This window comes from Varibaculum sp. C0165D1 (assembly GCF_056590355.1).
Window position 1 is genome coordinate 230,687 of the sequence record NZ_JBWPVY010000002.1, and the last position, 57,671, is coordinate 288,357.

52 protein-coding genes and 1 tRNA gene (2 of these 53 running past the window's edge) are annotated in these 57,671 nt (G+C 53.8%); 31 read left to right on the forward strand and 22 right to left on the reverse strand.

Annotated elements, in window-relative coordinates; genetic code table 11:
- On the forward strand, positions 1-628 hold the final stretch of the coding sequence (locus tag AC1EKS_RS03615) for a TrkH family potassium uptake protein (protein WP_481010212.1). The gene continues 749 nt to the left of window position 1, outside the view; the window shows 628 of its 1,377 coding nt (coding positions 750-1,377); its start codon lies off the left edge, out of view; the stop codon is at positions 626-628.
- A 108-nt stretch (positions 629-736) separates the two neighbouring features.
- Here the strand turns inward: AC1EKS_RS03615 and AC1EKS_RS03620 are convergent, their stop codons facing one another.
- Positions 737-1,405 carry a potassium channel family protein gene (locus AC1EKS_RS03620; protein ID WP_481010214.1) on the reverse strand — a complete coding sequence of 223 codons (669 nt, stop codon included), beginning with the start codon at positions 1,403-1,405 and terminating at the stop codon, positions 737-739.
- A 100-nt stretch (positions 1,406-1,505) separates the two neighbouring features.
- On the opposite strand from AC1EKS_RS03620, the gene radA reads away from it, so the two are divergent.
- Entirely contained in the window at positions 1,506-2,912 is a 1,407-nt protein-coding gene (radA, locus tag AC1EKS_RS03625) for a DNA repair protein RadA (protein WP_481010216.1), read from the forward strand.
- Here the strand turns inward: radA and AC1EKS_RS03630 are convergent.
- The 9 genes from AC1EKS_RS03630 to dacB all read right to left on the reverse strand — a co-directional run bounded on the left by AC1EKS_RS03630 (position 2,899) and on the right by dacB (position 12,887).
- Positions 2,899-3,504, reverse strand: a complete 606-nt coding sequence (locus AC1EKS_RS03630) for a hypothetical protein (RefSeq protein ID WP_481010218.1) — start codon at positions 3,502-3,504, stop codon at positions 2,899-2,901. The two genes, radA and AC1EKS_RS03630, sit on opposite strands and share 14 nt — an antisense overlap.
- Positions 3,505-3,526: 22 nt before the next feature.
- A complete protein-coding gene (locus tag AC1EKS_RS03635; RefSeq protein WP_481010219.1) occupies positions 3,527-4,021 on the reverse strand; it encodes a DUF3180 family protein in 495 nt (164 codons plus the stop codon).
- Positions 4,022-4,025: 4 nt separating this feature from the next.
- On the reverse strand, positions 4,026-6,092 hold the full coding sequence (gene folK / locus AC1EKS_RS03640) for a 2-amino-4-hydroxy-6-hydroxymethyldihydropteridine diphosphokinase (RefSeq protein WP_481010221.1): 2,067 nt from the start codon (positions 6,090-6,092) through the stop codon (positions 4,026-4,028).
- The gene (gene folP / locus AC1EKS_RS03645; RefSeq protein ID WP_481010222.1) at positions 6,083-6,967 is read right to left on the reverse strand and encodes a dihydropteroate synthase; all 885 of its coding nucleotides are present in this window, start codon (positions 6,965-6,967) and stop codon (positions 6,083-6,085) included. Before folP ends, folK begins: the two co-directional genes overlap by 10 nt.
- A gap of 97 nt (positions 6,968-7,064) precedes the next feature.
- On the reverse strand, positions 7,065-7,631 hold the full coding sequence (folE, locus tag AC1EKS_RS03650) for a GTP cyclohydrolase I FolE (protein ID WP_481009851.1): 567 nt from the start codon (positions 7,629-7,631) through the stop codon (positions 7,065-7,067).
- 3 nt (positions 7,632-7,634) lie between these two features.
- Positions 7,635-9,632, reverse strand: a complete 1,998-nt coding sequence (ftsH, locus tag AC1EKS_RS03655; RefSeq protein ID WP_481010224.1) for an ATP-dependent zinc metalloprotease FtsH — start codon at positions 9,630-9,632, stop codon at positions 7,635-7,637.
- 169 nt (positions 9,633-9,801) lie between these two features.
- Positions 9,802-10,353: a hypoxanthine phosphoribosyltransferase gene (gene hpt, locus AC1EKS_RS03660; protein ID WP_481010226.1), complete on the reverse strand. Its 552-nt coding sequence runs from the start codon at positions 10,351-10,353 to the stop codon at positions 9,802-9,804.
- Between the two features lie 9 nt (positions 10,354-10,362).
- Complete coding sequence (gene tilS / locus AC1EKS_RS03665) at positions 10,363-11,448, reverse strand: tRNA lysidine(34) synthetase TilS (protein ID WP_481010227.1); 1,086 nt, start codon at positions 11,446-11,448, stop codon at positions 10,363-10,365.
- Entirely contained in the window at positions 11,445-12,887 is a 1,443-nt protein-coding gene (gene dacB / locus AC1EKS_RS03670) for a D-alanyl-D-alanine carboxypeptidase/D-alanyl-D-alanine endopeptidase (protein ID WP_481009749.1), read from the reverse strand. The genes tilS and dacB overlap by 4 nt, the downstream gene beginning before the upstream one ends.
- Positions 12,888-13,012: 125 nt before the next feature.
- On the opposite strand from dacB, the gene AC1EKS_RS03675 reads away from it, so the two are divergent.
- From AC1EKS_RS03675 to AC1EKS_RS03705, 7 genes are all read left to right on the forward strand, one after another.
- Entirely contained in the window at positions 13,013-13,561 is a 549-nt protein-coding gene (locus AC1EKS_RS03675) for an inorganic diphosphatase (protein ID WP_481009748.1), read from the forward strand.
- A gap of 258 nt (positions 13,562-13,819) precedes the next feature.
- Positions 13,820-15,187 (forward strand): C40 family peptidase, encoded by a 1,368-nt coding sequence (locus AC1EKS_RS03680; RefSeq protein ID WP_481009747.1) that lies wholly within the window; start codon positions 13,820-13,822, stop codon positions 15,185-15,187.
- 263 nt (positions 15,188-15,450) lie between these two features.
- A complete protein-coding gene (locus AC1EKS_RS03685; protein WP_481009746.1) occupies positions 15,451-16,779 on the forward strand; it encodes an ABC transporter substrate-binding protein in 1,329 nt (442 codons plus the stop codon).
- 154 nt (positions 16,780-16,933) lie between these two features.
- Positions 16,934-17,776: a carbohydrate ABC transporter permease gene (locus AC1EKS_RS03690; RefSeq protein WP_481009745.1), complete on the forward strand. Its 843-nt coding sequence runs from the start codon at positions 16,934-16,936 to the stop codon at positions 17,774-17,776.
- The gene (locus tag AC1EKS_RS03695; RefSeq protein WP_481009744.1) at positions 17,773-18,681 is read left to right on the forward strand and encodes a carbohydrate ABC transporter permease; all 909 of its coding nucleotides are present in this window, start codon (positions 17,773-17,775) and stop codon (positions 18,679-18,681) included. The genes AC1EKS_RS03690 and AC1EKS_RS03695 overlap by 4 nt, the downstream gene beginning before the upstream one ends.
- Before the next feature lie 104 nt (positions 18,682-18,785).
- On the forward strand, positions 18,786-19,835 hold the full coding sequence (locus AC1EKS_RS03700) for a LacI family DNA-binding transcriptional regulator (protein WP_481010229.1): 1,050 nt from the start codon (positions 18,786-18,788) through the stop codon (positions 19,833-19,835).
- Between the two features lie 35 nt (positions 19,836-19,870).
- Complete coding sequence (locus AC1EKS_RS03705; protein ID WP_481009742.1) at positions 19,871-20,515, forward strand: MusI family membrane protein; 645 nt, start codon at positions 19,871-19,873, stop codon at positions 20,513-20,515.
- A gap of 792 nt (positions 20,516-21,307) precedes the next feature.
- Here the strand turns inward: AC1EKS_RS03705 and AC1EKS_RS03710 are convergent.
- A complete protein-coding gene (locus AC1EKS_RS03710; protein ID WP_481009741.1) occupies positions 21,308-22,306 on the reverse strand; it encodes a hypothetical protein in 999 nt (332 codons plus the stop codon).
- A 635-nt stretch (positions 22,307-22,941) separates the two neighbouring features.
- Here AC1EKS_RS03710 and AC1EKS_RS03715 point away from each other — a divergent pair.
- The 8 genes from AC1EKS_RS03715 to AC1EKS_RS03750 all read left to right on the forward strand — a co-directional run bounded on the left by AC1EKS_RS03715 (position 22,942) and on the right by AC1EKS_RS03750 (position 27,781).
- Positions 22,942-23,565 carry a DUF47 domain-containing protein gene (locus AC1EKS_RS03715; protein ID WP_481009740.1) on the forward strand — a complete coding sequence of 208 codons (624 nt, stop codon included), beginning with the start codon at positions 22,942-22,944 and terminating at the stop codon, positions 23,563-23,565.
- Between the two features lie 3 nt (positions 23,566-23,568).
- Complete coding sequence (locus AC1EKS_RS03720) at positions 23,569-24,615, forward strand: inorganic phosphate transporter (RefSeq protein ID WP_481009739.1); 1,047 nt, start codon at positions 23,569-23,571, stop codon at positions 24,613-24,615.
- 17 nt (positions 24,616-24,632) lie between these two features.
- Positions 24,633-25,103 (forward strand): septum formation family protein, encoded by a 471-nt coding sequence (locus AC1EKS_RS03725; protein ID WP_481009738.1) that lies wholly within the window; start codon positions 24,633-24,635, stop codon positions 25,101-25,103.
- A 171-nt stretch (positions 25,104-25,274) separates the two neighbouring features.
- On the forward strand, positions 25,275-25,355 hold the full coding sequence (locus tag AC1EKS_RS03730) for a FeoB small GTPase domain-containing protein (RefSeq protein WP_481010272.1): 81 nt from the start codon (positions 25,275-25,277) through the stop codon (positions 25,353-25,355).
- Positions 25,356-25,435: 80 nt separating this feature from the next.
- Positions 25,436-26,908 carry a ferrous iron transporter B gene (feoB, locus tag AC1EKS_RS03735; protein ID WP_481010231.1) on the forward strand — a complete coding sequence of 491 codons (1,473 nt, stop codon included), beginning with the start codon at positions 25,436-25,438 and terminating at the stop codon, positions 26,906-26,908.
- Positions 26,862-27,293 carry a hypothetical protein gene (locus AC1EKS_RS03740; protein WP_481010232.1) on the forward strand — a complete coding sequence of 144 codons (432 nt, stop codon included), beginning with the start codon at positions 26,862-26,864 and terminating at the stop codon, positions 27,291-27,293. The genes feoB and AC1EKS_RS03740 overlap by 47 nt, the downstream gene beginning before the upstream one ends.
- Positions 27,294-27,308: 15 nt before the next feature.
- On the forward strand, positions 27,309-27,530 hold the full coding sequence (locus AC1EKS_RS03745; RefSeq protein WP_481009736.1) for a hypothetical protein: 222 nt from the start codon (positions 27,309-27,311) through the stop codon (positions 27,528-27,530).
- Positions 27,531-27,568: 38 nt separating this feature from the next.
- Positions 27,569-27,781: a FeoA family protein gene (locus tag AC1EKS_RS03750; protein WP_481009735.1), complete on the forward strand. Its 213-nt coding sequence runs from the start codon at positions 27,569-27,571 to the stop codon at positions 27,779-27,781.
- A 263-nt stretch (positions 27,782-28,044) separates the two neighbouring features.
- On the opposite strand, the gene rplA is transcribed toward AC1EKS_RS03750, so the two are convergent.
- The 5 genes from rplA to AC1EKS_RS03775 form a co-directional block, all read right to left on the reverse strand.
- Positions 28,045-28,761, reverse strand: a complete 717-nt coding sequence (gene rplA / locus AC1EKS_RS03755; protein WP_481009734.1) for a 50S ribosomal protein L1 — start codon at positions 28,759-28,761, stop codon at positions 28,045-28,047.
- 81 nt (positions 28,762-28,842) lie between these two features.
- Positions 28,843-29,277, reverse strand: a complete 435-nt coding sequence (gene rplK, locus AC1EKS_RS03760) for a 50S ribosomal protein L11 (protein ID WP_481009733.1) — start codon at positions 29,275-29,277, stop codon at positions 28,843-28,845.
- 163 nt (positions 29,278-29,440) lie between these two features.
- Positions 29,441-30,316, reverse strand: coding sequence for a transcription termination/antitermination protein NusG (nusG, locus tag AC1EKS_RS03765; RefSeq protein WP_481009732.1), 876 nt, complete (start codon positions 30,314-30,316; stop codon positions 29,441-29,443).
- A gap of 58 nt (positions 30,317-30,374) precedes the next feature.
- Positions 30,375-30,623 (reverse strand): preprotein translocase subunit SecE, encoded by a 249-nt coding sequence (gene secE, locus AC1EKS_RS03770; RefSeq protein WP_481009731.1) that lies wholly within the window; start codon positions 30,621-30,623, stop codon positions 30,375-30,377.
- Between the two features lie 85 nt (positions 30,624-30,708).
- Positions 30,709-30,781 (reverse strand) — tRNA-Trp (locus AC1EKS_RS03775).
- 210 nt (positions 30,782-30,991) lie between these two features.
- Between AC1EKS_RS03775 and AC1EKS_RS03780 the strand changes: the two genes are divergently transcribed.
- From AC1EKS_RS03780 to AC1EKS_RS03790, 3 genes are all read left to right on the forward strand, one after another.
- Positions 30,992-32,209 carry a pyridoxal phosphate-dependent aminotransferase gene (locus AC1EKS_RS03780; RefSeq protein WP_481009730.1) on the forward strand — a complete coding sequence of 406 codons (1,218 nt, stop codon included), beginning with the start codon at positions 30,992-30,994 and terminating at the stop codon, positions 32,207-32,209.
- A gap of 293 nt (positions 32,210-32,502) precedes the next feature.
- Positions 32,503-34,419, forward strand: a complete 1,917-nt coding sequence (locus AC1EKS_RS03785; RefSeq protein ID WP_481010234.1) for a sensor histidine kinase — start codon at positions 32,503-32,505, stop codon at positions 34,417-34,419.
- 3 nt (positions 34,420-34,422) lie between these two features.
- Positions 34,423-35,094, forward strand: coding sequence for a response regulator transcription factor (locus AC1EKS_RS03790; RefSeq protein WP_481009709.1), 672 nt, complete (start codon positions 34,423-34,425; stop codon positions 35,092-35,094).
- Between the two features lie 127 nt (positions 35,095-35,221).
- Here the strand turns inward: AC1EKS_RS03790 and glpK are convergent, their stop codons facing one another.
- Together glpK and AC1EKS_RS03800 are read right to left on the reverse strand one after the other, a co-directional pair.
- Positions 35,222-36,748 (reverse strand): glycerol kinase GlpK, encoded by a 1,527-nt coding sequence (gene glpK, locus AC1EKS_RS03795; RefSeq protein WP_481009708.1) that lies wholly within the window; start codon positions 36,746-36,748, stop codon positions 35,222-35,224.
- Between the two features lie 50 nt (positions 36,749-36,798).
- A complete protein-coding gene (locus tag AC1EKS_RS03800) occupies positions 36,799-37,620 on the reverse strand; it encodes an MIP/aquaporin family protein (RefSeq protein WP_481009707.1) in 822 nt (273 codons plus the stop codon).
- A 190-nt stretch (positions 37,621-37,810) separates the two neighbouring features.
- Between AC1EKS_RS03800 and AC1EKS_RS03805 the strand changes: the two genes are divergently transcribed.
- Positions 37,811-38,812 carry a sugar-binding transcriptional regulator gene (locus AC1EKS_RS03805; RefSeq protein WP_481009706.1) on the forward strand — a complete coding sequence of 334 codons (1,002 nt, stop codon included), beginning with the start codon at positions 37,811-37,813 and terminating at the stop codon, positions 38,810-38,812.
- A 9-nt stretch (positions 38,813-38,821) separates the two neighbouring features.
- Complete coding sequence (locus AC1EKS_RS03810; protein WP_481009705.1) at positions 38,822-40,093, forward strand: UDP-N-acetylmuramate dehydrogenase; 1,272 nt, start codon at positions 38,822-38,824, stop codon at positions 40,091-40,093.
- Here the strand turns inward: AC1EKS_RS03810 and AC1EKS_RS03815 are convergent.
- The 3 genes from AC1EKS_RS03815 to AC1EKS_RS03825 all read right to left on the reverse strand — a co-directional run bounded on the left by AC1EKS_RS03815 (position 40,090) and on the right by AC1EKS_RS03825 (position 42,832).
- Entirely contained in the window at positions 40,090-40,824 is a 735-nt protein-coding gene (locus AC1EKS_RS03815) for a glycerophosphoryl diester phosphodiesterase (RefSeq protein ID WP_481009704.1), read from the reverse strand. The genes AC1EKS_RS03810 and AC1EKS_RS03815 overlap by 4 nt on opposite strands.
- A 101-nt stretch (positions 40,825-40,925) precedes the next feature.
- Entirely contained in the window at positions 40,926-41,615 is a 690-nt protein-coding gene (locus AC1EKS_RS03820; protein WP_481009703.1) for a response regulator transcription factor, read from the reverse strand.
- Positions 41,612-42,832 carry a sensor histidine kinase gene (locus AC1EKS_RS03825; protein WP_481010236.1) on the reverse strand — a complete coding sequence of 407 codons (1,221 nt, stop codon included), beginning with the start codon at positions 42,830-42,832 and terminating at the stop codon, positions 41,612-41,614. Before AC1EKS_RS03825 ends, AC1EKS_RS03820 begins: the two co-directional genes overlap by 4 nt.
- Before the next feature lie 203 nt (positions 42,833-43,035).
- On the opposite strand from AC1EKS_RS03825, the gene AC1EKS_RS03830 reads away from it, so the two are divergent.
- The 5 genes from AC1EKS_RS03830 to htpX all read left to right on the forward strand — a co-directional run bounded on the left by AC1EKS_RS03830 (position 43,036) and on the right by htpX (position 50,662).
- Positions 43,036-43,743, forward strand: a complete 708-nt coding sequence (locus tag AC1EKS_RS03830; protein ID WP_481009701.1) for an ABC transporter ATP-binding protein — start codon at positions 43,036-43,038, stop codon at positions 43,741-43,743.
- The gene (locus AC1EKS_RS03835) at positions 43,744-45,372 is read left to right on the forward strand and encodes a hypothetical protein (protein WP_481009700.1); all 1,629 of its coding nucleotides are present in this window, start codon (positions 43,744-43,746) and stop codon (positions 45,370-45,372) included. It begins immediately after the preceding gene.
- A 4-nt stretch (positions 45,373-45,376) separates the two neighbouring features.
- A complete protein-coding gene (locus AC1EKS_RS03840; protein ID WP_481009699.1) occupies positions 45,377-46,696 on the forward strand; it encodes an ABC transporter ATP-binding protein in 1,320 nt (439 codons plus the stop codon).
- Positions 46,697-49,546 (forward strand): FtsX-like permease family protein, encoded by a 2,850-nt coding sequence (locus tag AC1EKS_RS03845; protein WP_481009698.1) that lies wholly within the window; start codon positions 46,697-46,699, stop codon positions 49,544-49,546. It begins immediately after the preceding gene.
- A gap of 234 nt (positions 49,547-49,780) precedes the next feature.
- Entirely contained in the window at positions 49,781-50,662 is an 882-nt protein-coding gene (gene htpX, locus AC1EKS_RS03850) for a zinc metalloprotease HtpX (RefSeq protein ID WP_481009697.1), read from the forward strand.
- Positions 50,663-50,792: 130 nt separating this feature from the next.
- Here htpX and AC1EKS_RS03855 read toward each other — a convergent pair whose 3' ends face one another.
- A complete protein-coding gene (locus AC1EKS_RS03855) occupies positions 50,793-52,229 on the reverse strand; it encodes an FAD-dependent oxidoreductase (RefSeq protein ID WP_481009696.1) in 1,437 nt (478 codons plus the stop codon).
- Positions 52,230-52,514: 285 nt separating this feature from the next.
- Between AC1EKS_RS03855 and AC1EKS_RS03860 the strand changes: the two genes are divergently transcribed.
- From AC1EKS_RS03860 to ispF, 4 genes are all read left to right on the forward strand, one after another.
- Positions 52,515-53,138, forward strand: coding sequence for a hypothetical protein (locus tag AC1EKS_RS03860; RefSeq protein ID WP_481009695.1), 624 nt, complete (start codon positions 52,515-52,517; stop codon positions 53,136-53,138).
- Between the two features lie 59 nt (positions 53,139-53,197).
- On the forward strand, positions 53,198-56,014 hold the full coding sequence (locus tag AC1EKS_RS03865; protein WP_481010237.1) for an RNA degradosome polyphosphate kinase: 2,817 nt from the start codon (positions 53,198-53,200) through the stop codon (positions 56,012-56,014).
- 123 nt (positions 56,015-56,137) lie between these two features.
- Positions 56,138-57,172 carry an NUDIX hydrolase gene (locus tag AC1EKS_RS03870; RefSeq protein ID WP_481009711.1) on the forward strand — a complete coding sequence of 345 codons (1,035 nt, stop codon included), beginning with the start codon at positions 56,138-56,140 and terminating at the stop codon, positions 57,170-57,172.
- Between the two features lie 116 nt (positions 57,173-57,288).
- Positions 57,289-57,671: the 5' portion of a 2-C-methyl-D-erythritol 2,4-cyclodiphosphate synthase gene (ispF, locus tag AC1EKS_RS03875; protein WP_481010239.1), read on the forward strand. It continues 193 nt past the right edge of the window; only the first 383 of its 576 coding nucleotides appear in the window; the start codon lies at positions 57,289-57,291; the stop codon falls past the right edge of the window.

Below are 57,671 nucleotides of genomic sequence, written 5' to 3' on the forward strand. Positions count from 1 at the left end.
TTGGCTATTTACCGCGATAGTAATCGCCTGCTCGGAATGGAACAACCGGGGAACATTCGGCTCCATGACTACCTCGGAATCCCTGCAAACGTCGATTCTCTTCGGGGTGAACTCTCGCTCTTCCGGGATTAGCACTATTGATGTAGGCCAAATGACCAGGGGTTCTTGGTTCTTGCTGGATGTGCTGATGTTTATCGGTGGCGGATCCGCCTCTACCGCCGGGGGGATCAAAGTGTCTACCCTGGCAGTGATGATTTTGGCGATTATGGCGGAGGCGCGCGGGGATCGAGATGTCGAAGCCTTCCACCGCCGGATACCACCCTCGGTAGTGCGCCTATCGGTGGCTGTCACTGGCCTGGGTGCCATTATGGTCGTGACCGCTATCTTCTTCTTGCTGTCTGTAACTGACTATTCGATGGACGTTCTCGGATTCGAAGTGATCTCTGCTTTCGCCACCGTCGGTTTATCGACCGGAATCACCCCAGATTTGCCAATTATCGGGAAATATTCACTGGTACTGCTGATGTTTGCAGGCAGGACCGGCACCATGACAGTGGCGGCGGCGCTCGCGCTGCGCGAGCGCCGTAGAGTAATCAGAATGCCCGAAGAACGCCCCATTATCGGATAGTTTGCGCGTTAGAAACTGACGTTACCGGGGATAGAGGTTCCCGGCGGGATGAGCCGCGTCGCGTCCTCAAAAATTTTTAAATCCCTTAAGCCGAACCAAAAATGCAGGTTAGGGCATTTGCGCAAACTGCTCCAAAAGTTCAGCGTCGCCAGAGACAATAATAATGTCGTTCGCGTCAACTCGGGTTTGGGGAGCGGCATATTCAAAGGGTTCGCCGGGGGAAAGCACCCCGATTACCGTGACCCCGTACCGGGAGCGAGTATCCAGTTCGGCCAAAGTGAAGCCGTGGCAAGCCTTGGGCGGCCGCATTTTCACTACCGAGAAGCCCTTACGGTCCATCTCGATATAATCCAGCATCTTGCCGCCCACCAGGTGGGCGGTGCGCACCCCGGCATCATATTCGGGGTAAACCACGTGGTGAGCACCAATTCGTTTTAGGATCGACCCATGCTCGAGAGAAGTAGCTTTGGCCCAAATCGACCCGATTCCCAAATCCACCAGGTTCGCGGTGATCAGCACCGATGCCTCTAGGGCAGTTCCTACTCCCACAACGGCTGCTTGAAAATCGGTAGCGCCTAACTGTTCTAAGGCCTCGGCGCTAGTGGCATCGGCTTGTACCACCGGCAGACGCGACTGCCATCGGGTGACTATCCGGGGCGACTTTTCTACCGCCAAAACCTCGCGTTCTAGACTCTCTAAAGAGGCAGCCACGGCGGAACCGAAACGCCCTAAACCGATAACCAGCACTCCAGATGCGCCAGCATCCCGTTTCGCCATCTGTGTCCTCCCCTTGTCCCCGGATGTAGATAATTACGCGTTCTGCTTCCAGCCTACCCCGCTCAAATGTTTCGCAGGCCTGCCGCGCTAGAGTTAGGGCATGGCCAAGGTAAAGACAAGCTATCAATGTTCCGAGTGCGGCTGGCAATCCAGCAAGTGGCTGGGGCAATGCCGCAACTGCAAGGCTTGGGGAACTTTAGAGGAAACCGTCCCCGTAGAGGCGGCGGATACCTCTTCCTCCCGCAACAAGATCTCAGGCAAAATTCCTCAAAAAAAGGCCCTGCCCATCAGGGAAGTTGATATTGCTGACGCTAGATTTATCCCCACCGGAATTGGGGAACTCGACCGGGTACTCGGCGGTGGCCTGGTGGCCGGATCAGTGGTTTTATTGGCAGGCGAACCGGGGGTGGGAAAATCCACCCTACTGCTGGACGTTGCCGGGAAAGTTGCTTCTAACTGGAAAAACAAGTCGGTACTGTATGTAACGGGTGAGGAATCGGCCGCCCAAGTGCGCCTGCGGGGTCAGCGGATCGGCGCCCTGGCAGATAATCTACTGCTAGCTGCGGAAACCGAATTGGAAAACGTCCTCGGGCATATTGACCAATGCTCCCCTTCACTGGTGATTGCAGACTCGGTACAAACTATTGCTTCCGCGCAGGTCAGTGGACAAGCCGGGAATGTCACCCAGGTGCGCGCAGTCTGCTCGGCTTTAATCGAGGTTGCCAAAAGCCGCGGAATCCCAATTTTGCTGGTAGGACACGTAACTAAATCCGGCGGGATTGCCGGCCCGCGCGTCTTAGAACACCTAGTAGACGTGGTCACTCAGTTTGAAGGGGATCGCCACACCCGTTTGCGGCTGCTGCGGGCGGTTAAAAACCGCTATGGAGCCACCGATGAAGTTGGTTGTTTTGAACTGGTAGAGCGAGGAATTATCGGGCTAGCGGATCCTTCGGGACTGTTTCTTTCTCAAACCTCCTCGCGGGTGCCCGGTACGTGCGTAACCGTGACCCTAGAGGGGCGACGCCCAATGCCTACCGAGATTCAAGCCTTAGTGTCTCCGCTGGTATCAGGGGGGTCGGCACGGCGCACCACCTCGGGACTGGATTATTCGCGGGTGGCTATGACCCTAGCGGTGCTGCAAGCCCGCCTGCGCCTCGCCCTTTCCCAATGTGACGTTTATGTTTCGACCGTGGGGGGAGCCAAAACCAGCGAACCGGCAGTTGACCTGGCAGTGGCGTTAGCGATCACCAGTGCTGCCCAGTCGCGTCCTCCCCTAGAAAAAATGGTGGCTATTGGGGAAGTGTCCCTGACCGGAGAAATCCGCGCCACCGTAGGGTGCGGGCAGCGCTTATCCGAGGCCGCGCGACTAGGTTTTCGCCACGCCCTGATTCCTCGCCTGGGCGCCGATGAAGTTACTGCCCCCAGAGGAATGACCCTACATCCAGTCACTAACCTGGCAGAAGCAGTTATGATTGCCCTCCCCGAAGGGGAACCTACTTCAAAGTAAAGACTGCTTTCGCGTCGGTGATTTCTTTACCGTTCAGGACGGGAATCGCCTGATAGGTACCGGCCTGCGCCATATCACCCTTGTCGCAGCCGTTTCTAATTTTCCCATCCCAGGCGAGGGTAGTGTCGTATTCCATGCCGGTTCCGAGTAGTAAAGGCTGTTCATTGACCTTCCCCTGGCATTTCCAGGATTGCCAAACCGTTTCCTGGCCGGTAACAACTTTTACGCCCACCTTGTCAATAGCCCCATTCATAGTGCAAGGCTGTTTTCCCTTGGTGTTATGTAAAACTACTTTGAACTTAACCCCGGCTCCCACCTGGTTTTCAGACTTTTCCGGCTCCAACTTGTAGCTAATATTCGCCAGATTGCAGGTGGTCGGTTGGGTAACGACCTCTTTCTTTGCCTGTTCAGCTTGCGCGCGTTGCTGACTATCGTCTGCCGCCTGCAACCACGACCAGGCAAACTTAACAATCAGCACCACTAGGGCGATCAGCACCGCCAAAATTAGCAATGCTACTAGCCGGCGCACCCAAAAAGTGGTTTGCGAAGGGCGTACCCGCTCGGAAGAGCGCTGGCGTTGATCTGGACTCATGCCCTTAGGTTACCCCACGGTCTTAGGCGGAAGCCGGATTAACACCACCGGGAGCCGGATTTGATCCCGCGGGTCCATCCTCACCGTCATTAATAGTGCACCAGGATTCAACTAGCAGCGCAATCACCAATAGCAACAGATTCACCAGCGCTAAAGCAATAGTCTTCCCTGCAAACGAGCCGGCCATTTCCGCATGACGCAGCTGGTAAACCAGAATCAACTGAGAAAGTAAATACCCCAAGAACAAAGCGGACCACACCGCGGAGGCTTGGGCTACCAGCGCCACTAGCGGGGCTTTCGCTAGCTGCATCCAGGAGGGCTTACCCTCGCGTAAACGTTTGACTGCCTGCCCAAAAATTGCGAGTACCACCGCCCCACAAAAGATCAGCACCGTAAGAACCGGGCTGAATTGCAAAGGCGTGCCCCCCATTTTCACTGCCAGGTTACTGAGAAAATATCCCCCCAACAGCGCAATCGCCCCCAGAGCTAACAGGGTAAGTTTTCGCAGCGGACGCATATTATTACTCGGAATCCTGGAGTGGATTGAAAGCCTCGGTGGGTTGCTCAGTGCGGTCTGTTTCCGGTTTAACCACGGGAACCGGTCCGGTGGTAGTCGGACGCAGAATTGACTTGCGCTCAACCCGAGATTCTTCTTCCGTAGCAGAACCGCTGGGATCATTTACTGGGCTAGCCGAGATATCCAGGGGAAGCGGCTGCGGAGATTCTTCTGGAACCGGAATCGGACCGGTAACTAACCTGCCGGCGTGACGACCACTGCCATATTCAATACTTTCAGTTGCCTCTTCCACTGCCGCTTCCGCAGAAGGCTTTTCCGGTTTGCCAATTTCCGGTTCACTAATTTCCGGTTTTTCAGCGCCACTAGCTTCCGCCGGTTCGCTAACCGTTCCCCCCTCCGGGCGGCCCGACAACTGTTGAGCAGAGTCATTTTGATCTCCGGTCGCCTTTTCAAAACTTGCAGTCTGCGCTGGTGAGGGAGGCGGGGCAGGTAGGGAGGCATTAGGCAACGCTTGCCAGGAATATTCGGAGCTTTCCACCTGCTCTGTGGGGTTGGCTTCCCACTCAAAGTCCGTCAAAAATTGCTCGGGATCAGCTTTCTCCCCTACAAAAAAGGCTTTGATCCGCTGCCAAAGGCTCTTTTTCTTGGGTTTTTCCGCTAGATCTGAGGTATCGGAGTCCTGAGGAGCGATACTGGCATCCCCTGCCCCGGATACTGACGGTATCGAATGCGGCTTCCCAGAGATTTCTGCTGGTTCTTCGTCTAACACCACTGCTGCTTGGGGGTGGTCATTACTAAGTCGAGGAACCGGCAGCGGGGGAACCTGCGGAGAGGAAGCCCCTTCGGCAGCTGGGGGAAGCGGCGAGCTAAGCTTATCTACTTGTGTGATTTCGCCGGTGGGATGCAGCTCGTGAGGATCATCGAGGACTCGCGGAGGAAGCGGAGGGCGAGAAATCGCTGACCAGCGTGGCAAAGGAACAGCTCCGGTGCCTGCTTCTGTGTCCGAATGAGAGCTACCTACCCAATCTGGGTAGATCTCCTTTACTCCATCCCGATCCGGAGCATAGTCCGCCAAAACTACCACTTCGCCCGCACCGGAAAGTTCGGCGCTAGGCGCCACTAGTGACCAGGGCAAAAGTACAAAAGCACGCTGACTTGCCCGCGGATGCGGCAAAGTTAGCTGTTCATCCTCGCTGTTAACGCCTTGATAATCAATAATGTCGAGATCAAGGGCGCGCGCCCCCCAATGCTCGCTTCGCACCCGTCCATGTTCGTCCTCAAGATTTTGTAATACCCGCAGCAGCTCCAAAGGAGAAAGCATAGTTGACAGGATTACTACCGCATTTAAGTAATCCGGCTGGTCTTCCTGTCCTTCGCTAAGTACCGGAGCTGTGCGTACCAGGGGTGATACGTCTACTACTCCTACCCCACTGGTTTGCGATAGTTGCGCGATTACTTCCCGGAAAGTATCGGAGACCTCACCGAGGTTTCCGCCCATCGCTAATACCACTTGCCTGGGGGAATCCGGTGCCTGTTCCAAAGGACTTTCTGTTTTTTCCTGCGAAGTTTCATCAGGTTCAAACGCTTCTGGTTCCGGGGCATCCGCGGATATCTCTGCCAGCGATAGGGGCGCGGTTTCTTCCAAAGGTCCTTCTTCCTCTGGAAGTAGATTCTCGAGGCCGCGCCAAATAGTTACCGACACGTCCTCTTTTTCTAGTCCCAGGGGTGCCTGAGGTTTATGTAAGCAAATCCGTACCGCCTGTACATTTGGCAGCTCCAAAGTTTCTTCGGCGATCTGGGTAGCCACTTTTTCTAACAGGTCGCAGGGCGGTCCAGTAATAATTCGGCTGATCAGGGCGGATATCCGCGAGTAATCCACGGTGTCTTCAATCTGATCGCTTTCCCCGGCGGTCTGCAAGTCTAGGTAAATATCGGCGTCAACTAGAAATAGTTGACCGTCTTGGCGTTCATGGTCGAGCATCCCATGCAGTCCGCGTTCCTCAATCCCCACCAAACTAATATGGTCGAGATATTGCAAACGCTTACTGATTTCTTCTTCACTTAGCGACATGCTGCTTCCCTCCACAGTTGCCCAACTGCGACCGCACTAGCCGAGGCCGCAACATTATGTACCCGAACTGCCCAAACTCCTGCCTGCGCGCAGAGGGCACTCACCGCGGTGGTGGCGTCCTCGCGCCGTGCGGCTCCCTGATGAATTCCCGCGGGAAGATTATCTTCCCAACAGGCAGGAACCGCCATCTCCAAAAAACGTTTCCGGGAGGCCCCGATTAGCAGCGGGTACCCCAACTTGGTCAGCTGTTCTAGGTTACCGAGCAGTTCCCAAGACTGCTGCGCGCTTTTAGCGAATCCTAACCCGGGATCTAAAATCAGACGCCTCAGATTAACTCCCACCTTTTCGCAGGCCTGGACGCGTTCTTTTAACCCTTCACAAACCCCGCCGGTCACGTCCCCGCCATAGTCACACAAGCTATCCATAGTTTTAGGGTTGCCCCGCATATGTTGGCAGATATAGTAGGCATCCTTTTCTGCCACCACCGTCAGCATCTGCGAATCTAGGGTTCCCCCGGAAATATCGTTGATGATCTGGACTCCAGCCGCTATGCCAGCTTCAGCGGTTTTTGCATTGACAGTGTCTAAAGAAATAGGGAGAGGATTGCGAGATTTATTCAAATAGCCCCGGATTACCGGCACCACGCGTTCTTGCTCTTGGGCGGGGCTCAGCGACTGGGCTCCGGGCCGGGTGGATTCGCCCCCAATATCGAGGATATCGGCACCTGCCGCTTCTAATTCGAGGGCGTGAGCGATCGCTTTTTCAGGGTTAAACCACTGGCCACCATCGGAGAAAGAATCTGGAGTGACGTTAATTATCCCCATAACTTTGGTGCGTCCTGGCGCTAAAAGGTCAGGAATCTCCGGAATCTTCATGATTCTAGCCTACCTGGCATTAAACACCCTTTTGTTCTTGAGGCAGAGAAAAATAGCATTTCTCTACGCGTTAACTTAAGAAAAGTGCTCGCGGGAGCTAGTTTCCGCGGATCAGGGAAAGTACTTCCGCCCGGGATCGGGGATCGGAACGCATGACCCCACGCAGCGCCGAGGTGGTGGTGTGCGCCCCCGGCTTCTTAATTCCCCGCATGGACATACAAAGATGCTCGCCCTCAATAACTACTGCCGCTCCCCGCGGGTCCAGCTTTTCCATTAACGCATCCGCCACCTGAGCAGTTAAGCGTTCTTGAACCTGTAGGCGGTGAGAGTATCCCTCTACTACTCGCGCCAGTTTTGAAAGGCCCGTAATCCGGCCATCCCGAGGAATATAGGCCACATGCGCCACTCCGAAAAACGGTAACAGGTGATGTTCACACAGGGAGTAGAAAGGAATCCCCCGTACCATCACCATCTCGTCATCGTCCACTTGGAACTGTTTTTCTAAGGGCTCCGCCGGATCGGTGTGCATCCCGGAAATCACTTCTTTCCAGGCTCTGCCCATCCGTGCCGGGGTTTCCCGCAGCCCCTCCCGCTCCGGGTCCTCGCCGATAGCGATGAGCAAATCGTGAATGGCCTTTTCTACCCCAGCCTGGTTGTAACCCACTAGTTACTCACCCTCTACTGCTAGATTTTCTGGAATCGGAGCAGTGGCTGGAGCTGGGGAGCCCGATATCGGGTTACCGAAAACCGCCCCCGGCACTGCCCCCTCTTTGCCATAGGACCAAACGGAACGTTCTTCCTGTTTTTGCACCGGCGCGAAAATCTCGTTTAATTCCTCCTCCAGCAAGGTTTCCTTTTCAATCAGCCGGGCGGCCAAATCATCGAGAATCTCTCGGTTGCGGGTGAGGATTTCCCAAGCTTCCCGATTGGCGGCATCGAGGAAGTTACGGGTTTCTTCGTCGATGGTACCTGCTACTGCCTCCGAATAGTTCCTGCTGGTCAGGCCATCGCGCCCCAGGAAGGGTTCGCTATCATCCTTACCCAGCTTTACCGGCCCTACCTTATCCGACATCCCGAAATCGGTTACCAGACGGCGGGCAGTAGCGGTGGCCTTCTCAATATCGTTCGAGGCACCCGTGGAAGGATCTAGGAAGACTAATTCTTCCGCTACTCGCCCTCCCATGGAATAAACCAGTTCATCGAGCAGCTGGTTGCGGGTGCGCGAATAGCGATCCTCAGTGGGCATCACCATGGTGTACCCTAAGGCGCGCCCGCGCGGCAAAATCGTCACCTTGGTTACTGGATCGGTATAACGCAAAGCAGCAGCGCAGAGGGCGTGTCCCCCCTCGTGATAGGCAGTCACCAACTTGTCGTGGTCATTCATTACCCGAGTGCGTCTTTGGGGACCGGCAATTACCCGGTCGATGGCCTCATCAACCGCGCGCATATCGATCAGATCCGCATTGGAACGCGCTGTCAGTAAAGCGGCCTCGTTAAGCACATTTTCTAGGTCGGCACCGGTAAATCCGGGAGTGCGTTTAGCGATCTGTTCCAGATTCACATCGGTGGTCATCGGTTTGCCTTTGGCGTGCACCTGCAAAATCGCTTTCCGGCCTTTAATATCGGGGGCGTCCACGTTAATCTGCCGGTCAAATCGTCCTGGACGAAGCAGCGCCGGATCGAGCACATCGGGACGGTTGGTGGCCGCAATCAAAATCACGTTAGTGTTTTCGTCAAACCCGTCCATCTCTACTAGCAGCTGGTTTAGGGTTTGTTCGCGTTCATCGTTGCCCCCGCCCATGCCGGTGCCGCGGTGACGCCCTACTGCATCAATCTCATCCACAAACACGATAGCGGGTGCGGATTCCTTGGCTTGACCAAAGAGGTCGCGCACGCGAGAAGCTCCCACGCCCACGAACATTTCTACGAACTCAGAGCCGGAAAGAGTAAAGAAAGGAACTTTTGCTTCCCCAGCTACCGCCTTTGCCAGCAAAGTTTTACCGGTTCCAGGCGGACCGCACAGTAGCACGCCCTTGGGAATCCGAGCACCCAGGTTATGGAACTTCGCGGGATTGGCTAGGAACTCTTGGATCTCGCGTAGTTCCTCTACTGCCTCATCGGCTCCCGCCACATCGGCGAAAGTAATCTTGGGGGCACTGGCATCAAACTTTTTGAATTTGGATTTGCCAAATCCCAGCATTCCGCCGCCCTGCATCCGCGACATTGCCCACCAGATAAGAGCGAAGAATAGTAGCAGCGGAATCATCATCTGCAAAAGCGCTGACCACCAGGAACCGGTGGGGAAAATCGAGTTATATCCCTTCTTCAGGTTCCCATCCTGGATCAGCTTATTTACCTGCGCCGCCTGGGGCTGCACAAAAGTAAAAGTAACTTCTTTAGTGGCGCTCTGCGGAATCACCTGAGCATCTTTCCCCAAGTTCTTGGGGGTGTACTTCTTCGATAGCTCTAGTTTTACCTGTTGGGTACCGTCATTAACTATCGCCCGCTGTACGGTTTTCCCTTTTAGCAGCGCGATTCCCTCGGAGGTATCCACTATGGTGGGGGCCATTACTAGGGAAATCACCCAGAAAACGGCGATGATTAGGATCGCCGGGATTCCCCATTTGAGCCAAAACTTCTGATTTTCTTTTTTCTTTTTCGCCATTTATCGGTTTCTTACCCTGTTAGCCGGTGCCGCGTGGCGGCGTTATTTATAAAGACAAGCCTAAACGCTTTGCCCGCTAATTGCTTATTTTGGTCACCCTCAGCCGAATTCTATCTCCGGCGTAGGGCTAAACTGCGACGTGGCGTTGATCTTTTTACCTGGGGGACCACTATTGGTAAACATGCGGAGCCAGGGTACCTACGAACGGTAAATTCCGGTACTTTTCCGCATAATCCAAGCCGTATCCCACCACGAACTCGTCGGGAATATCGAATCCTACGTATTTAACGTCTACTTCAACTTTCGCGGCTTCTGGTTTGCGTAGCAGCGCCGCGATTTCTACCGAGGCCGCACCCCGCGAAGAAAGGTTGCGGGTGAGCCAATCTAGTGTGAGACCCGAATCAATCACGTCCTCGACAATCAGCACGTCCCGTCCCCCCAGGTCAGAGTCGAGATCTTTTAGGATCCGGACCACCCCGGAGGATTTGGTGGATGCCCCGTAGGAGGAAACCGCCATCCAATCGATTTCCAAGGGAGTGTGGATTAGGCGCGCTAGATCCGCCATCACCATGGTGGCACCTTTGAGTACCCCTACCAGCAAGATTTCTCGCCCGTGATAGTCGAGGTCGATCTGCTTTGCCATTTCTGCAAGTTTGTCTGCGATTTGCTGCTCGCTGATTAGTACCCGCTCCAGGGCATCGCCCATATCATTTGCGTCCATTTTCCCAGTCTAACCCCTAGGCTCGGGCCGGAAGCGAAGTTCGTAGGTTCCCCCTTTGCGAGTGCAAGTTATTTTGCCCGGTAACTGGATAGGGCCGGTTCCCCGGCGGGCAATAGCCAAATGATCTACTGCGTCTAATTGCACTTTACGCAGGTCGGAAGCCCGCGCGCCCGCAGCAAGGGCCGCCAGACGCCACACCCGTTTGCGAATGGCTGCTGGCTGCGAAAGTAGCGGCCTAGTTTCCAGCGTTATCCCTGCTAATCCTGGCTTTTGGACCTGCTCAAACCAAGTGACAGCTAAAGTATCGAGAGCATCCAGGTCTGCCTGCAACAGGGCGGCGGTGCGGGCGAGGGCGGGACGCGGGTCTATCCCTAAGGCTTTTTCGAGTGCGGGTAAGGCCTGGTAACGCAAGGCGGATCTGCGTAGCGCGGTGCCATCTGCAGCTTTAACCGGACCATCGGGATAATTGGAGGGGTCATCAATAAAAGACAGACCTCCTTCACGACAAGCTGCTACGGTGTCGCGGCGGGGCAACTGTAGCAGCGGGCGGAGATAGCCTGCGCGCCTACTGCTTTTATCTCCGCCGCCCTCATCCCCGCTGCGCATTCCCGCAATCGAACGCGGTCCGCTACCGCGAATCAGCCCCAACAGCACAGTTTCTGCCTGGTCATCGCGGGTATGTCCCAAGAGGATAAAAACGTTCTCCCCCAAAGATCCATATCTGTCGGCAGCTTTTTCTAGCGCCAGGTAACGTTTTTTACGGGCGTCACCTTCTTTACCTTGACCGGATGTTCGCCCAGATGTAAGGGTTAATATCTCCACCTGGCTATACCCTAAGCTACTCAGAAGTGCTTGCACTTTTCGTGCTTGCGCCCCCGACTCTGGCCGCCAACCGTGATCAACTGTGGCGGCCACCAATTTAAAGTCTCGCGCAGGCGCCAGGCGGATTAGGGCGGTAGCCAGGGCGAGGGAATCGGCACCGCCCGAACACGCCACCAGTAAGGTTGCCTGCGGATGGGTTTTTTCCAGCTTTTTAAGTTGAGCCAGGACAGCTCTTTCTATCCGTCCTCGCGCACCTCGCACCTGCCGGGTCACAGATTTGCTAGTCCGTTTACGAAGTTATCAATGGCGCCCCGCGCAATCCCCCCGGTACCATCCCTAAAGGAGTCAACGATTACGCAAAAAGTGAGGGTTCTACCGGATTTGGTGGTCACCAGTCCGGTCAATGCCCGCGAGTTCTGCAAAGAACCAGTTTTTGCCCGCACGTTCCCGGCCCCGGCTTGCTGCAAATAGCGTTCATGCAGAGTACCGTCCAGGGCTCCGATAGGAAGGGAAGCAACCAGGGGACGCAGCTGTAAATCATTACCGCGAGCTGCCTGCTGGACTAGGGCAGCCAAAAGTTGCGGTTTGATCTTGTTTTCGGTTGAGAGTCCCGAGCAATCTTGATTAGCGAAAGCGGCGCCCTCTAGCTTTAGATCCCCCAATACTTTTTGGGCGATTTTTATTTCCCCGGGGAAGTTCGCGCCGGTTCCGGCTTTTGCTGCCGAGGTGCGACAAAGCACTTCTGCCAGCATATTATTCGACTCTTTGAGCGCCTCATGTATCACTTCGTGCAGAGCGGCGCTCTTGACTTCCCCCATTAACCGCGCCTGTTTAGGGGTCACTCCCCGCTGGATCTGGCCCACATTAATACCCTGGTCTTTTAGTCTCGCCGCAAACTGCTGGGCTGCCGCTAGCGCGGGATCAGGCAAATATCCGTAGGACAGCTGGGGGTTGGCCAATCCGTTATTGATCGCGATGGGAGTGGGCTTGGTTTCGTAACTGTCATTGCCTTGGGCTTGCCAGTTTGGCAGCGGGCTTTGATCCCCAAAGGCGCTTTCGTCCAAAAACAGCTGCACCGAGGTAGTTTTCTTAGCTTTTAACCTATTAGCAGTTTGGGCAGCTAAATCTGCCAGGCCCGCATGTCCGGAAACTGCGGCGGGATTTCCGGGACCAGCTGCCAGTAGTTGATCCCCATTTCCTCGTAAGAAAAGTTTGTCCCCTGCTAAGGATGCTGAAGTAGTGAAACGATACTGGGGTCCCAGGGTCTTCAACGCAGTTGCAGCCGCTACTACTTTGGTAGAGGAAGCCGGGGTCATTAACAGGTCTCCGTTAACTTGGGAGATAGCTTTCCCGCTAGCGGTATCGATCACCACTGCTCCTACTCTGGCTCCGGTATTTACGGGCGTATTTTGTGGAGGATTACTTGCCCCCTGGGGCTGGGAATTACCCCGCTGAGCTTGGGAAACCAGCTGATCAACCAGTGGTTGCACCTTCCCCGCGTTAATTTCACCGGCTTGGCTGTTAATTCCCTGAGCCTCCTGGAAATTAGGAGCGGCAAGGTCAATTTCGACAGTTTGTGGCAAGTCTAAAGATTCATTTTCAAGCGTAAGAATCCCTGGCACTAGGTTGTAGGCGTCCAAAACGCCATATCCGACGCCGCCTACCATCATCGTTACCAGGAGAATTAGCGGTAAAAGTACGGATTTTCGCATTCTTCCCCTCGCTGACGGATTTTCCACGTATTCTTAAATATAAAGCAGATGCCACGACTTCGGCGGTAATACCTTTGCCCCGATTGTCGCACACTTAGCCTAATAGGGCGGGAAGGGGAAAAAACATGGAATTTGACGTGACGATTGAGATTCCTAAAGGTAACCGCAACAAGTACGAGGTTGACCATGAAACAGGGCGCATCCGGCTGGATCGAATGCTGTTTACCTCAACCCGCTACCCCGATGACTACGGGTTTATTGATGGCACTTTGGGAGAGGACGGCGATCCCCTAGATGCTCTCGTTATCTTGGAAGAAACCACCTTCCCGGGCTGCGTGATCCGCTGCCGCCCGCTAGGAATGTTCCGGATGCGCGATGAACATGGTGGTGACGACAAGGTTTTATGCGTTCCCGCCGGTGATCAGCGCGCCTCATGGCGTACCGAGATTGAAGATATTTCCGAGTTCCATCGCCTAGAAATTCAGCACTTCTTCGAAGTTTATAAAGATTTGGAGCCTGGAAAATCAGTGGAGGGCGCCCACTGGGTAGGACGCAAGGAGGCGGAAGAGGAAATTCGCCGTTCCCGTGAGCGGATGCAAGAGTGGGAAGCAGAAAACGGTAAGAAATATTTCGGTCTGGTCGCCGACTTTTTCGATGGGCAGATCACCGAATAATTTTCCCTTTTAGAACACGCGGAAAACGCCAATAACACTAATCGGTGATATATCTCACTAATTGGCGTTTTCCGCGCGTTTCGTTTTGTAGAACTAGTAAATCTGCTTGAAACCACGGGTTTTTAAGCCGACACCCCCTTCGCTCTCCCCATGTTACATGTGTTATTAAAGTGAATTTTGTTGTTAGAGGGACCGAAGCGCGGTATTGTGGCAGTTAGTCCGACTTATAACTCCCAAAGTCGCTCTAGGAGGAAAGCTATGAAGCCCCACAAATTTGCGGGACAAAAAACTGGTAGGAGTGCATTGGTCATCGCGGCCAGTTTCGCCCTAGCGGCTTCCGCTTCGATTTTTGCACCCGCAGCCTTCGCTTCGCCTGCGGATGACAAGGTAAAACTGGCTAAGGAAGCAGAAAATAATGCCGCCAACTCGGTAGCCGCCATTGAGGCACAACTAGCCCAGGTCAACGCACAGACGCAAGATGCTCGGGATCTGGCCGAGGAAGCGGAAGCCAGTTATAACGACGCCATCTCCAACCTAGTAATTGCCAAGCAGGCAGCAGAAAAAACTGCCCAGGATTCTCAAGAGGCGCAAGGCAAGGTTGAGCAGGCCCGGAAAGCCCTAGCTGGTCTGGCACGCACTGTCTACACTACGCAGGGATCACTTTCTTCCCTGACTCCCTACCTGGACGCCGACGGTCTGCAGACTGTGGAAATGAGGAAGGTATCCGTCGAACTATTCGGTTCGAAGGCGGATGCCCAGATGCGGACTTTTGACTCCATCTCCAAGGTTGCCAGCGTTTTGCAAGACCGTGCTGATCAGGCAAAACAAGATCGAGAGCAGGCAGCTAACGAACTTAAAACTCAAAAGGATGCAGCTGACCAACTTAAAGCTGCCTCTGAGAAGCAACTTTCCGATCTGGGGACTCAGCGCGAGGCGCTAATCAAACAGCTGGCTACCGCCCGCGGCGTAACCGAACAGGCAGAGAAAGAACGCCAAGCGCAAATTGAAGCCGAGCAGAAAGCGCGCGAGGAAGCCGCGGCCCAGGCAGCTCTAAAGGCTGCGGAAGAAAAGGCCCGAAAAGAGGCAGAGCAGCAGAAAGCGCGCGAGGAAGCCGCTAAGCGGCGGGCCGAGGCGCAAAGGCAAGCGAATACCAGTTCACCTGAGCCTAGGCACTCTTCTGCGAGCACCAAGAGCAGTAATCGCACTGAGCAGAGCGAGCCGAAGGCTAAAAAAGCCAAGACCAAGGCTTCCAATAAACAAACTAGTCAGAGGGCAACAGCTCGCACCGGGGCTTCCCGCTCGCAAATTATTTCTTATGCGAAGCAGTTCATCGGAGTGCCCTACGTATGGGGAGGGTCTTCTCCCAAGGGGTTTGACTGCTCGGGCCTGACTTCCTATGTGTATCGCCACTCCGCCGGGATTAATCTGCCGCGGCGGGCAATACAACAGCGAGGAGCTGGAAGAATTATTTCCCGCTCTCAGGCGCAACCCGGAGATATGGTGAACTACTCTAGTCACGTCGCCATCTACCTCGGCAATGGCTATATGATCCACGCTCCGAAGCCCGGAGATCGGGTCAAGATTGCCAAAGTATATGGGAACCCCGTGTACGTGCGCGTCCTCTAGACAAGCCCGGCACGACCCGGCAAATAACTGAAAATTGCAATGCCTGGCGGCGGCGCGGAAGGATTACCCCCGCGCCGCCGCCGCTTTTGCTGACGGAACACCAGAGCGGGCCCCGAAATTAACAATGCGATAACAATTCTGCAATAGGTACTTCCGATATCCAAGGCTTTTTGATACGGTATAAATGTTCATCGGAAACGTTTCCGATGAAGTGCGGGAACCCTACCCGCACTTGCTCATCGACGGTCCAAAGGGGGACGTTAATGTCGAGGAAAACTCGCATTCTGGCAACCTTTGTTGCCAGTGCCTTTGCATTGACCGGCTTGGCAGCCTGCTCTTCAGGCTCCCGCGCTGACGACGGCAAGGGCAAAGTTTATATGCTTAATTGGAAACCAGAGCAGGAGGACGCCTTTAACAAAATCGCTAAGATCTATGCCAAAGATACTGGTGCGAAAATTAAGGTGGTTACTGCCGCCTCTGGTACCTACGAACAGACCTTGATGTCAGAACTTATTAAATCTGACGCTCCGACCCTGTTTAACATAAATGGCCCGACAGCACTCAAAATCTGGGGAGATTACGCCGCTGATCTCACCGACACCAAGTTTGCCAAGGATTTAAAGGATCCTAATTTGGCACTCAAGGATGGCAATGGCAGGGTTCGCGGCGTGCCGGCGGCAGTAGAAGGCTACGGCATTATCTATAACCAGGAAATCATGGACAAGTACTTCGCCATGCCGGGCGCCAAAGCCACCAAGATAGAAGATATCAACAACTTTGCTAGCCTAAAAAAAGTTGCCGATGATATGCAGGCACGTAAAAAGGAGCTGGGAATTAAAGGTACATTCGCCTCCAGTTCCCTCCAGACCGGTGAAGATTGGCGTTGGCAGACCCACCTGTCAAACATCTCTATGTACTACGAGTACAAGGACTCTAATGTAACTGATAAAGAAAAAGCCCAGTTCAAGTACAACAAAGAGTTTAAGAACCTGTTTGATCTCTACCTGACTGACTCCACCGTTAGCAAGAAAGTTAATACGTCCAAGTCCGTGGCTGACTCTATGGCTGAGTTTGCGCAGGGGCAAGCGGCGATGGTGCAAAACGGTAACTGGGCTTGGAGCCAGATAAAGGATGTTGATGGCAACGTCGTTAAGGAAGATAAGATCAAGATGCTGCCGGTCTACACCGGACACAAGGGTGAAGAAAAGCAGGGGCTGTCAGTTGGAACCGAAGCCTTCATGGCCATCAATTCAGAAGTTCCCAAAGCTGATCAGAAAGCCACCATTGACTTTATCAACTGGCTATTCACCACGGAAAAGGGTAAGAAGTTTGTAGTAGAAGACCTGGGCTTTATCGCTCCTTTTAAGTCTTTCTCTGCCACCGAGATCCCGGACGACCCACTGGCCAAGGAAATTGCGGCTTCCATGACCAACGACAAGCTGACTACGGTGCCGTGGATCTTTACCACTTACCCGTCCTCACAGTTTAAGGACGACTTCGGTCAAGATCTGGCGCAATACGCCACCGGAAATATGAGTTGGAAAACCGTAGTAAAAAAATTCCAAGACGGCTGGATAGCCGAAAAGCAGTAACAAAGAAATCACCTCGGTTAGATAAAAGAGGGCGATCGCCCCGCTTCCAAAGGCACAAATAGACGAAAGGCAACCTGTTGTCAGTTAACCTAGCTTTAGTTGCGCGAGTGATTGCTCAATCTTTTATCCGCCGACCATAGGAAATGGATAGACAATGAAGTCGAATTTAAAACATTATTTTCCACTTTTTGTGCTGCCAACCTTGGCAGCCTTTCTGATCGCCTTCCTGATACCGTTCATCGTTGGTTTCTTCCTATCCTTCTGTAAATTCACGACCCTTAAGAAAGTATCTTTTGTCGGATTTCAGAATTATAGAGACATTTTTGCCACACGATTAGGTTTCACTTCCGCGTTCATCTTCACGGTATTAGTAGTAATAGTTTCGATTATTACCGTAAACCTTTTTGCATTCGCGATCGCCTGGGCTCTGACCCGCAAACTAAACGGCACTAACTTTTTCCGTACAGTTTTCTTCATGCCCAACCTTATTGGCGGCATCGTCTTGGGTTATACCTGGCAGATCATCATCAACTCGGTTTTGCTGAAATATGGCACTACCTTGGCTACCGACTGGAAATATGGTTATTTAGGGTTGATTATTCTGATTAACTGGCAGTTAGTCGGCTATATGATGATTATCTATATTGCCGGCCTGCAAAACGTTCCTCCAGAACTCACCGAGGCCGCAAAAATTGATGGAGCCAGCCCCTGGGAGGTATTGCGCAATGTCACCATACCGATGGTGATGCCTTCCATCACTATTTGCCTCTTCCTAACCTTGTCGAACACTTTCAAGATGTACGACCAAAACCTGGCGTTAACCAACGGCGCTCCCTCTCGCCAAACCGAAATGGTGGCCCTCAACATAGTTAATACCATGTTTCGCCAGCATAAAGAGGGTATTGGTCAAGCCAAGGCAGTTATTTTCGTAGTAGTGGTGGTGGCGATCGCCATGTTCCAGCTACGAGCAACTCGTTCAAAGGAGATTGAAGCATGAGCAACGCTACTACTGTCGCCACGCAGCCTGATGCCAAACAGAAGGTTGCTGAAGCTACTAAGAACCCGGGCGTCAATCCAGTTGGCAAGGTGATTCTCTATACCATCTTGGTCTTTTTGACCTGCATATTCATCGGGCCGATTCTGTTCGTATTCCTAAACTCTTTCAAGTCTAGGTTCGCGATTTCTAACGACCCTTTCTCTATGCCCCTAGGCGACGACTTTTATGGTATTAATAATTACCTCAACGGATTAGAAACCTCGCACCTCCTCAGCGCAATTCTATGGTCTTTTGTAATAACTATTGGATCGGTTTTCGTAATCGTGATGCTTTGTGCGATGACCGCCTACTACATCACCCGGGTAAAGACTTGGTGGACCAGCGTCTTGTATTACATTTTTGTATTCTCGATGGTGATTCCCTTCCAGATGGTTATGTTCCCTACGGTGCAGTTTTCCAGCATCCTAAGGCTGGATAACCCTCAAGGTTTGGTGATTCTCTACCTAGGCTTCGGGGCGGGGCTAAGCGTTTTTATGTTTTCCGGTTTCATAAAATCGATTCCGATTGACATTGAAGAGGCAGCCACTATCGACGGTTGTAACCCGGTGCAGACCTATTTCCGGGTAGTGCTGCCGATACTGAAACCCACCGCGATTACCGTTGCCATCCTCAACACCATGTGGATCTGGAACGACTTCCTGCTCCCCAACTTAGTTTTGGGACCAGGCAGCGAATACCGCACCATTCCAATCGTGGTGCAGTCGCTGCTGGGATCAAATGGCAACAAAGACATGGGCGCATTGATGGCCATGCTGGTACTGGCAATCATCCCGATTATTATCTTCTACATCTTCATGCAGAAGTACATTATCGAGGGTGTGGCCGCCGGCGCCGTTAAAGGCTAAAACTCCGCCTTCACGAATTGGGGTGGAAACAAAAACGTTTCCACCCCAATTCTGCCTATCGTTATCACCATTAAAACACTCTTTTGAATCAAGGATTTATTTCCATGTCTCATTCGTCGCCCGCCGTGACTATCCGGGATGTAGCTGCCGCCGCTCAGGTCGGCATCACCACGGTTTCGCGCGCGCTGAATGATAGTAGTGGCATTTCTCCAATAACCCGGGCACGGATTCTAAAAATTGCCGAGGAAATGCAATATCAGCCCAACCGTCACGCCCAAAGCTTGCGGGCTCAACACCTAAACAACATTGCAGTGGTGATGAAGGGGCCCTCGAACCCTTTCTTCCTGTCCCTTATCGATCCACTCGAGGAGGCCATTCGCGCACACAGTTACCAAATGTCACTGTTGCGGGTATCCCACGAAGCCGACGAAGTTAGCATCGGACGCAGCGCCTATCAAGACTCGGGAGCCACCGGGGTACTTTTCCTGGGAGGAGAAGCACGCGAATCCACTGCAATTTTTGACGACTTTCCCCTCCCCTTTGTGCTGAGCACAGTCCCTCCCGCACCCGCCTGGGATAGTTCTATTGCTGCCGTAAGCGTCGATGACACCCACGGAATTTCTCAAATCGTTTCGCACCTCACCGAGCTGGGACACCGCCAGATCGCGTTCCTCGGCCCCGACCAGGCAGAACGATCTGTGGGAGCAATCCGAAAAAAAGCGTTTATCTCCGCCCTAAAAGCACACGGAATTAGCTCTGACGAGCGTTTGATTGTGCGGGGTGGCGAAGGCGATGATCCCTACTCATTCAGTTACGGATACGAGCTGGCACGCAGACTGCTGGCACGCCAGATACCTTTTACCGCCGTGGTCGCTATCAGCGACGTGATTGCTTTAGGCGCCCAAAAGGCGCTGATAGATGCGGGACTAGAAATTCCACGCCAGGTTTCAGTAACCGGCTTTGATGGGATCCAGTTTGCCCGCTACACCAACCCCGCACTAACCACCATTGAACAGCCCATCCACGAAATAGCTGAAAACTCCTGTCGTCTGTTATTCGCCAAAATAAAAAAACAACCTCTAGAAAATCCACAGGTATTATTGCAAGGTAAACTGCTGGTTGCCGATTCCACCGGCCAGGCCCCTCGCATTTAGCCAACGCCAACCGTTAACGATAGTTTAGAAGTACCATGAATCGATTCTTCTCTCAGTACGGATCATTTGCAGCCGTGCTGACTCTAATCGCGGACGTGGCGATGCTCAGCGCCTTTATTACCATCGCTTCGATCCCGGTGATAACTATCGGTCCAGCTTTAAGCGCCGGTTTCTACGTGTTGCTGAAAATCGTACGCGAAGAAGGCGCTAAGCCCGGATTCACCTTTTGGCGTCAATTTCGCGCGGACTTCCGCTCTAGCCTACCGGGCGGAATACTATTGGTTTTCCTGCTACTAGTAGGCGCCTACCAGCTGGCGTTAATAAAATATTTACCGGCCTCCCCCACCTGGCATCTGGTGATGCGCGCCGGAGTACTAGTTGGTATGGCGGTAATAGCTGCTATGGCAATCTGGTTCTTTGCCTATGCCTCCCAGTTCTCAGCCTCGTTTACTCAAACCTTGCGCAACGCCGCACTGCTGGCCATTGGATGTTTGCCGCGCACCCTCAGCGCGCTACTGTTTGCAACCCTGCCGCTAGCTGCCCTCTACCTGCGTCCCAGTCTTGTCTGGAGTGGCATAATCTTGATGCCTCTTTTCGGTACCGGGTTTATTCTTTTCCTGCAGGCGCTAGTTTTAGACTCCCCCCTAACAGCCCTAAAAAATCCCGACCCCACCGACTAACTGCACCTAAGTGAGGATCCCCGAGGTTCCGATTGTTTCTGCTGCACACGGTATATGCGGTTATATGCGGGGAAAAGTTTTTCCTCCCTGTACCCGTATTACGCGCGAAAGAGAATTTTTTCCTCCTGCCCAAAAACTCGAAAAAAGACCAAGGCATTTTTCGAGTTTTGCGCCCGCCTAGCCGACTCGGATAAAACTTCTCTCTCGCGCTCGGGGGTACGTCCAGAAATCGCACTCCGCAGCCTCATTTCTTCGCTAGGCGTGGATAGGGCTTTATCGTGGCACGCTAGAAGGCAATGTTTTTTATTCTTAAAGTAATGAATCAGTGCGTGTCCCTCTCATATCTTTTCGTATCTTTTACCGGCCGCGACCCTTGTGCGTGGGGACCAAGGTTAGCGCGGGGGCTGGGTTTTATCCGAGCAGGTGCGGTGGGCATAAGAATTCGGAAAACGTCGCTACGTTTTCCGAATTCTTGGGCGGGAGGAAAAGCCCAGCCCCCGTGCGATACGTTACTGCGCCATCTCTACAGGGAAAGAGCTAGTTAGAATGCGCTGAAAAAGGCATTCAAGGGGAGGAGGGGAATTACTTGGGGGCCCAGGCTTCCTGCCTGAGCCCCCAAGTCCCTAATACAACTCGTTAGGGATCCGAGTAAGGGGAAAATACCTGGCATCCTCCCCTAGGCGCAGGATACCTCCCATAACATCCTCCGCCAGAGCGTCAACTTGCAAACGCTCACCGTCATTATAGCATTAACCAGCAGAAATACCTATGAGTTTTATTAAAATTCCACGCCTAATTGGTAGCTTTTGCTTTTTGCTGCGCCTGTCTTTGTGCCAACGCCTTGCGGGTAAGGACCCCACCCCCACCATTTCGCGGATCTCCAAACCAGGCTTTATAGAACTGATAGAAATTTAGGTTCCCTGGCTGGGCACACTCGTCGCTAAGTCCTGCTAACGCATCGGCAGACGCTAAATAGGGGGTGTAGTTGTAGAGGGCGGCGGTGGGCCAGTTTTGGGGAATAATTTCTTTACTCCCGCAGCGCGAATCTGGACCAAAACCTAAAGTGACCGGTTTGCCCGCTTGCACATCGTATTGACTGGGGTCTGCCTGATAGCGTCGCCACTGACGCGCCGCGTAGTACACCTGGGTGCCGAACCCGTAAAACTGGGAGTCACAATGGGTATGATCGGGACAGCCATACCCCATCGCTATTTCATAACGCCGCGGGGTGAGGCGGGAAGAAGAAACAGTAATCAAGCCCTGTTCCTTTTGCAGGGTCACCAAAATTGCCTTCGGATTAATCTTGCAACTGCGCGAAACCTGGGCGATAACCTCGCCGGCACTGAGATTGTCGCCGCCCTGAACTGGCTGCGGGCAAAAGCGATCAGCATTATGGGGGCGCAAGCTCGCGCGAAAATCTTTCAAGCAAGGTACCGCCACCTCCTGGTTCTCGCGGGCGGCGCTCGCACTAGAAACCCCGGTGCTTTCCGGCATTGCCTTAGCTTTGCCACTGCGGCATCCGTAACCCCAATCCGTGATAAATGCCTGAATTTGGGAGGCAGACAGCGAATCCCAACGAGTGAACTCCGCCTCGCTGATTAGATCGGCGGCATCGAAACCCTCTGCGCTGACTGGGGGCATAGTGGGTTCGGGAGTAAATACCGCAGATTTTTGTTGCTTAACAAACCCATAAATCAGGTTCGCCACCAGGGCGATTACTGCCAGCAATATCACCAATATCAACAGGGCCGCTAGTCGGCGTAAACGATATTTTCGGGCAGTGTTAATCACCTCCCCATTATCCCTATATTGGCGTTCCCAGAGCAAAGAGAGCTAAACGGTTCGCCCGCAAAGTTTCCGCTCGACGTCCTCTACCGTGCCAGATGCACGGGTTGGCGGCTTTCGCTAGACTATAAGGGCGTCGGATCGTTTAGCCCCGGGCTCCAAAAATTGCCGCTACGAGCGGCCTCAGCGCCGACTGGCGCTTCTCGGTCCGGCGTTTTTTACTTTTGTGAACTGCCCTTGCCCACCCCTCGGCAATTCGTTTCCCGGCAGCTAGTTTCCACCAGGTTTATTTCAATCGCAGCGCCCACTTCGTACCCAACTACGCGCACCTGGCATTCTCTTCCCTGACCCCGCGTTAACTAAAATCTAGACATCCACCTCTTTTTTTGGGCCGTTGGTCCGTCTTTATACCTACATTGCTAGATTTACCGACAACTTCGCCGGTTATTGGGTTCTAAAGAGCCCTATATTTCTTAGGAAAATTCAGTACCAAAGTCCCATCCGCCCCATCGATACATCCTCATATTTTCGCAGCTAGACTCCGATTTATTTTCCTAAAAAGTTAAGAGAATAAGAATTTTAGTTTACGAACAAAAGTTGGATACTCTAAGGGGGGATAGTTCTTCGCCAAGGAGGCACCGATGCTGTTCAAGAAGAAGCGGAAAACAGAAGATTTCTTCGACCTGTTCACCAAAGCGGCACAAAACCTGGATGCCGCCTCCGAACTGTTGTTGAAAATCACCCAAGTTGACTCTCTCGAGGAGCGCAAAGAGCTACGTGCGCAGCTACATGATCTAGAGCATGACTCGGACGTAATCACCCACCGCACCATGAGTATGCTTAATGCAACTTTTGTCACCCCCATGGATCGGGAGGATATCTCCCTACTAACCGGAGCGTTAGATGATTGCATGGACGGGATCGACGAGGCCGGGGATTTGATCGTCCTCTACGAAATTCAGGATATTCCGCGGCGGCTGGAAAAACATGCAAACATCTTGCGGGAGTGCGCCCAGGAAACCGCGAAGGCGATACCAAAACTGCGGGGAGGGCGCGACCTCAAAGACTTCACGGTGCATATCAACAGCCTGGAGAACAAGGGCGATAAACAGTACCGAAAAATGTTGGCCGAGGTATTCACGTCCGAATCTGACCCGATCTACGTAATCAAGATTAAGGACGTAATCGAGTCTTTAGAGACTGCCTGCGATTCTTTCGAAACCTTAGCTAACGCGGTTGAGGCTATCTACATCAAGGAGTCGTAAGCCGTGGACACCACCTTGGCCTTGGTGATCGCCGTAGTCGCCATTGCTTTGATCTTCGATTTCACCAATGGCTTTCATGATGCCGCCAACGCCATCGCCACCTGTGTTTCTACCCGCTCTATGCGCCCGAAGTCTGCTCTTTTAATGGCAGCTATCATGAATGTTATTGGCGCGATGTTGGGTACCGGGGTAGCCCAAACCATCGGAAACGGGATTATTGATATTTCCCATTTCACCGACTCAACTTCTATGGCTGATCGCCAGCATGGTCTGGTGATCATATTGGCTGCCCTGGTGGGGGCGATTATCTGGAACATCATCACCTGGTATTTTGGTTTGCCCTCTTCTTCCTCTCACGCCCTAATTGGCGGTATGGCGGGAGTTGGATTGGCTGCTATGATCACCGTGAAATGGATGGGAATCGTCAACCATGTGCTGATCCCCATGGTGGTTTCTCCCTTGCTGGGCTTTTTCACTGCCTATTTCGTGATGCGGTTCTTGCTGTCTGCGCTGCAAAGAGCCTCATATCACCGCACTATGAATAACTTCCGCTTTATGCAGCGTTTTTCGGCGGCGGCAATGGCGCTCGGTCACGGCCTCCAGGACGCTCAAAAAACCATGGGGATCATTACCATGGCACTGCTAGCTGCCGGGTATCACGCTACTGCTCCCGATGGTTCGATGGAGATTCCTTTCTGGGTCAAACTGGCTGCCGCCGGTGCGATTTCCGTAGGCACCTATTTTGGCGGCGGACGGATCATGCGCACCCTGGGGTCGAAAGTTATTGACGTTACTCCAGCTCACGGGTTTGTCGCAGAAGCGACTTCCGCCTCAATTCTCTATATCACCGCGTTCCTTTGGCACGCCCCAATTTCTACTACCCAGTCGGTTTCCGCCGCGATTATGGGAGTAGGTGCTACCAAGCGCCTTTCCGCAGTGCGCTGGGGAGTAGCCGGAAATATCGCGATAGCCTGGGTACTAACTTTGCCGGGTGCGGGTCTGATTGGAGCGATCAGTTATTTCCTGATTCATGCTATCTTCCCCTATTAACGGCTAATCTATAAGTGATGTCTATTTCCTCGTTCCCTCGTCTGAGGACGCACCTCGCGCTCTGCTGCGTCCTCGCCACCCTTGGTCTGGGGGCTTTAAGTGGATGCTCCTCGCAACCGATTGCAACCTCCGAATTGGAAGTTGGCGACTGTTTCAACATGCCCGAGGAAGTGCTCACCGGTACCCAACCCGCCGGGCAGGTAGAGCGGATAAGTTGCCAGCGCTCCCACAACTCCCAAGTAGTGGGAATAAAGAAGCTGACAGGCACCGCCTACCCGGGCGAAAAGCAGCTTTATGACTTAGCCTCTAAAGAATGTGCCCGAGAATTTGAACGCTTCGCGGGAGCCAGCTATCGCGATTCCAAGTGGGATATATATCCGCTGTCCCCTACCGAAACCAGTTGGAAAGATCAGAGAGAACGGAAGTTAACCTGCGTGGCACTCAGCCTGCCGGCACAAAAGGGTTCATTACAGGATTCGGGAAAGTAGTTTCTTAACACCCTTCCCGTCTTTGACAGTAGCAGTAAATATTTTTGTCATGGTCGGGGAGAGATCCAGGATTTACCTCCTAGTAAGGTTTTCCTTACAATGAGTAGTGTCATTACTTAGGTAAACGTAAGTTTTTCTATTAATGCAGCGAAACTTCGACAGGATTATGCCATGAGAATCGCTTTTGCCGGTAACCCCAATAGCGGTAAGACCACTATGTTTAATGCGCTTACCGGAAAAAAGCCAAGGTAGGCAACTGGGGTGGAGTCACCGTTGGACAAGCTGAGGCTAGGCTAAAAAATGATTTTAGCGGTGAGAGGGAAACCATTGCCGTGGACTTACCCGGGGCTTACTCCATGTCTCCTTTCACTCCCGAGGAAAGCATCACCAGTAAATACGTCCATGACGCTAACCCGGACGCCATCGTTAATATCGTTGATGCCACCAATCTGCGCCGCTCCCTCTTCTTTACTACCCAGCTATTAGAGTTGGGGGTTCCGGTGGTGGTTGCCCTCAATAAGAGCGATATCAACGAAAAGGAAGACACCCGGATTGATGTCCAAAAACTTCAGGGCGAATTGGGATGTCCGGTGGTACCTACGGTTTCCACTGCGAAAGAGAACAACGGTTTAGGCCAGGTCTTAAAGGAAATTTTTACCCAGGAAGGACAAGGGCAAAAAGCTCCTTACCTGCAGAAGGATATCGATCTTACCGACAAACAGGCAGTTGATAAGGAAGACCGGCGTCGCTACGAGTTTGTGGACTCGATAGTAGACTCGGTAGAAAAACGGGCAGTGAAGGTTGCTGCCCACACTCGCCAAGACACCTTAGACGCAGTGCTAACCAATAAATTCGCGGGCATAGCAATTTTCGCGGCGATTATGTGGGCAGTGTTTGCGATTTCTCAAACCTACCTCGGTCCGTTGATCGCGGACTGGTTAGTGGGCTGGATTGAGACCTTCCAGGACTGGACCAGCGAACAAATGGAGGACGGCTCCGCCCTCTTGCGCACTATTATCGCCGATGGGCTTATCGGAGGGGTAGGGGCAGTTATCGGCTTCCTCCCCCTGGTAATGGTGATGTACTTCCTGTTGGCTCTATTGGAAGAATCCGGGTATATGGCGCGGGTTAGCGCCGTGCTTGACCCCATTTTCAAGCGCGTGGGTCTGTCGGGTAAGTCTGTAATCCCCATCGTGATCAGCACCGGTTGCGCCATCCCCGGCATTATGAGTTGCCGGACTATCAGGGATGAACGCGAACGCCGCGCCACCGCCATGCTGGCTTCTTTCATTCCCTGCGGGGCAAAAATTCCGGTGATTGCCCTCTTCTGTGGAGCCTTTTTTGCGGGCTCTGCCTGGGTGAGTTGGGTTAGCTACTTCCTGGGGCTGTGCCTGATTTTCTTAGGGGCATTGCTGGTAAAAATGGTAACCGGACACAAGTTTCGGAAAACTTTTTTCATCATGGAGCTACCCCGCTACCGGATGCCTTCCCTGTGGCACGCCACCTTGTCGATGCTAGAGTGCGCCAAGGCCTACATTATTAAAGCCGCCACTATTATTCTGGTTTGCAGCCTGGTAGTGCAGCTAATGCAGACTTTCAATTGGAGTTTCCAAGAAGTAGCAGAGGGCGCGAAAAACACCTCTATCTTGGCCTCGATCGCTACCCCCTTCTCGATATTGCTAATCCCGCTGGGCTTTGGCACCTGGCACCTGGCAGCTGGCAGCCGCTGCCGTGACCGGATTTATCGCCAAAGAAAACGTGGTCGGCACCTTAGCCGTGGTTTACGGTCTTACCCGCTTTATTGATACCGACGAGTTAGCAATGACTGGTGGTGCCAACACTGTTGCCGCCACCATGGGGCTAACTTCAGTCAGCGCCCTCGCCTACCTGTTCTTTAACCTCTACACCCCGCCGTGTTTTGCCGCTATCGGAGCCATGAACTCCGAAATGCGCGATCGCCACTGGCTGTGGAGTGCCATCGGGCTGCAGTTCTGCACCGGCTATACCGTTGCTTTCTTGGTTAACCAAGTAGGAACCCTGATTATTGAGGGTCACCTGGCAGCCGGTTTCGTTCCGGGACTGATTGCAGTAGTCGTAATGGCGGGAGCGATTGCGCTGATTTCTCACCGAATTCACGCCAACTTTGCCGCCAAGTACAACCTGCACCAGCAGGTGCAGAAGGCCGCTTAAGAAAGAGGACGAAAGTTGAGTACCGTTATTGCCAGTCTGGCTCTGGTAGCGATTGTCGGTGGAGCCATCACCTATATCATCAAGGAGAAACGCAAAGGCACTAAGTGCATCGGCTGCCCGGTCGCCTCCTCCTGCACTATAAATACCCAGGTTGCCTCCAGTTCGGGGAACCGCCATAACCTACAAATAGTGGGGATTACTAACCAGGCAGGTGAGCCGAAATGTCACTGTCACTAGCTTGCGAGACAAAGCCAACTTACGACACAAAGGAAAGAATGAATCTTCTGGAAGCCGTCGAGGGTCAAACCTATATCGTGCAAGATATAGACACTGACGACCCGGAGATGGACAGTTTCCTGTTTCGTCTGGGGTGCTACAGCGGTCAGGAAATTACGATTATTTCCCGTAAACGCAAGATGTGCATCGTAGTGATCAAAGATAGCCGGTACAGCATCGATAATCAGATTGCCGCCGCCATTATGATCTAGGGCGCCGGCGGAGTGCCTTTTAGCGATTATTCTTCCCCTGCGTCCAGGGGCTGGCTCGGCAAAAGCACTCCGGGGACCCCATGACCTGCTTCGCAGGTCAAGCCCCTGTCGTATCTTTTACCGGCCGCGCCCCTTATATAAGCAAATATTTGGATTTACCCGAAAAGCTAAAAGGGGATCCCGCCGGTGGATTTTTCCACCGGCGGGATCCCCTTTAGATTTTCAGCTATTTGCACTGCCCCCGTAGGCGGGTGCGGCAATCCTTAGCGAGGATCGTCAGTCGCTAGATCTTTAGTCAGGGAGCTGTCCAAAGGAATGGACGGACCCATGGAAGTAGAGATAGCGATCTTCTTGATGTACAGACCCTTGAGAGCTGCCGGGCGCAAACGCAGAATTTCATCCAGGACTGCCTGGTAATTCTCCGCTAGCTTCTCGGCATCGAAAGAGCTCTTACCGAGCACTACGTGCAGATTAGCGTGCTTATCAACCCGGAAGTCAATGCGTCCGCCTTTGATCTCTTTAACCGCCTTGGCTACGTCCATAGTGACGGTACCGGTACGCGGGTTAGGCATGAGGCCACGCGGCCCCAGGACCCGACCGAGGCGTCCTACTTTACCCATCATGTCGGGAGTAGCTACTGCTACGTCAAAGTCCAAGTATCCGCCCTGAACTTTTTCGATCAGCTCGTCGCCGCCGGCCTCGTCCGCTCCCGCGTCTAAGGCTTCCTTGTCTTTGGGGCTATTGGCAAAAACCAGGACCCTAACGGTCTTGCCAGTGCCATTGGGCAAAGAAACGGTGCCGCGAATCATCTGGTCCGATTTACGCGGATCTACCGTGAGGCGGAAAACCGCATCCACGGTGGAATCAAATTTGGTCGAGGCAATCTCTTTCGCCAAGCGGAAAGCCTCTAACGGTTGATAGAGCCGATCCTTATGAACTTTCTCCGCAGCCTGTTTAAAGGCTTTCGAGTGCTTTTTCATCTGCTTTCTCCTTGCAGGTTGTGGTGAGGGCGCACGTTCCCCTCCACGGTTAATAGTCTTATTTATCTAGGTAGCGTCGGGTTAACCCTCGACTACTACTCCCATCGAACGAGCCGTTCCCGCGATAATCTTTGCTGCCGCATCGATATCGTTCGCGTTCAAGTCATCCTTCTTTTGTTCGGCAATCTCTTTCACCTGATCCAGGGTCAGCTTCGCAACCTTGTTGGTGTTAGGAGTTCCCGAGCCTTTGGGAATTCCAGCAGCTTTCTTAATCAGCTGAGCTGCCGGCGGGGACTTGAGAACAAAGTCAAAGGAGTGATCTTCGTAAACGGAGATCTCTACCGGAATCACGTTCCCGCGCTGGTCCTGCGTAGCCGCATTGTAGGCCTTGCAGAACTCCATGATATTTACCTGGTGCTGCGAAAGCGCCGGCCCCACCGGGGGCGCCGGATTAGCAGCACCGGCCTCGATCTGTAACTTGATCAGGCCGATTACCTTTTTCTTCTTTGCAGGCATATAGGGTCCTTCTCAAAAATAACTTCTTGATTTTCTTATCCCGGCGGTTGCCGGAAACTTATTGGTGCCTAGCAATTTTTCCGTAGAAAAACTCCCAGCACAATGGTCCATTCTAAGGGCGTAGTCACCCTTACAACCAATTTGAACTGCTCACTGTGAGCAATTAAATCTTTGCTACCTGGTTAAATCCGAGCTCTACCGGAGTCTCCCGGTCGAAAATGACCACCAGCACTTTAAGTTTCTGCTGGTCAGGCATAATCTCGGAGATAGTAGCCGGCATAGTCGCAAACGGTCCATCGGTGACGGTGACATTTTCGCCAACCTCGAAATCAACCTCTACCACCGGCTGTTCCGCGGCCTTAGCCTTGCTGGAGCGTTCATCTTGCAGCTCTGCGGCCTTAATCGAGGCCGGAGTGGGCGCCAACATAGACACCACTTCGTCTTCGGTTAGAGGCATCGGGTGTTGCGAATCTCCCACGAATCCGGTGACTGCCGGAGTTTCCTTCACTACCCGCCAGGCATCGGGAGCGTCTTCGACTAGCTCCATCCGCACCAGGGCATAACCAGGAATCCGTACCCGATCCACCACTTTACGTTCCGTGGATTTAACCTGGACGACTTTTTCCATCGGCACTTCGATCTGGTAGATCTGATCTTCCATATTGAAAGTTACAATCCGTTGTTCCAGATTGGCTTTCACCCGGCGCTCATATCCGGAATAGGTGTGAAGGACGTACCAATACCCCGGCAGGAACTCTAGTTCCTCGCGCAACTTGTCTTGCTCGGCCTTAGAAAGCTCCTCAGCGGTGGCTGAGGGGGCAAGCTCTTGATCTTGCGGGGTGTCAGTAATTTCCAGCTCCGCCGGAGAGGATTCGGACGCGGGAGAAGCTTCTTCAGCAGGGGCTGCCGTTTCCGCGGAAACTTCCTCTACGGGAGCTTGGGTTTCCTCAGCTGCCGTAACCTGGTCGCTGCTTTCAGCCTGCGCACTCGCGTCGGCAGAAGTACCTGCCTCGGAGGAGAATACGGGATCGTTACTCACAGTAGTTTCTTCCTGCTCCTTATTGCCTGTTTGCAAATCTTGCTCCTTAATTAACCGCTTAACCGCCAAATACCTTGGTTACTATCCAGGCGGTAATCACGTCGACAACCCCCGAAAAGGCCATCATCGCCAGCACAAACACGATCACGACCACAAAGAATGTGGTGAGCTCATCGCGGGTCGGCCAAACAACCTTTTTTAACTCCGCGATAACCTGCCGCACGAACTGCACGATGCGACCCCAAAAACTATTTTTCGTTTTTTTGGCATCTGCCTCTACGGAGGCTGCGCCCTCGTTAGGTGCCAAGATCGTTTCCTCGCTTGCTATCTTGGGACTCCCGTCGAAGCCCCGATGTCGTCCTGTACCGGGCCCGGTACAGGTTTCAGATTTGCAGGGCAGGCGGGACTCGAACCCACAACCTACGGTTTTGGAGACCGTTGCGCTACCAATTGCGCCACTGCCCTTCCAGCCAAATGGCTGACCTAATACGGTGCTAAACAAGTTTATGAGGTTTTACTGGTCACGTCCAACCTACGGGCACATAGTGGGGAAAAACGCATCTTTAATCGCTTCAGGGATGCTAGGAGAACATCTTTATTGGCAATATGCCTGTAATTTTCCGAAAATTCTGGTCGAAACAGATAATGGATAGCCAGACGTGGCAAAATGAGGGTATGAATAAACCGCAAGCACAAAGAATTTCGAATCGTCTAGCGCAAATATCCCCGTCTGCAACTTTGGCGGTGGATGCGGCCGCCAAAGCACTCAAAGCTCAAGGGCGTCCGGTAATTGGTTTTGGCGCCGGGGAACCCAACTTCTCTACCCCTGACTATATTGTTGAAGCCGCGCAAGCTGCCTGCGCGGACCCGGCAATGCATCATTACAGCCCCGGGAAGGGCCTGCCCCAGTTGCGGGAAGCAATCGCTAAAAAGACTTTGCGCGATTCTGGTTACGAGGTTGATCCCAACACCGAAATCATTGTTACCAATGGCGGTAAACAAGCTGTTTTCGAGGCGTTCTCGGCGATAGTGGAAGTGGGCGACGAAGTCATTATGCCCACCCCCTATTGGACGACTTACCCGGAAGTTATCAAGATCGCCGGAGGCGTCCCGGTTCCGGTAATGGCTGGTGCTGATCAGCACTATAAGGTCACAGTGGACCAGTTGGAGGCCGCTAAAACTGAAAAGACTAAAGCTTTGCTAGTGGTCAGCCCCTCTAACCCTACCGGCGCGGTTTACGACGCTAAGGAACTAAAAGCTATCGGTCAGTGGGCGCTGGAAAACGATATCTGGGTAATTACTGACGAGATCTATGAACACTTGATCTATGACGGGGTACATGCCGAGCATATTGTGAAGTTGGTTCCAGAACTGGCAAAGCAGACATTGGTACTGAACGGGGTAGCTAAAACCTATGCGATGACGGGTTGGCGCGTGGGCTGGATGATCGCTCCGGCGGACGTAATCAAAGCTTGCGCCGCTTTCCAATCCCACACCACCGGAAATGTTTCAAATATTGCGCAGCGGGCAGCACTTGCTGCCGTCAGCGGTCCGCTGGATAAAGTTGCGCAAATGCGCGAGGTCTTCGACCGTCGCCGCAAACGCATGGTAGAGCTCCTGCGCCAGGTTCCAGAACTGGAAGTTCCCCTGCCCCATGGTGCGTTTTACTGCTACCCCAGCGTAGAGCGAATTTTAGGACGTGAAATAGCGGGCGAAACTCCGCAAACTTCGGCCGAGTTGGCTGATTTGATGCTTCGGAAAGTCGAAGTAGCGGTAGTTCCGGGCGAAGCCTTCGGCCCCTCCGGGTTCTTCCGGCTTTCCTATGCGTTAAGTGACGAGGACCTAGAGGAAGGTGTCGGCCGGATAGTCGATTTTCTTAATCAAATAAAATAGGTTGTCCTTTGTACCCTTTCTATAATCTATAATCATTAGAAAGAGGACGCGTGAGCGTCCCGCAAGATTTTAGAATCACCGAGGGAGGGTAGCAGAGTGCGCAGATTCGCAGCAGTGGCAATTGTCTGTATCGCACTGTCGCTTGCAGTCATAATTGGCGTGCGCGCTTTACTACAAAACGGAGTTTATGATTTAGGGCCAGCAATTAATTTTGCGCCCCAAACACCGGTGATTACCGAGCAAGCTCCGCAATCTACCCCCAGCGTCCCCGCAACCAGCGAGGGGGTACAGCCATGAGCGAAAAACTTAGCTACCCCGGCAATAGCTTTCCGGGAGAACCTAATATCTCGCCAGCGGCGCCTCCTACCCCAGCTTCTCAGCCTCAGGTAACAGATTCCGCAGATGGTGGGGTAATTGCGGGATCCGCAAACCCACAGGCAGCATCCCCGCTGCCGGCTTCCTCTTCGATTCCCGCCAAGGAGCTTCCTTCAACGGTGCAGCTACCCGGCGAAATGACCTTGCCACAGATTCTTGATCCGACCGAGGGACGCCCAGCTGTTCCCTTGCCGCAACCTCTGGAGCCAATAGTAAGTGCCCCTCCGGACGCCTCGGAACGAGCCGCTTATCAAAGTCGACCCCGCAGGGTGATAGAAAAAACTATTGAACCTCGTAGCAAGGAACATAAGCTGCGGATTACCAACCTGCGTAACCGGATGTTGGTGCACTCGGTGTTAATATCTGGATTTGCTTTGACGCTAGTGGGGCTAATTTTATTAGTCAGCGGAATGATCCAAGTATCCCATGCTGAGCGCTCCCAGACGGAGTTAATCGTCAATGACCTGCGCAACTTTGTAAAAGCTGAAAACAAGCAGGATAGCGGGGGAATAGCCTCGGCCAAAGAGGCCTTAAACAGGTTCATTGACGCCGAAGATGCTCCCCATAACGGTACTTTGCTGGGGTTTTCCGCCGGGAAATTGATTGCTCAAAAAGAGGCGCGAGATTCCGCTATCCATCAAGATTCGCAACTGCTGGAAAAACTGGTCAGTTCTTCGAATCTAGACTCCGCCAAAATGTTTATGGTTCACACCGATCAGGCCACCTATGCGGTAGGGATGGTCCCGATTAGGGCCGCCGAAACCGATGACGCCCTATTGGCGATTATCTCTAACTATTCGGTGGATAGTACTCCAGCTCAGACCCAGCTATTGCTATTCGGCGGAATTTCATTCTTAGTATTGGCGATGGTTGGACTAGTAAATGTTCGCTCTTCGCAATCTCTACTAGCCCCTATTGGCAGGTTGCGAGATCTGATGGCTTCTATTAACAGTGAACAGGATCTTAGTAAGCGTCTACCGGTTGAAGGTGATGATGACTTAGCGGATGTTAGCCGCCAGATGAACTCGATGATTACGCGTCTGCAATCCAGTTTCGACGAGCAGCGCGACCTGCTAAATGATGTGGGTCATGAGCTCCGCACCCCGATAACGGTGGTTCGCGGACACTTAGAGCTGCTGAATCCCAATGATCCACAAGATACTGCCCGTACTCGGGAACTGGCCTTAGAGGAACTGTCACGGATGCATCGACTTACAGAAGATTTGATTACCGTGGCCAAGAGCGATCGCCCTGACTTTATTCGCCCCGAACGGGTCGATATTGGCGACCTGTTAATGGACGCCTTTGAAAATGCCACCCAACTGGGCGATTTTAACTGGCGAATCGATAACCTAACCATTGTCCCCACCACCGCCGATCCCCAGCGCCTACAGCAAGCGCTGCTCGCCCTCGCTCAAAATGCTTCCAAGTTTGCTGCTCCGGGCACTTTGATTGCCCTGGGGGCGGGCATTGATTATGAACAACCTCTGTTGGATCAACAAGGTAATCCGGTACCGGCCCGCACTATTACCGCACCCAGTCTGCAGATGCTTTCGCAAGTTCCCCCGGTGGAAGGCACTCATCGGCTCAATTTGTGGGTTCGTGATCAGGGAATCGGTATCGACCCGAAAGATCAAGAGCGGATCTTTGGTCGCTTCATGCGGGTCAACCACTCCTATGCGGGTTCTGGCCTAGGACTATCAATTGTTAACGCCATTACGCAGGCCCATGGCGGGATTCTACAGGTACGATCTGCGCTTTCTGTGGGATCGGTTTTTAATATTAGCCTGCCTATCTCAAATGATGATTGCAAAGATGAAATACAAGGAGAATAAAACATGACTAGCATCTTGGTGGTAGAGGACGAGCCCGGCATCTCCTCTTTCGTTGCCAAAGGACTAACCTCTGCCGGCTATCAAGTGACCGTAGTAGACAAGGGAGCCGATGCGGTCTCGGGAGCTCTTGGTGGTGACTATTCGCTGATCGTTCTGGATATTGGCTTGCCCGATATGGATGGTTTTGAAGTACTAGAACAGATCCGCGGGCAAGGAGCCACCCTGCCCATTATCGTGCTCACCGCCCGCTCTTCGGTAGAGGATACAGTCAGCGGACTGGAACAGGGCGCTGACGACTATATGTCGAAGCCTTTCCGCTTCGAGGAACTCCTAGCGCGAATTCGGCTACGTTTGAAGAATGCTAGCTCCGATGATCCCTCCAATATGGTGCAAATGAACGTAGGGGGCATGCACTTGGATCTGCGTACCCGCTATGCCTCCATTGACGGGGAACCGGTAGAGCTATCAGCCCGTGAATTCACCATGCTGCAAGCTTTTATGGAACACCCGGACCAGGTTCTTTCTCGTTCCCAGTTGCTAGATATGGTGTGGGGATACGATTTTGATCCCGGATCGAATGTGGTGGACGTCTACGTTCGTTACCTGCGCCGTAAAATCGGCTCGGAACGCATCGTAACCGTACGCGGTATGGGATACCGCCTGGTAGCGATGTAGCAGTTCCTTTGGTTCTTTAACCACATCTTCCTGCATCGTCTATATAGATAAAAATCCCGGGAGGCTGGATTTAATATCCAGCCTCCCGGGATTTTTATTGCTATTCAGTTATTTTCACGAACGTGATTTAGGCGTTCTCTACGTCGGCGTCTACCCACTCGAAGGTGCGGGTGACCGCTTTCTTCCACAAACGGTAGTTGCGGTCGTACTCTTCGCGATCTTCACCCGGAGTCCAGCGCTTGCCTTCTGCCCAGTTATCGATCACGTCTTGTTCACCATTCCAGAATCCCACGGCGATGCCGGCGGCGTAGGCCGCACCCAGCGCGGTGGTTTCTAGTACCTCGGGCCGTACCAGCGGCACGCCCAACTGGTCAGCCTGGAACTGCATAACCATTTCGTCCTTGGTCATGCCGCCATCTACGCGCAGCTCTTTGAGCTCTACGCCCGAGTCTGCCATCATCGCATCGAAAACCTCGCGGGTTTGATAGGGGGTAGCTTCCTGCACCGCACGCGCAAGGTGTCCCTTGTTGTTGTAGCGGGTCAGACCCACAATCGCACCCCGGGCATCGTCCTTCCAATAGGGAGCGAATAGACCAGAGAATGCCGGCACAAAGTAAACGCCGCCATTGTCATCAACGGTGCTAGCCAGTTTTTCGATCTCGTCCGAGGTCTTGATCAATCCCAGGTTGTCGCGCAGCCACTGTACCAGCGAACCGGCAACCGCGATCGAACCCTCCAGGGCGTAAACCGGCTTGTTGTCACCGATCTTGTAGGCAAGGGTAGTCAGCAGACCATTCTCAGAGAATACCGGCTCTTCACCAGTATTCATCAGCACGAAGCAGCCGGTACCGTAGGTGTTCTTCGCCATGCCCTTTTCGAAGCAGGCCTGTCCGAAGGTGGCTGCCTGCTGGTCGCCCAAGATACCCGAAATCGGGGTGTCGATCAGCAAACCATTCTTACGGCCATAGCCGTAAACCTCGGAAGAGGAGCAGATCTCGGGCAGCATTGACATCGGAATCCCGAAGTCTTTGCAGATGTCTTCGCGCCACTGCAGGGTACGAATATCCATCAGCATGGTACGCGAAGCGTTGGTGACATCGGTCTTGTGCACCCCACCGTTTACGCCGCCAGTCATATTCCAAAGTACCCAGCAGTCGGTGTTACCGAACAGCAGGTCTCCGGCTTCTGCCTTCTCGCGTGCGCCCTCGACATTGTCCAAAATCCATTTGATTTCCGGACCAGAATAGTAGGTGGACAGATCTAGGCCACAAATGTCGCGATACTTCGACATTCCTTCATCACCCGCGAGTTCGCGAATGATCTGCGAAGTACGGGCATCCTGCCACACAATCGCGTTATATACCGGCTCACCAGTGTTCTTGTCCCACACCACCACGGTTTCGCGCTGGTTGGTAATTCCCACTGCGGCAACCTCGTGCCGGTTTACCTGTGCCTTCTGCAGGGCGTCCGCCACGCATTCACGAATGTTATCCCAGATCTCGATGGGATTATGCTCAACCCAACCGGCCTTCGGGAAAATCTGTTCGTGCTCTTTTTGTCCCAACGAAACGATCTGTCCAGCATGGTTGAACAAAATCGCCCGCGAGGAGGTAGTCCCCTGGTCAATGGCCATTACATATTTTTTCTCGGTCATATCTCTTTCTTCCTTTAGGGTTCTTTCTATTTCTCTTTAAAACAGTTTTCCTAGGCAGCCATGCCCACGCCGACTACGATCAGCGGGGTGATAATGGCACCAATGGTGGGTCCAACAATCGGAACCCAAGAGTAAGCCCAGTCAGCGTCCGGCTTTCCGCCCTTCATCGGGAGCAAGCTGAACATGATACGCGGTCCCAAGTCACGAACTTGGTTGATAGCGTATCCGGTGGGCCCACCCAAACCAATACCGATAACTACGATGCACAGTGCGACTGCCAGCGGACCAACCTGGGTGGGGGTACCGCCAGATACCATAACGAAGGCCAACAGGCCGAAGGTGCCGATGATCTCGGTGAGGGTGTTCCATCCGTAGGAACGCACCTCGGGAGCAGTAGAGAAGCACCACAACTTGAGGCGGGGGTCATCCATCTGCTGATCGAACTGCTTCTTGTAAGCCAGGTAGGCGATTAGCGCTCCCACCATCGCACCCAGAAGCTGCGCCACAATGTAGATACAAACGTTCATGCCGGTGACCGGAATTCCGCCCTCGGCAACGCTCGGTCCATTAAGAGTTACGTTGCTGTCAAGGCCGTGCCAAACAGCTTTCATGATGGTTACTGCGGGGTTGAGGTGACCACCGGTCTTATAGGCAGCGTACACACCCATGTACACTGCCAAACCCCACCCAAAGTTGATCATCAACCAGCCGCCGCCGTTGCCTTTCGATTTCAAAAGGTTATTGGTGCAGCAGGTGCCAACACCGAACATCAAAAGAATGGCGGTGCCGAAGAATTCTGATGCGAAGATCTCGCCACTACCCGGGGTGGCTGCTGCCATAGGTACTAGGAGATCATTCAATGTCGCTAACATACGCGCTCCTTTGCGCTAATTATTTGAGTTTTTAGTTTTATTTAGTTGTCTAGCTCATGCTCAAGGATGAATAACCGTCTTGGTTACTCACCATCCTCAGCCTATGCTTATTTTCCATTTTTTGCTTTTTGACACTAATGTTCAACTTTAGAGAACAAACGTGCGCCCTCGGGGCGTGGAGGTGAGATTTTTGTCAACTGAATCCAATTTGTCGGAGGAACAATTCTCAGATGGAAATTCCAGTAGGGACGAGCTGGCTCGCAGCGCCGCCCTGGCCTACTACGTACAGGGGCAAACTATGGAAGCTATCCGGCGCCGGATGGGAGTATCCCGTTCCACGGTATCGCGCCTACTGTCACATGCCCGCAAACGCGGAATTGTTACCATCTCCGTGCAAACCTCCAATATGCCGCACACTCGGCTAGAACGCCAGCTACAAGACCGCTTTGGAATCAATGTGCATATCGTAGAAATGCCTCCCGACACTACCCAAAACCGGATCCTGGAAAATGTTGCAAAAACCGCTTCCCAAATTTTGGGGCAGCTGGTGCATGACGGCGAGGTGGTGGGTATTGCCTGGGGCAATACCACCACCGAGATGGCTGGCCACATTACCCAAAAAGACGTGGATAACGTGACTTTGGTGCAGCTAAACGGCGCAGCCTCTACCGAGACCTCCGGGATCGCACACGTAGGGGGCATCTTGGCGCGCATGGCCTACCAGTGGAAAGCGAATATCGTACAGTTCCCGGTACCCGCCTTTTTTGATGACCCCAAAACCAAAGAGGCCCTATGGCGCGAGGGCGCGGTACGCCGCGTTCTTAACTGGCAAGAAAAATGTACCCTGGCGGTATTTAGCGTGGGGGCGCTGCGAGCCGAAATCCCCTCCCATGTGTATGCAGCCGGATATCTTTCACGCAGTGAACTAAATAAATTGGCGCTGGATAAAGTAGTAGGGGACGTTTGCACGGTACTTATCAGGCCCGATGGCTCTTGGAATGACATTGCCATAAATAAACGTGCCACCGGCCCCAGTCCCGATCAACTGCGTCGCATTCCCCGCCGTTTTTGCGTCGTTGCTGGTAAAGCCAAAGCCCAATCTCTGCTGGGAGCCCTTAACGCCGGGGTAGCCACCGATTTGGTTTGCGATAAGGAGATCGCCGAAAGAGTGTGGGCGCTAGCGAAGCCCTAGAATAGAAGCATGGTAAAAACCGATTTCACCGACTCTTGCGAGTGGGTTGCTCCCCGGACTGATCACAAACCTACTAACCCGGTTCCTGCCTGGTACCGCAAAGCCGCAGATACCGGTGAGCCAACCCGGGGCGATACCACTCCAGCTTTAAGGGATATGACCACTATCGGCACTGGCGGAAGTCCAAAAGCGTTTTACCGGGCTGCCAGCGAGGAAGAACTGGTGGAGGCGATACGGGAAACGGACCGCGCCGGGGACAAACTGCTAGTGCTGGGCGGAGGCTCTAATGTATTGTGCGGGGAAGATCTATCTGACCTGGTGGTGGTACAGGACCTGCGCAGTGGGATAACCGTGACTGAAGATACCGCTTGCGGGGGCGCCCTAGTGAGCGCACCTGCCGGGCAAGCCTGGGATGAGTTCGTATGTGCCTGCATTGATGAAGACCAGATGGGCTTAGAGGCACTTTCAGGTATCCCCGGCACGGTGGGGGCAGCTCCGGTGCAAAATATCGGAGCCTATGGACATGAAGTTGCCGAAACCCTCTCTACGGTGCGGGTTTTCGATCGACTTCGTGATGGTATCCGAATTTTACCAGTCGGGGATTTGCAGCTCGGCTATCGCACCTCGATTATTAAACGGTCTTTGCGTGACGAGGAGGCCGGAGGGGGACGCACCTGGGGTTATACCGGACGTTACGTAGTCCTAGCTGCGGATTTCCAGTTGGCTCATGCTTCCCTGTCTGCGCCCATCGAATACCAACAGCTGGCCGATAAATTAGGGGTTAAGTTGGGGGAACGAGCCGATATGCGCGAGGTGCGCGAGGCCGTTTTAGAGCTGCGGCGCTCTAAAGGGATGGTGCTGGATCCCGCTGACCCGGATACTCGTTCCTGCGGATCTTTCTTTACTAACCCGATTATTTCTTCCGCGGACGCGGAGCAGCTTCCGCCTCAGGCGCCGCGTTTCCCGGTGTTTAATCTGCAGTTGCGCAACGCGGTGACTGGCGAGGCTCCCCAGGTGGAGGGACAAGTAAAAACCTCTGCCGCCTGGCTGATTTCGCACGCGGGATTGGAAAAAGGATTCACCCTCCCCACTGCAAATCAAGCGGAGGGCGCGCCGCGCGCTGCGCTTTCTTCCAAGCACGTCCTGGCGCTTACCAACCGCAATCATGCCACTTCAAAGGACATTGTGGAGCTAGCGCGTGCAGTCCAAGAAAAAGTAAAAGCCAAGTTCAACGTAAATCTAGAACCCGAACCGGTGTGGGTAGAGGCCGAAGCTAACTAGCGGCGGGAAATCAAATGCGCCACGTCGGTAAAAATACCGGTTGCGCCCCAATTGAATAGTTCATTAGCGCGGGCGGGCGAGTTAACCGTCCACACGTTGACTCCAAATCCGGCATCCCGGAAGGCCCGCATCTTTTCGCGCGTCAAACCGGTATCTTCGGGGTGAATGTAGCTGGCTCCCACCAGCTCTAATACGGAGCGCCAATCATCATGCAGGGCGCAGGTTTCATAGAGGCAGCCTAACGAGATTTCCGGTGCCAGAGCATGAAATTCCGACAGTAATACGTGGTTAAAGCAAGAAACAATCACTTCCGGGCCGTTCAACCGGCCCAGTTCTTTGATAACCGCGCGGATCAGCTGGCGGGTCATATCCGCGCCCGCTTCATTGGATTTGATTTCGATATTGGCGTTTAGCCCGGTCTCGTTCATGAAGTCCACCAGTTGCTGCAGGGTGGGAAGCTTTTCGCCTGCGAATTCGGGACTAAACCAACTACCTGCATCAATGGCAGCCAGGTCTGCGGCAGTTAACCCATAGTAGCCACCTGACCTATTGGTGGTACGGTCCAAAGTGGTGTCATGGCAGATAATGACGGTTCCATCCCCCAAAATATCCACATCGGTTTCAATCCAGTTAAGGCCGTGCTCAACCACTTTCCGGAACGCCGCCATGGTATTTTCGGGGGCTAAGGTATTTAAGCCGCGATGCGCAAAGATGCGTTTTTCTATATCCATTTTGATATCACTTTCTGGTTAAACTAGGCGAGCTATTACTGACTCTACTTAAGTAGAAATGGTTTAACTCCGCGTTAACCGGGATAGCCCACAGGAGAATGTTAGGACTGCAAACCAGTGGCAGTGAGGTAGGCGAGGACGGCGCGTACCCGGCGGTTGGGTTCATCGGGAGTCAGCCCCAGTTTCATAAACACATTGGCGATATGTTTCGCCACCGAGGCGCCAGAGAGAAATAGTTTCTTCGCGATTTCCTCATTGGATAACCCTTGCGCCATCAACCCTAAGACTTCGCTTTCCCGAGCCGTGAGGTTAGCTAAGGCGGAGCCGCGCTCGCGCACCAGTTTCACCGCCACTTCCGGATCCACTACTACCCCACCGCTGGCCACGGTTTTCAAAGCATTCAAAAAGTCGGCCACTCGCGAGACCCGTTCTTTAAGCAGGTAACCGGTACCAGCGGCGTGCTGTCCGGGTGGGGGTAGCTGGTCAGCGCTAAAAAGCTGCGCTGCATAAGCGGGTGCCACGTATTGACTAAGTACCATAATCCCCAGGTCGGGGTACTCTTCGCGAATCTTGACTGCCGCGCGCAAGCCATCATCGCTCATCCCTGGCGGCATCCGCACATCGGTTACCAGCACGTCCGGGAGCTGGCCGGCCTCGCCCGCTTGTTTCACCGCGACAATTAGCCCCGGCGCGTCCTCGGCCTGCGCGATTACTTGATGCCCTAAGCGTTCCAATAATCCCGCTAACCCTTCGCGGATCAAAGTGGCATCATCAGCCAAAATGATTTTCATGCTGTCTCCTTCGCGGATACTAGAATCGGAATTTCGCCCCGCACCGTAGTCGGCCCGCCCGCCGGAGAAATCACCCGCAGCGTTCCCCCGAAGGCTTCTAAGCGCGCCTGCAGACCCGCTAAGCCGTGCCCGGGGTTAATACTGGCTCCGCCTGACCCATTATCGGTAATTGAAAGCACCAGGGAAGAACCGGCTACTACCAAAACCGAAACTTGGGCGTCAGGGGCATATTTCGCCACATTAGTAAGGGATTCGCACACCAGGTAGTAGGCGGCAGCGGCGGCTCCCGGCGGCAGCTCCGGCAACTCGAAGGGCATCCTGACGTCCACATCCAAGGGAGATTCGGCGCAAACATCGCGCACCGCCTCGGCCAGGCCCTTATCGGAAAGCACTTTCGGATGCACCCCGGCGACCGTACGCCGCAGCGCCGCTAAAGCCTGGTCATTGGCATCTTGCGCCTCCCGCAAGAGGCCTAAAATCTGTTGTATCTGCGCGTGAGTACCGGAATCCTCCGCGCTTTCCCTATCGACGCAGTTCCTATCCGCGCCTTCCCCATCCGTACGGTCACCAACCTCCTCGGAAGATTCCCGGGAGGCCAGCATTTCCAGATTTAGCTCCGCCTCGCCGACCTTCATGGAGGCCGCCACCAGGTATTGCTGGGCACCATCATGCAGATCCCTTTCAATACGGCGACGCTCAATCTCGAAAGCATCGACTATTTCCCGGCGAGAGCGATGTAGCTGCATGATTTCTTCGGCGCTTAGGGGGCCGGTAGTCGCAATAGTAAAAATAAGTCGCGCATAAATTCCGCTAGCCAGTGCCGATAATAGCCACAGGAATATCAGTGTCAAATAGTCTCGCAGGAAAACAAAGGGTACGGCATGAAAAAAGTAGTTCAGCGCCAGCAGCAATAGCGTCAGCAACGGCAAAGAGGCAACCAGATTTGCCAGCAAGCAAAACAGGAAAATCGGGATAGAACGGGAATTTATGTACTCCGGGGTGCTTTGATTATTGTTATCCAGCAGCCCTTCCTCACCGGGAACTTTCCAAAAATGCCAGATAGAGCTATCTTTTCGTCCGAGCATAGCACTCGCGCGGTAGCGCACCGCCGCAGTGTAGTGGAACAGTACTGCCCGCGAGCGCCGGAACATCACCAGCAGCGCTCCCACGTGTACCACCAGGGAAAACAGCTCGATTGCCAAGAAAGGAATCCCCATTAGGAGGCTAGATCGCGCAAGCGTGGCTCGGCGGTAGCTTACTCCACGAAAATAGGGATCGGTTCGCTGCATAGCTCTATTTTATGAGGATACTCCCGGTAAAGAACACCGCGTCCCGGCTACTTTTTAGGTAGTGCTAGCTCTACCAAAAAAGTAGTTTGTACCCGCTGTTAGCACAGCGAAAAAGGCGTCAAGATAGGAGTATGTTGATTCAAACCCGGGGGCTCACCAAGATTTACGGCTCCCACACGGTGCTGGCTGATATTGATTTAACTATTGGCGCGGGTGAGCAGGTGGCAATTACCGGCCCGACCCAAGCCGGAAAAACTACTTTGCTTTATTTGCTCAGTGGGATCGTCCGTCCGTCCTCGGGGGAAGTGTTCTTAGATGGCCGAGATTTATCAGAAATGTCGCGGCGTCAGTTGCAGGCGCTGCGCCGGGAACGTTTCGGTTTTATTTTCCAATCCGAACAGCTGCTTCCCGAACTGCAAGTACTAGAAAATGTGGCTTTACCACTGCTGTTACAAGGATTCGGACGCGCAGAAGCAAAACAGCGCGCCTTAAAAGAGCTACAACGTCTGGGACTGGAAGATATTAGCCGGCAATCAACTGTCGGGCTCAGCCCGGCACTCGCGGCGCGGGTAGCAATTGCCCGCGCTTTAGCGATCCGCCCCCGGGTGATTTTTGCTGATCAGCCGACGGCGCTGCTAGATCCCGTCTCTGGCCAAGAAGCGATGCAGGCGTTATCGCTGGCAGCAGCGCGCACCCACGCCACCCTTTTGCTTTCCACCGTAAATCCGCAGGTAGCGGCGTGGTGCCAGCGAACTATCACCCTGCGAGACGGATTAATTGCCCAAGACAGTCGGCGCGAATCTACCTCAGAAACCGTATTCCAGATCGAGGACGTATAAATGGCTCTGGGACGGATCATTCTCCTATGGCGAGGGCGGGGGTTAAAGGATCGCCGCGCCCAGGCGGCCTCGATACTATCGGCCGCCCTCACCTGTTACTGCCTGCTAGCCGTACTAGGCGGGATTAACGCTTTTCTGGTCAGGCGTTTATGGATATTACCTCAGGGGGCAGATAGTTTGGGGCGCGCCCTCGCCGTCTTGCCCAGCCATACCCGTAGCTATGAGCACGAGGCCGTGTCTGTCATCTATATTTCATTGTTTGTTTTCGCCACTCTGCTGATCACCTTTCCGCTGATTGCGCTGTGGTGGAACCGTCTGGAGCTAGATGAGCAGCGTTTAGGGGATGCTCTGGTCAGTTTGTATCGCTTGGGAGCGAGCGCCAGAACTCGTTTTTTCTTTAGCTGCTACTCGATTTATAGCTATATTTTTACCGGATTTGTGCTGGGTGCCGCAGTTTACGCGCTCTCTTTGACACTCCTTGAAAATATCCAGATTCTCGGTATTAATCCCACCGCCAAAGACCTGCTACCCCCTTGGTGGATTCTGCTCCTGTCCCTGGTTGTACTCTTGCTGATCCCGATCTGGAAAATCACTCTACTATTGCGCCAACAGCGGGGAATTCCCGCGGAAACCCGCCGCCGCTTCAACTTCGCTTTTATTTCCTCCTGGTTTAAAGGTTCCACCCGTAACACCGCTATTTTCTGGTTAATCGTGCTGGCAATACCGATTCTGCTAGCTGGAATGGTGATCGCCGGATTATCGGCACTAGCCTTAGCGCCCATCATGATGCTGGCTTTCCTTTGGGTGCTGGTGTTTTCGCTGCCCGCCAAAGTGCTGACCTTGATTTGTTGGCCTTTAACTTTTAGTCGCTACCCCGCAGTGCTTTTGGCTGCCCGCGCGATCCGTGCGCATGCCTCCCGAATTTGGACAGCGTTGGCACCGGTGCTTTCTCTGGCCGCCACCTATCTGCTCTCCCTAGCTTTTCTGGCGGCAGCAGACAGCTATAGCGACTCTTTAAGCCTTGAAACTCGCTCTAACAGCATAGATAGTGAGTCTCAGGCGACTGCACATCTGCATTACTTACTCTTGCAGCTGGTGCAGCAAGACGTGAAAACCGGGTTGCTCTTGACTGCCGCCGCAGTCGCAGTGACTACCGCTTGTTCCCTGGCCACCACGGTAATGGCCTCTAATCGTCGCGAACAAGCGCAAACCAATCTGCTGCTAAAACTAGGGTGCCCACCTGCAGTAATTTGGAGGGCGCGCATGTGGGAAGTCATCATCGTTTATACTTTTGGATTCTTACTGCTAGCCGGATGCGCATTCCTGATGCTTATCGCTGCCATCTCGGGTACCGTTTCTCCTCCGATAAGTACTTGGGGAATCGTGACCTCGGCAATAGCCCCTCTCACCTGGATGATCATCGGGGTGTTAGCTCTGCAAGCCCTGGTATTTATGACGCTCACGCGGGTGCGAAACACCGAGATAATCCCGCATTTTGCCCGCCATGACCTAAAATCTAGGCAGCAGGTTCAATCGTGCCAATCAATCTTTTTACCCCCAGATAGGCAAGAACATTCTGGAGAGTACTTAGGTCAGACCCCAAAAATTTCGCAGGAAAACGAAAGGTAAACCGGTGAATAATAATCAGCCCGATCAGCCAGCAACTCCCGAGGAGTTCCACCGCTACCAAAAGCCGCGCCACGCCAAGCCGCCTGTTCCCGCAGCTCCCCCTGCGGGAACGCCAGCGGTTAAACCTCAAGATCAGCCGGCACAGAACGCTTTCCCAGCCCGCCAGTCCGGCAACCTCCTTCCCGGGCAGGCCGGTGTTCCCCAAGCGGCAAGCCCGCTACCCTCACAGGTCACGAGCTACCCGGCAGCGTATCCGGCTGTGCCCCAAACGCCGCAGCCGCTAAACCCGACTTTCGCTCAATCGTCACCGTTGGCACCCCCGGCTTTCCCGCAGCCTAAACCGAGCGCGCAGTCAATACCGGCGATAGCTAGCCCGCAACAACCACCACTGGCCTCCCCGCAGCCTATTACCACTCCCGAGCACCCTCAGCCGGTGCCATCAGGATCCCAAGCCGCTACGCAACTACCAGCAACCCAGATCGCTCAGCCCCAAACGGCTCCCGCGCAGCTGCAGCACCGCCGTGCAGACACCTCGGCTTTGCCTGAAAAACCCAGCACCGCGGTGCCACAGCCGCACACTAGCGCTGCTCCTAGTAGCTCCAGCGCCGCGCAAGGATCCCCAGTTGTAAGCCTCAATAATGTTTATAAAATTTATCGGCAGGGCGAAACGGAAGTGCGCGCCCTCGACGGCATCGATCTGCAAATCTATTTCGGGCAGTTCACCGCGATTGTGGGTCCCTCCGGATCTGGTAAATCTACCCTCCTGCATTGTCTGGCGGGTCTAGACAGCGTCACCAAAGGAACGGTGACAGTGGCAGGTAAAGACCTGGCCGCAATGAACGATAAAACCCTCACCCAGTTCCGCCGCGACCATATCGGGTTTGTGTTTCAATCATTCAACCTGATGCCTACGCTGACTGCCCTGGAAAATATCCGGCTGCCGCAGCTTCTAGCCGGTAAAAAAATCTCTTCTGCTTGGGAAAACCAGATTATTGAAATCTTAGATCTCAAAGACCGGCTCGCCCATAAGCCTTCAGAACTTTCTGGTGGGCAGCAGCAACGCGTGGCGGTCGCCCGCGCCCTAATCGCTAAACCTGCCCTGTTGGTAGCAGACGAGCCCACTGGAAATCTGGATTCGTCCTCCTCTAAGGAAGTGCTGAAACTATTACGTAATGCTGCCAGTGAGCTGGGGCAATCAGTAGTGATGGTTACTCACGACCCCGGTGCCGCCGCTATCGCTGACCGGGTGTTGATCGTCAAAGACGGCAAAATTACCCAAGAACTTTCTCACCCCACTCGCGGGCAACTTTCCCAGGTGATCTAAATGCGTTTCCTAACTAAAGCCAATCTGAAGGCGCATTCCCGCCAATATATTGCCACTGCCTGCGCTATTATCATCTGCTGTATTTTTATTTGTCTCGCCAGCTCTTTTGGATCCGTGATGGGTTGGGTCATCGGTGCCGGCGAAACCCAAATGATGAAGAACACCCAGGTGGTAGTCACTTACGGTAATTTTGACGAAGATTCACGAGCCGCCGTAAATGGCACCGTGGATGCGGAAAAGATTAAAAAGGACCCGCTACCAGCAATCCTGGCCGACCGCGCCGGGATTCGCCAGGCGAATGGGACCGACCTAGAATTGCAGCCGGTTTATCAGACCTGGGTCGGAGCTACCATCGGGAAAAAATCCGTGCAGATTCAAGGCGTGGGGCTATTTTCGCCCCAGTTCTACCGCCCTCCCCTTAGCGAAGGTAAAGAACCTACTGGGAAAAATCAGATTGCCCTGGCGGATAGCTATTTAGAGAAAACTGGGGTGGGCGTGGGCGACACTATCGAAATCCAGGTTCCACCCGCCTACGATGACAAGGACGCGAAACCCACAACCCAAAAAGTTACGGTCAGCGGGATCGTACGGCGGGATGCCTCCATGTATATCGGTCAGGTTCCTGACGTGTACCTCTCCCCAGACCTGGCAAAACATCTAGCGCAAGCCACTGAAATGGGAGTTAACCAGATATTGGTGCACACTCAGCAGGATCCGGCGAAGCTCGCCCGAAAGCTGGGGCAATATCTAAATGATAAACAGCTGCTCAGCCAGGATTTAGCGGTAGTTACCGTAACCCAAAAACAAAGCGAAACCACTGCCGGGAATGCCGAACAAATCGCCTTACAGGCGGTCGTCTTATTTTTCCCGCTCCTGGCGGTGCTGGTCTGTATCGGGATTGTTTCGGTTACTTTTCAGGTGGTACTGGCAAGGAGAAGGCGAGAAACCGCGCTGCTGCGCTGCGTAGGCGCCACCGTCGCGCAGGTACGCCGAGCGGCGCTCTTAGAATGTCTGCTGGTAGGGATAATTTCAGCGGTGATCGGGACTCTGATTGGGTGGTTGGGTTCAATCGGCCTGGTCTACGGCACCGGCATGATTGGCTCTTTGTCGCAAACCCTGGAAGTAACCGGGATTTTCCCGGTGGCCTTGTCTTTGGCTACCGGGATTCTAGTACCGCTTATTGGTGCTTTGCGTCCTACTTTGGGGCTCGGGAAGATCCGCCCGATTGCGGCGCTCAATACCCAGGAGCTTAATAAGAAAGGCAAACCCAAGCGGCATATTTTCCACTGGATTCTGACCGCATTCCTGGCAGTGGCCGGAAGCGGACTGTGGGTCTTGGCCTGGAACAATCGCGGTAGCGAGGACGGGACGGAACAGGCGATAGCTTTGGGAGCCGCCATCGCTGGCGCCCTCATCCTGATGTGTGCGGCCTTAATGATTTGCCGCTTCCTATTGCCGGCATTTACCGCCCTATTTACCCGCCCGTTTGCCCGCAAGTATGCGACCGCTAAACTAGCTGGTGAAAACGTGAAAAGGGATCCGCATCGCACCGGAGCGACCGCCACTGCCCTGGTGCTAGGGGTTACTTTAATGTCTACCATTTTGATTGGTACCGCCTCGGTACAAAAAACCGTAAATGATGAGATCAACCGGCGTTTCTCGGTTGACTATTCCCTGGTATATCCCAACCCGAGCATCCCTTTGACCCAGAACGAAATAAAGAAAGCTTCCCAGGTTGAGGGAGTTAGCGGCGTTGGAAAAATGCCGGGCATAGTTGCGGACACCATTACGAACGCACAGGGCAGCGCGCTCACCGAGGAGCAGCTGACAGGCACCTCTCCCGAGGATGCAGGGGACGGTGCCTGGACGGAAGATACTGGTGAAAGCGCCGGATCTGCGGATGCGGAGAGCGCTGCCTCAACAGAGAATCCTGATGAAAACGCAGAATCCGCAGATACAGAGAACCAGGAAAACACAGAGAAGGAAAGTCTGCGTCCCTTCTCGCTCGTGTTGGTCACCCTGCCAGAAAACGTTAATTCCTTGACCCGGAAAAGTATCCAGCAACCACAACCCGGAGAAATGTGGCTGGTAGGAGAGGTAGAAGCTCCGGTATCAGACCCAGTTAATCTTAATTTCAAAACGGGCAAGAAACTGACCGTCAAGGCGAAAGCCATGCCTAAGACTGCCAGCGGTTTCCCCGCTGATTACAGCGTCATCTACGGAGTACTCTCCCAGGCAGACTTTAAAGAGCTAACCGCTTCCGGAGTAAAAGCTCAAACCTATGGGGTAATCGCAAAGTTCGATTTGTCGCGGGGCGCCAGCGACACGATCCAGACGATTCAAGACTTTACTAACCAGTTCTGGAAAATTGGATCGGCAAGCCTCGAAAGCTCCGCGATGATATCTTCCATTGTCACCATGATTTTGCGAGTCATGATGCTGATTCTGCTGTGCCTGCTGGGGATTTCTGCCATCGTCGCCTTGGTGGGAGTGGCCAATACTCTCAGCTTGTCGGTGGTTGATCGCGCCCAAGAAAATGCGCTACTGCGGGCAGTAGGCGCGACTCGCACCCAAATAAGGCGGATGCTGATTATTGAGGGCACCCTGATCGGACTAGGAGCCCTAGTGGTGGGCGTGGCGTTGTCGGCGCTGTTCTCGTGGTTCGTGATGCACTGTATGCCGTTTGCCGGTCTAATCTCCCAAAAGAATATTGAACTTCAGATCCCTTGGGTCTGGGTGGGACTAGTGGTGCTGGTAACCGAACTATTCTGCTTCCTGGCATCGGTTCTACCCGGCAGGCGCGCCGCGAAGGCCAGCCCCATTGAAGCCTTAAACGCGGCTGACCAGTAGCATTTGTGAAGCGTTACCGCGTCGGGAGTGCTTGCACCCAAAAGTGACTCCCGGCGCCTATCCGGTCTAGGTACATGCCTAGGGCGCGCGGAAGGGACAGTTTACTTGCACCTAGCGTCTGCGTCCTCAAGCTTGCTTACTAAGACCAAAGCAGAATGCTATTAGAGAAAAGCCAAGCCTCTTGCCAGGGAGCCCTCAGTTTATGCTGCTAGATTTAAGTCACGAGGAGGAAATATGGCTGGAAAACGTTTTGGAAATGGCGTAAAAACCGCGCTGCTACTGGGAATCATGTGGGCAATTCTGCTGGGGATCGGATACCTGATTGCCTATGGCACCAATAACTCGGCGTTCTTGTGGATCTTCGCGGCTATCGGGTTGGCCTCCACCTTTTATAGCTATTGGAACTCGGACAAACTGGCAATCAGGGCGATGGGTGCCTACCCGCTAGATCCGGGGCAATACCCGCAGATAGTCAAGATCGTAACCGAGCTGTCACAAACCGCGGGGCAACCGATGCCCCGCCTCTATATTGCCCCCACCGCTACCCCGAATGCCTTTGCCACCGGCAGGAACCCCTCCCACGCGGCGGTTTGTTGTACCGAAGGGATTTTACAGATTCTTAATGAGCGAGAACTGCGCGGAGTGCTCTCCCACGAACTGATGCACGTATATAACCGCGATATTTTGACCTCCTCCATAGCCTCCGCGATTGGCGGTTTGATTACTTCCGCTGCGCAAATGATGTTCTTTTTCGGAGGAGGACGCCGGGATGGGGAAAGCTCCGGTCCCCTGGGCGCTATCGGGGCGCTATTAATGCTATTGCTGGCACCGCTGGCTGCGACCTTAACTCAACTAGCGATTTCTCGTACCCGCGAATTTGATGCTGATCAGTCCGGGGCAGAGCTTTCCCGCGACCCCTTAGCGCTGGCCAGTGCGCTAAAGAAGCTGGAGGCGGGAACTACTGCCCGTCCCCTGGTAAAAAATCCGCAGACCGAGAAAGTCGGCTTCATGATGATCGCCAACCCCTTCAAGGCAGGCGGATTCCAGCAACTATTTTCTACCCACCCGCCGATGGATCAGCGGATCCAGCGGCTAGAAGAAATGGCAGGGTACTAGGGCCAGCCTTGACAATCTGAGGCTACCCGCCTCGCGACCGGCAGTCTTAGCGGTGACAAGAAACCTGCGCCAGGTTTTGGGGTAGGCAGTCGCTAGCGACTACCCCGTTTAGAGCTACCTGGGAAAGCGGCTATTCGCCGTCCTGGCCGATTAAATCTTCGGGCACTTCCTCACCACGGGAAATCGCGCTCATCGCTTTACGGGACACCACTTTGACGCGCTCGCGCGAGCCGCGGCCACCCTCAACTTCCCCGAAATCTGCACCCAATTGCTTTTCGTATTCGTCCAGTAGCTCCCAGCCGTGCCAGGTGGAGAAGGGAACTCCGCGCTGCTTCAGCAGTTCAATCATGGCATCGTGACCTACCGCTTTCCCGGTTGCCACTAGCTTGCCTGCTTCCGCATCTTCTACCAGGTGAGCGATAGTTTGCTGGGCATCAGACTTGGTGGAGCCAATCAGCCCCACCGGGCCCCGCTTTACCCAACCGGTGGCGTAAATACCGTTCAAAGGCGTTCCCTCCAGGTCGGTAACCCGCCCTTCCTTATTGGGAATCACCCCGCGCGCCTCATCAAAAGGCAGCCCCGCAATCGGGGAAGAGAAATAACCGACCGCGCGATAAACCGCCTGTACCGGGGTTTCGCGCAGCTCGCCGGTACCAGAAACGGTTCCGTCCCCGTTCAGCTGAGTGCGTTCGGTAACCACGGCGCGCACATGCCCGTTCTCGTCCGCCAAAATTTCTTTCGGAGCAGAGAATAGGTGCAGGTGGATACGGCGGTCAGCGTCCTTATCGTCCTCATCCATCGCGTAGTTAATTAAGGTATCGACCACCATTTTGGTTTGCTTAGAGGCCGCAATCGCCTGCTCCGAGCCCTCATCGAACTCGAAATCTTCCTCGGAAACAATAACTTTTACTCCCGGCTGTTGCCCGAGTTCGCGCAGTTCCAAGGGGGTGAACTTCACCTGGGCGGGTCCGCGCCGCCCAAAAATATGCACATCCGTAATCGGGGATTTGTAAAGTTCTCTGGCCACATTTTCGGGGATTTCAGTTTTCAACATATCCGCCGGGTGCTTGGCCATTACCCGCGCAATATCCAGCGCGACGTTACCAACTCCGATAACCGCCACTTCTTTGGCCTCAAGCGGCCAAAAACGCGGATAGTCCGGGTTCCCGTCATACCAGGACACAAAATCGGAAGCACCGTAACACTCCGGCAGGTCTTGACCGGGCAAATCAATCGGTTTATCCCGATCAGATCCGGTGGCAAAAATAATCGCGTCATAGTGTTCATGCAGGTCATCAACGGTAATATCGCCGTCCTCGCCACCGACATTAACGTTTGCCAGCAAACGAATATCTCCGCGCTGCAAAACCTTGTAGAGAGCAGTAATAATCGCCCGAATGCGAGGGTGATCCGGCGCCACCCCGTAGCGAACCAAGCCATAGGGGGCAGGCAGGCGTTCAAATAAGTCAATCTCTACATTCAGGCCAGACTTGGACAAAATATCGGAAGCATAGATACCGGCGGGGCCGGCTCCAATTACGGCGACACTGAGCGGACGGTCAGACACTAAAACCCTTCCTTTTGCATTATCAACCTGGCGATGCCTACTTGTAGCACCTCAAACCTCCCCTATTGTAGCCAGGAAAGGGGTTTATCTTGCATTTTGTTGAGCGGTTTCACACTATGGAGCGCGGGCAAGACAGTGGCGCGGAACTTGCCTAAAACACCTGGGCAATTCTTAGGCCAAAACAGCAGCAGGATGCGAGCGCGAGCTTATCTGCCGCAATAAAGGCAAAGCCGCCCGCGAGAGAGGCTGACTGAGAGAGAATAGAAAAAGTTAAGGAGGAATCAAATGAGTAGACGGCAAACTCCGCGCAGACCAGCGATGTTGGATGCCGAGCAAGCAGAGAACATTCCCGGTGCCGAAGATGGGGCCATCTCCTCGGAGGTCGCCCACCTGGTAGCCCAAACTCTGTTGGGGATAGAAAAAGAGAGCGACGAGAACGTTCAGCGCTTGCGCCAGCTGCTGGAATCCGGCGGGATAGATACGGTTAGTGAGCTCTGGTCTAGCTCGCCCGCGGGCACTTTGCCAGGAACACTCTGGCGGCTCTACTTGGTGTATCAATGGTATTTACGTGACCCCAACCTGGTAAATGAACGTTTCCAGCAGGGCCTTGCCGCCCTGAAAATTAGGGAGGTTTTTTCTTCTCAGCACTGCGAAAAATCGGTGGCCGCCCTCATGGAGAAACTGGCGGCGCTGTGGAAAGCACAAGTTTCAATAGCCCAGTTAGCTCCGCTATTAGATCGCGTCAGTGATTTCTTACAGGTGCTGGCCAGTGGGGTCAGCGCCGAATGGATTAAAGATGCCCGGGATGAACTGGCCGATCCCGTAACCCTACGTCCTGAAGCGCTATTACAAACCGCGAGTGACCTAAAGCTTTCCGCACGTGCAGCCCAGGCAAATCGCTTAAACTAGAAACAAACCTACCCGGACGAGTTCAGTTACCGTCACCAAATTTATTAGAAGGGATCGGCATGGACAGCAAACAGGAAGCTGACAACAGGCCAGAACCGAAAGTACGTAAAGCCAAGATCAAAGAGGATGCGCAAGGCGACCCCCAGGTGGTGCCTACCCCCGCCGATATTGCCCGGGTTTACAAAGAAAACCCGCAAACTGAACCAGTAGTGCAGGTAGATCGGGTGGCAGCAGAATCCAACTTTGAGACCGCCACCGCCGATGAACTGATTTCTTCGAAAACTTCTCCCGAGCAGTTCCCCGGTACCGACTACGAGGATGCCGACTATGACCTGCCTACCGGCTCCTCTCCGTTTATAGATGGCCGTAAAATAGCTGCTGACGATGAGCTTTTGCCCCGACCGAAAAAAACCGCCACCCCTGCTGCGGAAAAGAGTACTGCAGGTAAAGTGACTGGTAAAGACGCTAAAGCTACCAGTAAAGATAGCGGTAAAGAGGCCGGTAAAGAAAGTTCGAAACCGACCGGTGACGCCAAAGGAAAAACTAGCGCTGCTACGCCCGCCAAAACCGGAAAGAAAACCAATACGGCCACCACTAAAGAGTCTTCGGCAAAGGCCAAGCCGACCGCTGAAAAAGAGACCACCAGCGCCGGTCACGCCCAAACCGATGGCCCTGAGGATCTTTCCCAAATCAGCCCCTCCACGTTGCGGGAGGCACCCGGGATGGACAAACTGGCGCAGGCCGGTCCCCTCGGTCAAGATAAACCCCTGCCCAAGGGACGCTTCGGGGATCGGGAACTTTCCTGGATGCAGTTCAACCAACGGGTACTAGAACAGGCTGAGGACGAGCGGCTCCCGATCTTAGAGCGCGCCTGGTTCACCACTATTTTCTCCTCTAACCTTGATGAGTTCTATATGGTGCGCGTGGCGGGACTAAAACGCCGGATTGCCGCCGGAATTGCCCGCACTGCTGCCTCGGGCCTCACCCCGCGCCAAGTACTCGACCTAGTAACTGAACGTGCCCAAGTCCTGTGTGCTCGGCAAGCCGGTTTCGTGCAAAACACTTTGCTAGGCGAACTGGAAAACGTGGGGATCAAGCTGCGCCGCTGGAACGATCTTGCCCCGGACCAGCAAGAATTTCTGCACGGATACTTCCGCCGCCAGATTTTCCCGATCCTGACCCCGCTCGCGGTCGACCCCTCGCACCCCTTCCCCTATATTTCGGGATTGTCGGTCAACTTGGCGGTGGTGGTGCGCAATCCGCTAACCGGCAAACAGCATTTCGCCCGGGTGAAGATTCCGGAAAGTCTGCCGCGCCTGATCTGCGTGGAACAGGCAATCGACCAGATCAGCCCGGAAGACGCAATTGATACTAACGGGGAAGCCACCTTCGTTACCCTCGAGGACGTTATCGGTCCCCACCTCGATCACCTCTTCCCGGGAATGGAAATCTTAGAACACCATGTATTCCGCCTGACCCGCAATGAGGATCTGGAAGTCGAAGAGGACGATGCCGAAAATCTGCTGACCGCCATGGAACAAGAATTGTTGCGGCGCCGTTTTGGCCCGGCAGTGCGCCTAGAGGTCGCCAAGGGGATCTCGCGGGCGGTACTCGACTTCTTGGTGGCCAAACTAGAGATCGGCATGGAGGACGTATTCGCCCTCCCCGAACCTATCGACCTGCGTTGTCTGGACGAACTGCATGAACTGGATCTGCCAGAACTCAAATATCAGAAGTTCGTACCCGCCACTGCTGCCGGTCTTGCCGAAGTAGAGTCGGCTACCCCCACCGATATTTTCGCCATGATCCGCAGCCACGATGTGTTGTTGCATCACCCCTATGATTCTTTCTCTACTTCGGTGCAGCACTTTGTAACCTATGCCGCTAAGGATCCGAAGGTGCGTTCGCTAAAGCAGACGCTGTATCGTACCTCCTCGGATTCGCCGATTGTGTCCGCCTTGATAGAGGCGGCACAAAACGGGAAACAGGTATTGGCGATCGTCGAGATCAAAGCTCGTTTCGATGAGGATGCCAATATCTCTTGGGCCCGCAAACTAGAGCGCGCTGGGGTACACGTAGTCTATGGCATGGTGGGGCTGAAAACTCACTGCAAACTATCGATGGTGGTTCGCGAAGAGGCCGATGGTATGCGCCGCTATTGCCACGTAGGCACCGGCAACTATCACCCCAAGACGGCACGCGGATATGAGGATCTGGGCCTGCTGACCTGTGACCGGGAGGTGGCCCAAGACCTTACTCGTCTGTTCAATCAGCTGTCTGGTTATGCGCCGCGTACTTCCTTCCATCGCCTGCTAGTGGCTCCGCGCTCTATCCGTCCCGGGATTATTGAATGTATTGAGCGCGAGGTAGAAAATCACCGTAAAGGCTTGCCGGCGTATGTCGGGATTAAAGTTAACTCCCTGGTAGATGAGGCGGTAACTGATGCTCTCTACCGCGCCAGCCAGGCAGGCGTACCGATCGATATTGTGGTTCGCGGAATTTGCACGATTCGTTCCGGGGTGCGCGGCCTATCGGAAAATATCCGGGTGCGCTCAATTTTGGGTCGTTTCCTAGAACACTCGCGGATTTATGCCTTTGAGAATGCCGGACAGCCGGAGGTGTGGATTGGTTCTGCCGACCTGATGCACCGCAACCTAGATCGCCGAGTAGAGGCGCTGATTCGGATAAAAGATGCCGACATGACCGCCGAACTCATGGATTTGGTGAAACTCGAAGCCTCGCCAGAGGTGTCTTCCTGGCATTTGCGTCGGGATGGAACTTGGCGGCGCCATATTGAAGCTAAGGATGGCTCGCCCCTTATGGACATTCAAGAGTACCTAATTAATAAGGCTAACTCGCGGATGAAGGGACGCTAAGCGGCGAATTTTCCGGCTAACTCTTCACGTTAATACAGTTTTACCCCTGTCACCTGGGAGAATGACCTTACACGTAATTTGTTAGACAATGGAAACAGATTACGAGAAAGGCAAGTGGCGATAATGACGGCTCGACCTAAGCCACCGCATATGCGGATAGTACGATCCGCAGGCGCATTAGTTTGGCGTCTGCGGCCAGAAGCTAACCCAATTTCTGGTACCTCCCTCCCCGCCAAGCGCCAAGATATCGAGGTACTGATAGTGCATCGACCCCGCTATGACGACTGGTCTTGGCCGAAAGGCAAACGCGAACCTGGGGAAGCTATCCCGGCAACGGCGGTGCGCGAGGTGGAAGAGGAAACCGGAGTTCCCATTCGACTAGGAGCACCGCTGACGGTGCAGCGTTATCGACTGGGATCGGGAGTAACCAAAGAGGTTTATTACTGGGTAGGTTTTCCGGATGTTTCCAAGGAAACTTTGCGAGCACGCCCCCTCGCTCCCCCGGCACCTAGCAAAGAAATTGATAAATCACAGTGGGTGGGGGCGCGCAAAGCTATGCGGATGCTAACTCGCCGCGGCGATCGCCGTCTGCTAGAAGAACTGCTCACCCGCTTGGCAGAGCACACTTTAGTAACCCGGACGGTGGCGGTGTTACGGCACGCTAAAGCCACCAAACGTTCTCGTTGGGAACACGGGGAGATGACTCGGCCGCTTTCACGCCGCGGCTCCTCGCAAGTGTTGCGGTTAATCCCGGCGCTTTCGGCTCTGGGGATTAACCAGATAATCACTTCCCCTTGGCGTCGCTGCGTGGCCACCGTTGCCCCCTATGCCACGCTCTCGGGTACTCCCCTAAAAATGGAGCCCGCTTTTACCGAGGACGCCTATCGGGAAAATCCTGCGGCTATGCGGAAAGCGGTTCGCAGGCTACTTTTAGATGCTCCTGCCGATCAGCCTCCCGATTCCTTGGCGATTTGCGTACATCGCCCCACGATTCCGGGGATTATTGGCGAGTTAGCTCCGCTGACGCCCAATAATTTAGGGAGAATACTTCCCCAGCGCGACCCCTATTTAAAAACTGCGGGAATGCTGATCGCGCATCTGGCTGACTATCCCGAGACCCGAATAGTTGATCTGGAACTATTCCGTCTAGATCCGTAGGGTCCCCCCAGGGGAATATTTTCACTGCTCTGCTGGCAGGGTTAGTCGCGCTGAGAGAGTTTCCTTGCTAGGTATACCGCGACTCAAACCAGCATCCGGACAGCTAAACTGGTGGCATGATTGATTCCCATTGCGACCCCAACCCGGAAATCTCGACCAGTGCATCCACAACCAGAACCGAGCCTTCCGTTCCTTACCTACTACCTCGGGTAGGTATTGGCAGCGACGTTCATGCTTTTGCTGACCCCGCCGACCCGGAGTCTGAGTCCCGTCCGTGCATGGTAGCCGGACTTTCCTGGCCGGGGGAAACCCCCCTTAAGGGGCATTCCGATGCGGATGTGGCCGCCCACGCCCTCTGTGACGCCATTTTATCGGCGGCCGGCCAAGGGGACTTGGGTACCCATTTTGGTACTGATCGTCCCCAGTGGCAGGGAGCCTCTGGTAAGCAGCTATTAGCAGCCACCATGGAGATTATTCACCAGGCAGGGTGGGAACTGGG

Bases quoted from the DNA above. Each gene is read 5' to 3' on its own strand.
- AC1EKS_RS03630 (WP_481010218.1), bottom strand. From the start codon at position 3,504: ATGAGTCCAGATCAACGCCAGCGCTCTTCCGAGCGGGTACGCCCTTCG.
- AC1EKS_RS03730 (WP_481010272.1), top strand. From the start codon at position 25,275: ATGAGAATCGCTTTTGCCGGTAACCCCAATAGCGGTAAGACCACTATG.
- AC1EKS_RS03780 (WP_481009730.1), top strand. From the start codon at position 30,992: ATGAATAAACCGCAAGCACAAAGAATTTCGAATCGTCTAGCGCAAATA.
- AC1EKS_RS03785 (WP_481010234.1), top strand. From the start codon at position 32,503: ATGAGCGAAAAACTTAGCTACCCCGGCAATAGCTTTCCGGGAGAACCT.
- AC1EKS_RS03800 (WP_481009707.1), bottom strand. From the start codon at position 37,620: ATGTTAGCGACATTGAATGATCTCCTAGTACCTATGGCAGCAGCCACC.
- AC1EKS_RS03835 (WP_481009700.1), top strand. From the start codon at position 43,744: ATGGCTCTGGGACGGATCATTCTCCTATGGCGAGGGCGGGGGTTAAAG.
- AC1EKS_RS03830 (WP_481009701.1), top strand. From the start codon at position 43,036: ATGTTGATTCAAACCCGGGGGCTCACCAAGATTTACGGCTCCCACACG.
- AC1EKS_RS03825 (WP_481010236.1), bottom strand. From the start codon at position 42,832: ATGGGGATTCCTTTCTTGGCAATCGAGCTGTTTTCCCTGGTGGTACAC.
- htpX (WP_481009697.1), top strand. From the start codon at position 49,781: ATGGCTGGAAAACGTTTTGGAAATGGCGTAAAAACCGCGCTGCTACTG.
- radA (WP_481010216.1), top strand. From the start codon at position 1,506: ATGGCCAAGGTAAAGACAAGCTATCAATGTTCCGAGTGCGGCTGGCAA.
- AC1EKS_RS03870 (WP_481009711.1), top strand. From the start codon at position 56,138: ATGACGGCTCGACCTAAGCCACCGCATATGCGGATAGTACGATCCGCA.
- rplK (WP_481009733.1), bottom strand. From the start codon at position 29,277: ATGCCTGCAAAGAAGAAAAAGGTAATCGGCCTGATCAAGTTACAGATC.
- AC1EKS_RS03750 (WP_481009735.1), top strand. From the start codon at position 27,569: ATGAATCTTCTGGAAGCCGTCGAGGGTCAAACCTATATCGTGCAAGAT.
- folK (WP_481010221.1), bottom strand. From the start codon at position 6,092: ATGTCGCTAAGTGAAGAAGAAATCAGTAAGCGTTTGCAATATCTCGAC.
- ftsH (WP_481010224.1), bottom strand. From the start codon at position 9,632: ATGGCGAAAAAGAAAAAAGAAAATCAGAAGTTTTGGCTCAAATGGGGA.
- hpt (WP_481010226.1), bottom strand. From the start codon at position 10,353: ATGGACGCAAATGATATGGGCGATGCCCTGGAGCGGGTACTAATCAGC.
- AC1EKS_RS03690 (WP_481009745.1), top strand. From the start codon at position 16,934: ATGAAGTCGAATTTAAAACATTATTTTCCACTTTTTGTGCTGCCAACC.
- AC1EKS_RS03705 (WP_481009742.1), top strand. From the start codon at position 19,871: ATGAATCGATTCTTCTCTCAGTACGGATCATTTGCAGCCGTGCTGACT.
- AC1EKS_RS03675 (WP_481009748.1), top strand. From the start codon at position 13,013: ATGGAATTTGACGTGACGATTGAGATTCCTAAAGGTAACCGCAACAAG.
- dacB (WP_481009749.1), bottom strand. From the start codon at position 12,887: ATGCGAAAATCCGTACTTTTACCGCTAATTCTCCTGGTAACGATGATG.
- folP (WP_481010222.1), bottom strand. From the start codon at position 6,967: ATGAAGATTCCGGAGATTCCTGACCTTTTAGCGCCAGGACGCACCAAA.
- AC1EKS_RS03620 (WP_481010214.1), bottom strand. From the start codon at position 1,405: ATGGCGAAACGGGATGCTGGCGCATCTGGAGTGCTGGTTATCGGTTTA.
- AC1EKS_RS03845 (WP_481009698.1), top strand. From the start codon at position 46,697: ATGCGTTTCCTAACTAAAGCCAATCTGAAGGCGCATTCCCGCCAATAT.
- AC1EKS_RS03820 (WP_481009703.1), bottom strand. From the start codon at position 41,615: ATGAAAATCATTTTGGCTGATGATGCCACTTTGATCCGCGAAGGGTTA.
- AC1EKS_RS03860 (WP_481009695.1), top strand. From the start codon at position 52,515: ATGAGTAGACGGCAAACTCCGCGCAGACCAGCGATGTTGGATGCCGAG.
- AC1EKS_RS03715 (WP_481009740.1), top strand. From the start codon at position 22,942: ATGCTGTTCAAGAAGAAGCGGAAAACAGAAGATTTCTTCGACCTGTTC.
- glpK (WP_481009708.1), bottom strand. From the start codon at position 36,748: ATGACCGAGAAAAAATATGTAATGGCCATTGACCAGGGGACTACCTCC.
- AC1EKS_RS03810 (WP_481009705.1), top strand. From the start codon at position 38,822: ATGGTAAAAACCGATTTCACCGACTCTTGCGAGTGGGTTGCTCCCCGG.
- AC1EKS_RS03680 (WP_481009747.1), top strand. From the start codon at position 13,820: ATGAAGCCCCACAAATTTGCGGGACAAAAAACTGGTAGGAGTGCATTG.
- rplA (WP_481009734.1), bottom strand. From the start codon at position 28,761: ATGAAAAAGCACTCGAAAGCCTTTAAACAGGCTGCGGAGAAAGTTCAT.
- AC1EKS_RS03635 (WP_481010219.1), bottom strand. From the start codon at position 4,021: ATGCGTCCGCTGCGAAAACTTACCCTGTTAGCTCTGGGGGCGATTGCG.
- AC1EKS_RS03695 (WP_481009744.1), top strand. From the start codon at position 17,773: ATGAGCAACGCTACTACTGTCGCCACGCAGCCTGATGCCAAACAGAAG.
- AC1EKS_RS03685 (WP_481009746.1), top strand. From the start codon at position 15,451: ATGTCGAGGAAAACTCGCATTCTGGCAACCTTTGTTGCCAGTGCCTTT.
- AC1EKS_RS03725 (WP_481009738.1), top strand. From the start codon at position 24,633: ATGTCTATTTCCTCGTTCCCTCGTCTGAGGACGCACCTCGCGCTCTGC.
- AC1EKS_RS03700 (WP_481010229.1), top strand. From the start codon at position 18,786: ATGTCTCATTCGTCGCCCGCCGTGACTATCCGGGATGTAGCTGCCGCC.
- AC1EKS_RS03815 (WP_481009704.1), bottom strand. From the start codon at position 40,824: ATGGATATAGAAAAACGCATCTTTGCGCATCGCGGCTTAAATACCTTA.
- AC1EKS_RS03865 (WP_481010237.1), top strand. From the start codon at position 53,198: ATGGACAGCAAACAGGAAGCTGACAACAGGCCAGAACCGAAAGTACGT.
- AC1EKS_RS03790 (WP_481009709.1), top strand. From the start codon at position 34,423: ATGACTAGCATCTTGGTGGTAGAGGACGAGCCCGGCATCTCCTCTTTC.